Source organism: Agrobacterium tumefaciens (assembly GCF_005221385.1).
GTDB lineage: Bacteria > Pseudomonadota > Alphaproteobacteria > Rhizobiales > Rhizobiaceae > Agrobacterium > Agrobacterium tomkonis.
Genome location: NZ_CP039903.1, coordinates 959,081 through 1,016,751, shown reverse-complemented (window position 1 = coordinate 1,016,751; position 57,671 = coordinate 959,081). Strand labels below are relative to the sequence as shown.

Genomic DNA, 57,671 nt, shown 5'->3' with positions numbered 1-57,671 from the left:
CGCTTCCGGGATCGCCCAGCAGATAACCGAAGGCATCGGTGAACTCGACTTCGGCTGACGCATTGGAGCGATTGCCGAGTTTGTCCTTGAGGCGCTGGAAATGCAGGCCGTTCTTCGAACCGTCCTCCAGATAACGCGGCACGAGGAAGCAACCCATACCGTCGCCCATCTGGGCCAGCATGACGAAACCGTCGCTCATCGGCGCGGAGAGGAACCACTTATGACCGGACAGGCGGTAGATGCCCTCGCCCACCCGCTCGGCCGTGGTGCGGTTGGCGCGAACATCCGTGCCGCCCTGCTTTTCCGTCATGCCCATGCCGATGGTGACGGCGGTTTTCTGCAGGGCCGGTTTCTGCGCGGAATCATATTTGCGCGACAGGATTTTCGGCATCCACTCCTTCTGCACCCTCGGCGATGTCATGATGGCGGCGACGGAAGCGCTGGTCATGGTCAGCGGGCAGAGATGCCCTGCCTCGAGCTGAGACGTCAGGTAGAATTTCGTCGCGCGGGCCTTGTGTTCATTGCCGCGCGTATCGGGAGAATTTTCCCAGACGCTTGAATGCAGGCCTGACGACATGGAACGGCGCATCAGCGCGTGCCAGGCAGGATGAAACTCCACCTGGTCGAGACGTTCGCCGCGCGGGCCGTGGGTGTGCAGCTGCGGCACGCCCTGATTGGCCATGCGCGCCAGTTCCTGCGCCTCATGCGAGGTGACGTAGCGGCCGAGCTGATCGAACTCGTCCCTCAGGTTACGTGACAGACCAGAGGTGAGGTCGACGATCAGCGGATCGGAACGATAGGCATTGATGCCGGACCAGAGGCTTGGCTGGTTCAGTTCGGCGAGCGATTCTTCTGTCCGGGAATTCTGGGTCATCCGCTGCTTCTAGCTGTTTTGTACTGGAATTGCATAGTGGGGTGATATTGCATAATTCCACCCACAGGAAGCGATTGAGACGATTAAACCCCCGCTTTCAGCATTTTTCAGGCGTAACCTGATTTAGTTATCCGACCTAGAGAATGCCAAACACGTTTCCGGCAAGACCGAGCAATAGCAGGAAGCCGGAGGCGGTGCCGCGCAGCCGAAAGTTTTCGGCTGAGTCTCCGATGACGAGCAGGCGCTCTTGAGGAAACACGGCATTCTCCGACGCCGGGTCACGACGGAACCACTGTTTGCGCAGTTCCCTCGTCTGTCGAGACTGGGGAAACATTGCCGTGTTTTCATTTCCGGGGTTGCGGGCGCTTGCCCCGTGACCATGCAGTCTCTATAGAGCGCAAGACCGAATTCCGCGGCGCTCCTGAGGCGTGTTTACGGCGAATGGCAGCGCACGGATCAGCATTCGGGCGTTCCGGGCATTTTCACGGGAAAATGCGACGCCCGTCAGGAGGCAAACCGCATGGTCTTCTTCCCCCATCGCCATCTCCTTGGCATCAAGGGGCTTTCCCATCAGGATATCACCCTGCTTCTCGACAAGGCCGACGAGGCGGTGAAAATCAGCCGCCAGCGCGAGAAAAAGACCTCGACGCTCCGCGGCCTGACACAGATCAACCTGTTCTTCGAAGCCTCGACGCGCACGCAATCCTCCTTCGAGCTGGCCGGAAAGCGCCTCGGCGCGGACGTGATGAACATGTCGGTCGGCAATTCCTCGGTGAAGAAGGGCGAAACGCTGATCGATACGGCGATGACGCTGAACGCCATGCGCCCGGATGTGCTTGTCGTGCGCCACTCTTCCGCCGGTGCAGCCGCCCTTCTCGCGCAGAAGGTTGCCTGCTCCGTCGTCAATGCCGGCGACGGCCAGCACGAGCACCCGACGCAGGCGCTGCTCGACGCGCTGACCATCCGCCGCGCCAAGGGCGAACTATCAGGTATCACGGTGGCGATCTGCGGTGATGTGCTGCATTCGCGCGTTGCGCGCTCCAACATCATCCTGCTCAACCAGATGGGCGCGCGCGTTCGCGTCGTCGCCCCCGCCACGCTTCTTCCCTCCGGCATTCGCGACATGAGCGTGGAAGTCTTCCACGACATGAAGGAAGGGCTGAAGAATGCCGATGTGGTGATGATGCTGCGCCTGCAGCGCGAGCGCATGTCCGGCTCCTTCGTGCCTTCGGTGCGCGAATATTTCCATTATTACGGTCTGGATGCGGAAAAGCTGAAGGCGGCGAAGGAAGATGCGCTGGTCATGCATCCCGGCCCGATGAACCGTGGCGTGGAAATCGCCTCCGAAGTGGCCGACGGTCCGCAGAGCGTGATTGAAAGTCAGGTGGAAATGGGGGTTGCCGTGCGCATGGCCGTAATGGAAACCCTGCTTGTCTCGCAAAATCAGGGTGAGCGCGTATGAGTGCCGTGACCGTTCTCAAAAACCTCCGCATTGTCGATCCCTCCCGTGATCTCGACGAGACCGGCAGCGTGATCATCGGTGCGGACGGCACCATTCTGGCGGCAGGCAAGGACGCTCACAATCAGGGCGCTCCCGAAGGGGCGACGGTGCGTGACTGCAAGGGTCTGCTGGCCGTTCCCGGTCTGGTGGATGCCCGCGTCTTCGTCGGCGAACCCGGAGGCGAGCATCGCGAAACGATCGAGTCCGCCTCACGCGCGGCAGCGGCCGGCGGCGTTACCAGCATCATCGTCATGCCGGATACAGACCCTGTTATCGATGATATCGCGCTGGTCGAATATGTGAAGAAGACGGCGCGCGACAAGGCGCTCGTCAATGTCCATCCGGCAGCGGCCTTGACCAAGGACCTCAACGGCGAGGAAATGACCGAATTCGGCATGCTGAAGGAAGCCGGCGCGGTTGCCTTCACCAATGGTCGCAAGGCGCTTTCCGACACGCTGGTGCTGCGCCGCGCCATGACCTATGCGCGCGAACTGGGTGCTGTCATCGCGCTTGAGACCCGTGACAAATATATCGGCGGCGGTGACATGAATGAGGGGCTTTTCGCGAGCTGGCTCGGTCTGTCGGGCGTTCCCAAGGAAGCCGAAATCATTCCGCTGGAGCGCGACCTGCGCATTGCCGGGCTGACGCAGGCGATCTACCACGCCGCCAAGATTTCCGTGCCGGAATCGGCAGAGGCGATCCGCCTTGCCCGGCAGCGGGGCGTCAAAGCTACCTGCGGCATCTCAATCAATCACCTGACGCTCAACGAGAACGATATCGGCGAATACCGCACCTTCTTCAAGCTTTCCCCACCGCTGCGCGCCGAAGACGACCGCAAGGCCATGGTGGACGCGCTGAAGGACGGCACCATCGATATCATTGTCTCCTCCCACGACCCGCAGGATGTCGACACCAAGCGCCTGCCGTTTTCGGATGCGGCAAGCGGCGCGGTGGGGCTGGAAACCATGCTGGCGGCGGCCCTGCGTCTCCACCACAGCGGCGAAGTTCCGCTGATGCGGCTTATTGATGCGCTTTCCACCCGCCCGGCGAAGATATTCGGTCTCGACGCCGGAACGCTTAAAGTCGGTGCGAAAGCCGATATCACCCTGATCGATCTTGACGAGCCATGGCTGGTTGCGCGCGACCAGCTGGTGTCGAAATCCAAGAATACGCCGTTCGAAGATGCCCGTTTCAGCGGCCGCGCTGTCGCCACTTATGTGGCTGGCAAAGCCGTTCATTCCTTGGCATAAGATCACCAACAGAGATCACGCTGACGGCGCGACAGAGGGGACGTTTGAATGAGTGCTTTGACTGACTGGCAGACGGCGCCTGCCCTGCTCGCGCTTTCGGCGCTGATCGGCTATCTGTTCGGTTCCATCCCCTTCGGCCTCATTCTCACCCGCATGGCGGGGCTGGGCGACGTGCGCAAGATCGGTTCGGGCAATATTGGCGCGACCAACGTGCTGCGCACCGGCAACAAGAAACTTGCCGCAGCCACCCTGCTGCTCGACGCGCTGAAGGGCACGGCGGCGGTGCTGGTCGCCAATGCGCTGTGGGGTTACGAAGCCTCGCTGGTGGCTGGTTTCTTCGCCTTTCTTGGCCATCTGTTTCCGGTGTGGCTCGGCTTCAAGGGCGGCAAGGGCGTGGCCGTCTATATCGGCGTGCTTCTCGGCGCCGCACCGCTGATGATGCTGGCCTTCGCGCTGATCTGGCTCGCAACTGCCTTCATCACCCGCTACTCCTCGCTGTCGGCCCTGCTGGCCATGCTGATCATTCCTGTAGCGCTCTGGGTGCTTGGACCTGAAAAGACGGCGTTGCTGGTAACGCTGCTGAGCGTGATTTCATGGTGGAAACACCGCGAGAATATCGCGCGCCTGCTGGCGGGCACCGAAAGCAGGATCGGTCAAAAGGGCTGAACCCCATCTTGAGGATACGCCATGCCGCATGAGGAAACGACACGGCAGGGCATAGAGCTTTCCGCGAGGCAGCGGGTCGCCTGGCTGCGGTTGATCCGCAGCGACAATATCGGCCCCGTTACCTTTCGCGAACTCATCAATCATTTCGGCAGCGCTGAAAAGGCGCTGGATGCCCTGCCGGAGCTTTCGCGGCGTGGCGGCTCCTCACGCAGCCCACGCATCGCCACGCAGGCAGAGGCGGAAGGCGAAATCGAAACGGCTGAAAGATTCGGCGCCCGGTTTGTCGGCATCGGCGAGCCGGATTACCCACCTGCCCTGCGACAGCTGGATGGCGCTCCGCCGCTGATCGCGATGAAGGGATCGGCAACCGCCGCAACAAGAGCCTGCGTCGGCATCGTCGGCTCGCGCAACGCCTCCATCAACGGCGCGAAATTCGCCGCGATGCTGGCACGCGATTGCGGCCGGGCCGGTTATACGATCGCTTCTGGCCTTGCACGCGGCATCGATGCGGCAGCGCACCGGGCAAGCCTTGCAAGCGGCACGGTGGCGATGCTGGCGGGTGGTCTCGACCGACCCTACCCGCAGGAAAATTTCGGGCTTTTGCAGGATATCTATGATCAAGGCGGCGCGACGATCAGCGAAATGCCCTTCGGATGGGAACCGCGCGCCCGGGATTTTCCCCGCCGCAACCGGCTGATTGCCGGCGTCTCGCTTGGCGTTGTCATCGTGGAGGCGGCAGAGCGTTCCGGTTCGCTGATTACGGCCCGGCTTGCCGGTGAAGCGGGTCGGCTGGTTTTCGCCGTACCCGGCTCCCCGCTCGACCCGCGCTGCGAAGGGACCAACCGGCTGATCAAGGAAGGCGCGATGTTGACCACGGGCGCGGAGGACATTCTCGAAGCACTGCGACCACTCATGGAGCCGCAATTGCCCTATGACCGAAAGATCGAGGAACCGCGATCGGAAGAAGAAATGTCACCACCCGGAGACGACGAGCGCAGCATCATTGCCGCCGCACTCGGCCCTTCGCCCGTCGAAACAGACGACATCATCCGCCACACGGATTTTTCCGCCGCCACCGTTCATATGGTGCTTTTGGAACTCGATATCGCCGGCCGACTAAACCGGCATGCCGGGGGACGGGTTTCGCTCCTCGCGGATTGACAGCTTGCGCCGCCCGCTCTGGATATCGCCGACTTCGACATAGGCCATCTCGATCAGATAACACAGCATATCGGCGCCCTCACGGTTCGCGACCTGCCGCAGCTCCGCCAGCATCTGGCGAATGTATGCCAAGTTCTCTCTGGTCCCTTCGTTGTCGGCATTATTGTTTGTTGCGTTCGGGACCATATATTTATCCTGGGAATTTCGTCTGAAACGAAGAGCAATAAAGTAGATTCAAATCATGTTGGTCATCATAACCAATTTACCAAAGATTGCAATACAACAATAGATTATCCATAGGTTGCAATAACCCGGAAGCGATAAAATCGGGCTTGCCTCTTGACCCGCGGGCATTACCTGTCCATGTCGAATTATAAAGAAGCCTTGTTGCGGCCTTCCTCCGTGATCCGGCTATGTTAACGGACCAGTTCCAGAGAAAAACAATATGAATGTCGTTGTCGTAGAATCTCCTGCCAAAGCCAAGACGATCAACAAGTATCTTGGTTCGGGCTACAAGGTTCTTGCATCCTTTGGCCACGTCAGAGACCTTCCTGCCAAGGACGGATCGGTGCTGCCCGATCAGGATTTCGAAATGTCCTGGGAGGTTGATAGCGCATCCGCCAAGCGCATGAAGGATATTGCCGACGCGGTAAAAGACTCTGACGGCCTCATTCTCGCAACCGACCCGGATCGCGAAGGTGAAGCCATTTCCTGGCACGTTCTCGATCTTTTGAAGAAGAAGCGCGTTCTCGGCGACAAGCCGGTGAAGCGCGTGGTCTTCAACGCCATCACCAAAAAGGCCGTGCTGGACGCCATGGCGAACCCGCGCGACATCGACGTGCCGCTGGTAGATGCCTATCTCGCCCGCCGTGCACTCGATTATCTCGTCGGCTTCAACCTGTCGCCGGTGCTGTGGCGCAAGCTGCCGGGCGCGCGCTCGGCCGGCCGCGTGCAGTCGGTTGCGCTGCGTCTCGTCTGCGACCGCGAGTCCGAGATCGAACGCTTCATCTCCGAGGAATACTGGAACATCAGCGCGCTTTTGAAGACACCGCGCGGTGACGAGTTCGAAGCCAAGCTGGTTTCGGCCGACGGCAAGCGGCTGCAAAGCCGCGGGATCAAGACCGGCGAAGATGCAAACCGGCTGAAGGTGCTGCTGGAAGGCGCGACCTATGTTGTCGACACGGTCGAGGCAAAGCCCGTCAAGCGTAATCCCGGCCCGCCCTTCACCACCTCGACGCTGCAACAGGCCGCGTCTTCGCGCATGGGCTTTGGCGCTTCTCGGACGATGCAGGTGGCGCAGAAGCTTTATGAAGGTATCGACATCGGCGGCGAGACCGTTGGTCTGATCACCTATATGCGTACCGACGGTGTGCAGATGGCCCCGGAAGCAATCGATGCTGCCCGCAGCGCCATCGGCGAGCAGTTTGGCGACCGCTACGTGCCGGAAAAGGCGCGTTTCTACTCCACCAAGGCCAAGAACGCTCAGGAAGCGCACGAGGCGATCCGCCCGACCGATTTCAACCGCACGCCGGATCAGGTGAAACGTTATCTCGATGCCGATCAGCTGCGTCTTTACGACCTGATCTGGAAGCGCGGTATCGCCAGCCAAATGGCGTCCGCCGAAATCGAGCGGACCACTGTGGAAATTCTGGCGGACAAGAACGGGGAACAGGCCGGGCTTCGCGCTGTCGGATCGGTGATCCGTTTTGACGGTTTCATCGCCGCCTATACCGACCAGAAGGAAGATGGCGAGCAGAGCGACGACGGTGACGATGAAGGCCGTCTGCCGCAGATCAATGCGCGCGAAAATCTCGCCAAGCAGAAGATCAATGCCAGCCAGCACTTTACCGAGCCGCCACCGCGCTATTCGGAAGCCTCGCTCATCAAGAAGATGGAAGAACTCGGCATCGGCCGCCCCTCCACCTATGCGGCAACGCTGAAGACGCTGAGCGACCGTGAATATATCATCGTCGACAAGCGCAAGCTGATTCCGCATTCGCGCGGACGGCTGGTGACGGCTTTCCTCGAAAGCTTCTTTTCCAAATATGTCGAATATGACTTCACAGCCGCGCTGGAAGAAAAGCTCGACCGTATTTCCGCGGGCGAACTGGACTGGAAGCAGGTGCTGCGCGATTTCTGGAAGGATTTCTTCGCGCAGATCGAAGATACCAAGGAATTGCGCGTCACCAACGTGCTGGATGCGCTGAATGAGGTTCTGGCGCCGCTGGTCTTCCCCAAGCGCGAGGATGGTTCGGATCCGCGCATCTGTCAGGTTTGCGGCACCGGCAATCTTTCGCTGAAGCTCGGCAAATACGGCGCTTTCGTCGGTTGCTCCAACTATCCGGAATGCAACTACACCCGCCAGCTCACCTCCGACGGTTCGGAAGCCGAAGCTGCGGCCTCGAACGAGCCGAAGGCTCTCGGCGCCGATCCGATGACTGGTGAAGAGCTGACGTTGCGGTCGGGCCGTTTCGGACCCTATATCCAGCGCGGCGACGGCAAGGAGGCCAAGCGTTCCTCCCTGCCCAAGGGCTGGAAGCCGGAGGATATCGACCATGAAAAGGCGCTGGCGCTCATCAACCTGCCGCGCGATATTGGCAAACATCCGGAAACCGGCAAGATGATATCTGCCGGACTTGGCCGCTATGGGCCGTTCCTTTTGCATGACGGTTCCTATGCGAACCTCGAAAGCATCGAGGATGTGTTCTCGATCGGCCTCAACCGGGCCGTCACCGTCATTGCCGAAAAGCAGGCCAAGGGGCCGGGACGCGGCCGCAGCGGCACGCCGGCGGCGCTGAAGGAACTGGGCGACCATCCCGATGGCGGCGCGATCACTGTGCGCGACGGACGTTATGGCGCGTACGTCAACTGGGGCAAGGTCAACGCCACCATTCCGAAGGGTCAGGACCCGGTTTCGGTGACGCTGGACGAGGCACTGGTGCTCATCGCCGAGCGCATCGCCAAGACCGGCACCGGCGGCAAGCCCGCCAAGGCCAAGAAGCCTGCCGCCAAGAAGGCCGATGGCGCCGCCACTGCCAAACCGAAGGCGACGAAAGCCAAGGCCACAACCAAGAGCAAAGCGGCCGCCAAGCCGAAGGCAGCGGCCAAACCCAAGAAGGCAGCAGAGTGAGCAAGGCGCCGCGTCAGAGACAGGGTTCCGCCAGCGACGGTTTCGGACGCACCGGGCGCGGCAAACGGGTGAGTGAAGGTGAAGGCATCATCCATGGCGAGGTGCCTTCCCGCGAAGTGCTGCTGAAATTCATCGCGGACCATCCGCAGCAGGCTTCCAAGCGTGAAATCGCCAAGGCTTTCGGGCTGAAGGGTGAAAACCGTATCGTTCTGAAAGCGCTGCTGAAGGAACTTGAAGTCGATGGCATGGTGCACAAGAGCCGTAAGTCGCTGACGCGGCCGGGCGGTCTGCCACCTGTGACGGTTCTCGACATCACCACCCGCGACAAGGACGGCGAATTGATCGGCCGACCGGCGGAATGGCCGGAGGATATGGGTGCTGCACCTGCCGTGCTGATCCGCCAGTCTTCGCAGGATCGCGGCAAGAAGGCCCCGGCAGCCGGTCTCGGTGACCGTATTCTGGCAAAAATCTTCCCCTCGAAAGACAGCGTCGGCCCGGCATATACGGCCCGCGTCGTAAAACTGATTGATCGTCGCCAGAACGCGCTGCTCGGCGTGTTCAAGCAGACGGAAGGCGGCGGCGGACGGCTGATGCCGATCGACCGGCGCGGCGAAGAAATGGTGATCGACCCTGATGGCGTCGGCGATGCCAGGGACGGCGACCTGATCGAGGTGGAAACCTCGCGCAACAGCGGCCGTTACGGCCTGACGCGGGCCAAGGTTCTCTCCGTCGTCGGCTCGGTCGCCTCGGAAAAGGCGATCTCGATGATCGCCATCCATTCCCATGGTATTCCGCATATTTTCCCGCCGAATGTGCTGGCTGAAGCGGATGCCGCCAAACCCGCGACCATGTCGCACCGCGAGGACTGGCGCGACCTGCCGCTCATCACCATCGATCCGGCCGACGCCAAGGACCATGACGATGCGGTCTATGCCGAACCGGACCCCTCGCCCGACAATCCGGATGGTGTCATCGTCACAGTCGCCATCGCCGATGTCTCCTGGTATGTGCGATCAGGCGCTCCGCTCGACCGCGAGGCTTTGAAGCGCGGCAACTCGGTCTATTTCCCTGATCGTGTCGTGCCGATGCTGCCGGAGCGTATCTCCAACGATCTCTGCTCGCTCAAGGAAGGCGTCGACCGTCCCGCGCTTGCGGTGCGGATGACCTTCTCCAAGGAAGGCCGCAAGGCGGGCCATACTTTCCATCGCATCATGATGAAGAGTGCTGCCAAGCTGTCCTACCAACAGGCGCAGGCTGCGATCGACGGCAAGCCCGACGACAAGACCGGGACGCTGCTGGAGCCGATCCTGAAGCCATTGTGGCACGCATACGAAGTAATGAAGCGTGGCCGCGACCGCCGCCAGCCGCTGGAACTCGACATGCCCGAGCGCAAGATTCAGCTCAGGCCCGACGGCACGGTGGACAAGGTCGTCATTCCCGAACGCCTCGATGCGCACAAGCTGATCGAGGAAATGATGATCCAGGCGAATGTCGCCGCCGCCGAGACGCTGGAAAAGAAAAAGCAGCCGCTGGTCTATCGCGTACACGACGCACCGACGCTCTCCAAGCAGGAGGTGCTGCGCGAATTCCTCGGCACCATCGGCATTTCCATGGCCAAGGGCGTGGCCATGCGCGCCAATTCCTTCAATGGCATTCTGGCGCGCGCCCTTGATACGCCGCATCAGATCATGGTCAATGAAATGGTGCTGCGCAGCCAGAGCCAGGCGATCTACAGCCCCGAGAATATCGGCCATTTCGGCCTCAACCTGATGAAATACGCGCATTTCACCTCGCCGATCCGCCGGTATGCCGATCTGATCGTGCATCGGGCGCTGGTGGGGTCGCTGGGACTCGGCGAAGGCGGCATCACCCCACAGGAAGAGGCGACGCTCGACGATATCGCCGCCGAAATCTCGACCTTCGAGCGGCGTGCCATGGCGGCCGAGCGCGACACCATCAACCGGCTGATCGCACATCATTTGTCCGAACGGGTGGGTGAAGAATTCGACGGCCGCGTCTCCGGTGTCACCAAGGCGGGACTATTTGTCGCGCTGCCGCAGTTTGGCGCTGATGGCTTTGTTCCTATATCTACACTCGGAACCGACTATTTCCTCTATGATGAAGCCCATCAGGCTCTGACGGGGGAAAAGACCGGTCTCGGTTACCAGCTTGGCGACACGGTTCAGGTACGGCTTGCGGAAGCAGTGCCTCTGGCGGGCGCGCTGCGTTTCGAAATGCTGAGCCCCGGGCGCAAGATGCCGGTCGGCTCGCGGTCGTTCCACAAGGCGGGCCGGCGGACATCGCGTCCCGGCACCAGGCCGGGAACGAGGCCGCCCAGAGGACGACGTTAACAACACCGCGGCAGGCGGTTGAAAGAACGGAAGAAGGACTTAAGGATGAGTGCACATCAGGGCTCGGAAACGGTCACCTTCGGAGACAACAGCGCGGAGCGGCCGCTTGGCCGTTCGATCATGCGCGGCATGGCGAACCGCTGCCCGGCCTGCGGCGGTGGCCGCCTGTTTCGTGCCTTTCTGAAGCCGGTGGACAATTGCGCCGCCTGCGGCGCGGAAATGCACCACCACCGGTCCGACGACCTGCCGCCTTATATTTCCATCGTCATTATCGGCCATATCGCCGTTGGCGGCTTCATGATGACGGATATGGTGTTCTCTGTTCCCATGTGGGTGCATTTCGCCATCTGGGTGCCGATTACCATTCTGGCTGCGCTCCTGACGCTGCAACCGATCAAGGGCGGCGTCATTGGCCTGCAATGGGCTCTGCGCATGCATGGCTTTGACGGAAAGCAGCCGACAGTGCAGATAGACGGCTCCTCCCACTGACGACAGGCGGCGACGTGCGCGTGACCGAACCCCGCAAGAGTGCCGAGGTTGCGAGCCCGCCCCTGCGGCCGCGGGATGCCGCCTCCATCATTCTGCTCGACCGTTCCGGCCCGACAATCCGCGTATTGATGGGCCAGCGCAGCCATGCCCATGTCTTCATGCCCGGCGCTTACGTCTTTCCCGGCGGCAAACGTGATCCACGCGACCACGCGCTTCCCTTTTCCGGCGACCTGCACCCCGCGGTCCTCGACCGCCTCACCGCCTCGGCCTCGCGCCGCCTGAGCGTTGCAGGCGCCAGGGCGCTGGCGCTTGCCGCTGCGCGCGAGCTTGTCGAGGAAACCGGCGTGGATATGGGGCTGGATGCTGATGGTCCGGACCTTTCCTGTTTCCGCTATGTGGCACGCGCCATCACCCCGCCCGGCAATATCAGGCGCTACGACACACGATTCTTTTGCTGTTATGCCGACGAATTGCGGCTGGATACCCGGCTAATCCGGGATTCCGAAGAATTGCATGATGTGCAATGGCTTGACATGACAGGCCTTTCCGGTCTGAACATGCCGAAAATCACGCGCACGGTTCTCGAAGATGTCACAAAATTCATGATAGGTGATCCGTCATTGCCCTTTGAAAGCCCCGCGCGGCTCTATGTCACGCGCCACGGCCGCTTCATTCGAGAGTTTGTATAAAGGCCGTCATGTCACAAATGAAATGCGAAGCGGACGCCATTCACTGGCCCTCACTGATCGCTGCGATTTCCGCCATCAGTGCGGTCGGTGTCGCCATCGGTCTTGGCCTGCCGCTCCTGTCGATCATCCTTGAAAAGCGTGGCATCTCCTCCACCATGATCGGGGTGAATTCGGCGATGGCCGGCGTCGCGGCGATGATGGCCGCCCCCCTGACCTCCAAGATCGCCCATGATTTCGGCGTGGCGCGAACCATGCTGTTTGCGGTGGTTATTTCAGCGGTGAGCGCGTTCGGCTTTTATTTCGCCGACGCCTTCTGGATGTGGTTTCCACTGCGAATCGTTTTCCACGGCGCCACCACGACGCTGTTCATCCTGTCCGAATACTGGATCAACATGACCGCACCGCCGAAAAAACGCGGCATGGTGCTCGGCATCTACGCCACCGGCCTTGCGGTCGGCTTTGCGGTCGGCCCGCTGCTGTTTTCCGTGGTCGGCAGCGAGGGCATCCTGCCGTTTATCGTCGGAGCGGCGATCATCCTTCTGGCCGCGATCCCGATCTTCATGGCGCGCGGTGAAAGTCCGGAGCTGGACGAGCGGCCCAACCACCATTTCGCCCGTTATGTCTGGCTGGTGCCGATGGCGTCGGCGGCGGCTTTCGTGTTCGGTTCGGTGCAGGCCGGTGGCCTGTCGCTCTTTCCCATCTATGCCACGCGTGAAGGCTTCAACGAATCGCAGGCCGCACTGCTGCTGACCGTGATGGGCATTGGCAACATGGTCTTCCAGATACCGATCGGCCTGTTGTCGGACCGCATGAAGGATCGGCGCACCATGCTGGCGCTGATGGCCTTTGCGGGCGTTTGCGGCACGCTGGCGCTGCCCCTGCTGGTGGACAGCTGGATCCTCGTGGCGGCCCTCCTGCTGTTCTGGGGGGGCCTCGTCTCCGGCATGTATACCGTCGGCCTCACTCACCTTGGATCACGGCTAAAGGGCGCGGATCTGGTCTCCGCCAATGCCGCCTTTATCTTCTGTTACGCCATGGGTACGATTGCAGGACCGCAGGCCGTCGGCATTTCCATGGATGTCGCGGGCACTGACGGTTTCGCCTGGGCGCTTGCCGTATTTTTCGGGCTTTACGTGGTGCTTTATGGGTTCCGTTTTGTTTTCCGGGCAAAACAGACTTGACTTTTCAGGCGCGATACGTAGTTTCGCGCCAGATTTAGCCGAGGTGAGAAGCGCCTGCGGCTTCTCTTTTGTTTAAAGGCAGGACGACCATGGCGAAAGCTACAACAATCAAGATCAAGCTGCTGTCGACAGCCGACACCGGTACCTTCTACGTCACCACCAAGAACAGCCGTACGTTCACGGACAAGATGACGAAGACGAAGTACGACCCGGTTGTACGCAAGCACGTTGAATTCAAGGAAACCAAGATCAAGTAATTTTCTTGATCGGGTTCTCCGGCAAAAGCGCGCCCAATGGGCGCGTTTTTTGTTTGTATGGACGGGTCTTTGTTCGTGTGGACGACAAAGACATTCCCCGCGAAATGCGTGACGCTTTGGCGTCGGGAAAATGCGTAATGTGGGAATGTGGAAGGCAGCCGGGAGGCTCCTCAAATCCGGCAAAGCTTCTTTCGCCGCGATCCTGCGCTTCACCCCTCCTCCGCCATAGATGCGTGGCCGTTAACGGCGTGGAGCCACAACACAGGGCTGCTGGGTAAACCTGTTTCTCAGTCAGACAAGCTTTTCGGGATAAGGCGGTCGGCCAACGATGTGATTACGGCACGAGGAACCGATTCGGACATCGTCAGCCGACCGACCCCACGATTCAGGAGATGCGGCGGACCTGAGCATCATGGGGCATTCGAAATACGCAATACCAGCCCCTGACGAGCGAAACCGCAGCGGCATGAGCCGCCATCATTCCATCATCACAAGACGGAAAAACCGCCGGAAGAACTGTTATTCTCGATAATGAGTGTGCGCAGAAGTAAAATAAAAATCAACAAATTCTTAAGCCAGCGATACATAACCCGGAAAACATGGTTAAATATACAACGCTGGCACACTATAGTTTCCTGCGAGATTGAATTCAATATATTTTTCAACTTGAACTGTATTAAAGCCGCAGAATTTCGCCTATTCATTGCAATAAGATAAAATACAGGCGAGGTCAGGGGCTTGAGCCTCCCAAGGTGACTTTTCAGCTCCTCGAACGACGATAAACCCGAAAAGACGACATGGTTTCAGCGTCAGACGCATGCGGACCGCTTTCAGGCGGCGGCAGCCACCACCCGGTTGCGCCCGGCGTGTTTCGCCTCATAGAGCGCCCGGTCGGCCTGTTTCAATAGCTCATCCGGCATCCCGAAAGCGCCGCTGCTGGTGGCGATACCAAGCGAGGCGGTGATGCTCAGTTCACGGTCGATGGAGCGGACGTAGAAAGGCTTGTCTTCGACGATCGCCCGCAGACGCTCGGCGACGCTCGTGGCAAGCTCCATCGGCGTATCGGGCATTACCACGACGAATTCTTCGCCACCGTAACGGCAGGCAAGATCAGCGCCGCGCACCGTGCTGCGGATGCGCGCTGCAAATTCGCGCAGCACTTCATCGCCCACATCGTGGCCATAGGTGTCATTGACCAGCTTGAACCGGTCTATGTCGGTCATGCAGATGGAAATCGGGCGACCCCGCACGGCGGCACGGTCAAAGAGTATCTTGAGATGATTGTCGAGATAACGGCGATTGTTGAGGCCGGTCAGCGCGTCGACAATGGCAAGCTCCATCGTGTGCTGCAGGTTGAGCCGCAGGTGTTCGTTGTAACGCTTGCGCCTTATCTGTGTCAGTGAGCGGGCCACAAGTTCGTTGGGATCGATCGGGCGCAGAATATAGTCATTGACGCCGAGATCGAGCGCACGCGCCACCATATCGTCCGCCCCCTGCTCCGCCACCAGTAGCAGCGGCAGGAAACGGGTGCGCTCCAGCGAGCGAAGCTGTGAACACAATCGCAGCGGATCGTAATCCTCGAAATTGGAATTGACGATGACAAGCTCGAAAGAGCTGCTCGCCGCTTTCAGCAGCGCCGCCTGCGGATCGGTGACGGCATCGACCTCGGCGATCGGCTTCAGCGCCCTGACGATCCGTTCCTGCGAACTTGCGCGGCCATCCGCGACCAGCACGCGGCCGGGTGTCTGCATCAGGCCGTCGGCGCGCAGCATCTCCTCGATGCCGATCTGCCTTGCGGTTTCAGCGCGCAGCCGCAATTCGTCACTGACAGCCTTCAGACGCACGAGGCTTTTGACACGGGCAATCAGCTGAAGGTCGTTGACCGGCTTGGTCAGAAAATCATCGGCGCCGGCCTTCAGGCCGCGCACCCGGTCGGAAGGCTGATCGAGCGCAGTGACCATGACGACGGGAATATGCGCCGTCTTCGGGTTGGCCTTCAGCCTCTCGCAGACCTCGAAACCATCCATGCCCGGCATCATGATGTCGAGCAGGATAATATCGACCTGCTCCTCGTCGCAGATCGCCAGCGCCTTAAAACCATCCTCGGCGGTGACGACATCGAAATATTCCGCCACAAGCCGCGCTTCGAGAAGCTTCACATTGGCAGGAATGTCGTCAACAACCAGAACTCTCGCCGTCATAACCGTTCCCCAGCCGCCTTAGGCGTCGCCCAGATAAGTCTTGATGATTTCGATGAATTTCGGGACGGAAATCGGCTTCGACACATAGGCCTCGCATCCGCCCTGACGAATCCGTTCCTCATCGCCCTTCATGGCAAAGGCCGTGACGGCGATGACCGGGATGACGTGCAGTTCGTCATCTTCCTTCAGCCATTTCGTCACCTCCAGCCCCGACACTTCCGGAAGCTGGATATCCATGAGGATGAGGTCCGGCCGGTGCTTGCGGGCAAGGTCCAGCGCTTCCATGCCGTTGCGCGTCTGGATCGTCGTATAACCAGACGCCTCGATCAGGTCGCGAAAGAGCTTCATGTTCAGCTCGTTGTCTTCGACTATCATGACCTGTTTGGGCATGGTGGGCAGTCCCCGTTTCGCTTTGAAACCTTCATCCAGACATATAAGTTGCCAGAGAACCGATTCCATCGTCCATTTGTTGCGCAAGGCTAGAGGGATTTGGTTTCAAAATAGGTAACTTCGGGGAAGAAATGCTGCGCGATACGAAAAACAAAGGCAATGCCGGCAAAGATCCGCAAGAAACGGCGGCCGCCATACTTGGCTGGCTGGCAAACGAACCGGACATGCTGGCGCGTTTCCTGGCGCTGAGCGGCTTGCAGGCCAATATGCTGCGTCAGGCCGTCAACGATCCCGGCTTTCTGGCGGGCCTCACCGATTTTCTGATGAGCCACGAGCCGGACCTCATGGCGTTTTGTGCGGCAACCGACACCTCACCCGAAACGGTGGCCGCCGCCTGGCATCATTTTTCCGGCCCGGGGCTGGATTCGGGGGAGTATTGACGGTCACCCCTTGAGCCGCGGCCACCGCCGGAGTAAGGTCGGCGACGTTCTGGTTTTGTTTTCGCCCCATGTCCACGTCGCACTCCTATGATCCCGGTTTTTGTCGCGACTGCCTGGCTGGCCAGCCAGCGGGTTTGAGGCGTTGCCGTGCCTGCGGCAGCCCGCGTCTCGTCTATCATGACGAGCTTTACGAGCTCAGCATCGCCCATATCGATTGTGACGCCTTCTATGCATCCGTTGAAAAGCGCGACAATCCGGAGCTTGGCGACAAGCCGGTCATCGTCGGCGGTGGCAAGCGGGGCGTGGTTTCGACCGCCTGCTATATTGCCCGCATTCAGGGCGTGCGTTCCGCCATGCCGATGTTCAAAGCGCTGGAAGCCTGCCCGGATGCGGTGGTCATCAAGCCCGACATGGAGAAATATGCCCGTGTCGGGCGCGAAATCCGCGCGATGATGCAGGAATTGACGCCGCTTGTGCAGCCGCTTTCCATTGATGAAGCTTTTCTTGATCTCGCCGGCACAGAGAGGCTGCATCATGACCCGCCAGCGCGCGTGCTGGCGAAATTTGCAAAGCGCGTGGAAAAGGAAGTCGGCGTAACCGTCTCGGCCGGGCTTTCCTACTGCAAGTTTCTGGCCAAGGTTGCATCCGACCTCAACAAACCGCGCGGTTTTTCGGTGATTGGCGAGGCAGAAGCGCTTGCCTTTCTGGCCACGCGGCCCGTAACCACAATCTGGGGCGTCGGCAGAGCCTTTGCTGCGACGCTGGAGGCGGACGGCATCCGCATGATCGCACAGCTGCAGGAAATGGAAGAAGGCGATCTGATGCGCCGTTACGGCGTGATGGGGCAACGGCTCTTCAGGCTTTCGCGCGGCATTGACGAGCGGCATGTGCACAACAACGATCCGGTCAAAAGCGTGTCTTCCGAGACGACCTTCTTCAACGACATTTCCCGCCATGAGGATCTGGTGCCGATCCTGCGCTCGCTTTCCGAAAAGGTTGCATGGCGGTTGAAGAAGAACGGCATTGCCGGCCAGACCGTGGTGCTGAAGATGAAGACGGCCGACTTTAAAATCCGTACCCGCAACCGCAAGCTTGATGACCCCACCCAGCTTGCCGACCGGATTTTCCGCACCGGTCTCTCGATGTTGGAGAAGGAAACCGACGGCACGAAATTCCGCCTGCTCGGCATTGGCGTCAGCGATCTGCGCGATGCGGACCTTGCCGATCCTCCTGATCTCGTCGACAGGCAGGCCGGGCGGCGGGCAGCGGCGGAAGCGGCGATGGACAAGCTGCGCGACAAGTTCGGCAAAGGCAGCGTCGAGACCGGCTACACGTTTGGCACACGCAAATAGCGGTTTGATCGTGGGCCTTGCGAACCGCGCATCGGGCCCCTTGCACCATTTGATGCCAATGTATTTTAGATTTTACACAAATTAGTGATGTTGCAGCCGCACCGTCCTTAAGCTTCATTAAACTTCGCGTGGTTGAGTGGAGCCAGTTTTGTGCATGTGGTGTATTGCGTCATGTCCCTCCGCCTCCGTCTTCTGACCGGCATGCTGTCGGCCAGCATTCTTGCCTTCCCGGCGCTTGCCGCCGATAGCAGGTCGCTGCAGATCCTCGTTTCGAAAAGCGACCAGTCGCTTTCGCTTTACGAAAACGGCGAAATCATAGCCACCTCGAAAGTCTCCACCGGCAAGGCCGGGCACGAGACGCCGAGCGGCATATTTTCCATTCTGGAAAAACGGAAATACCACGAGTCGAATATCTATTCGGCCGCACCCATGCCCTTCATGCAGCGGCTGACATGGTCCGGCATTGCGCTGCACGAAGGCAAGGTGCCGAACTATGCGGCTTCGCATGGCTGCGTGCGCCTGCCTTCGAAATTCGCCAAGTCACTTTTTGGCGACACCCAGACCGGTGTGCATGTCATCATCACAGACCGCCCGGTTTCACTGCGTTTCGTGCAGCATCCCGCGTTGTTTGAACCACGTGACGATGCTGATGACGGCAAGCTGCTTTTATCGGATGTGGAACTGCGCCCCGCGACCTTCGATGCGGCTTTGGGCACCGTCGAAGTCGCCATCAATGAAAAGACACAGGCGCTTAAACCGGCAGTGAAGGCCAAGGCCGCCTCGCCCCTGCGCATACTCATCACCCGGCGTGGCGAGCGGGAAAGGGTGATGGATATTCAGGCCGTCTTGACCCGTCTTGGCTTCGACGCCGGCTCAGCGGATGGCTATGCTGGGGAGATGACGGTAAGCGCCGTGAACGGTTTCAAGCGCTGGAAGGGGTTAAAAACCACCGGGCCGCTTCTGACCGACGCCTTCGTGATGGCGCTTTACGAATCCGCCGGCGAAAACCACCCACCGAATGGCCAGATCATGGTGCGGCAGGATTTCAAACCGCTATTTGAGGCGCCCATCGACATCAGGGATCCCGAAGTTGCGCTCGGGACCCATTTCTTCGAGGCTGTTGCCGTGGATCGCGCAGCCGGAACCGCCGAGTGGAACGGCGTGACGCTCGAAAACCATCTGCCCAACGCAGCCCGAAAGCGACTTGGCATTACCATTGCCGAAGCGCCGGGCGGCTTCGATCAATTGAGTGCCGTGCTTGGCCGTCTCGACATACCGGCAGACATTCGCTCCCGCATTGAACAGGAGCTTTCAACCGGCAGCTCGCTCACCGTTTCCGACCTCAGTCACCAGATGGAGACAGGAACCGGGACGGATTTCATTACCGTGACGAAGGAAGGGCCGGTTTGAGGAATGCGTGAGCGTCTGAACTCTTAAACCAGTTCCACATCGACGACGCCGGGAGCGGCACGCAGGGCTGCGGCGATTTCCGGGGAAATGCGGTATTTCTCCGTCAGTTCCACCTCAATCTCGCGGCTGCCTTCATCCTTGATGACGATGAAATAGACCGACCCGTCACCCTTGGTGTTGAGGTGGCGGGCGACGGTTTTCAGTGGGCCGGAATCGCGCACATAGACGCGCAGAGCCTTCTGCATCTGCACCGATTTCTCCTCCAGCGACTGAGCCGTCTGGATGCGCAGACCGATGCCTTCCGGACGTTCCTCCGCCTGCACGGTGATGACAAGCGATTTGCCGACCTCGAGCAGATCACGGAACTGAGCGAGCCCTTCGGAAAAAAGCACCGCCTCATATTGCCCTGACGCATCCGAGAAGGTGACGATACCCATCTTGTTGCCGGTGCGGGTCTTGCGCTCCTGCTTGCCAGTGACGGTGCCAGCCAGACGCCCGGCGGTCGCACCCTGCTTCACCGCCGCCGAAAAATCCGCGAAATTCTGCACGCGCAACTTTTCCAGCACGGGGCGATAGGTGTCGAGCGGATGGGCCGTGAGGTAGAACCCGAGCACCTGATATTCACGCAACAGCTTTTCCGAGGCGAGCCACGGCTGGAAGGCCGGCAGCACCAGCTTTTCCGGGCCGTTTCCACCACCTGAACCGAACATGTCCGACTGGCCGATGGTGCGGTTGTTCTGCGCCATCTGCGCATAACCGATGATACGGTCGAGCCCGCCAATCAGTTCGGCGCGATCGCGGCCGAAACAGTCGAAGCCGCCGGCATTGATAAGACTTTCCAGAACACGCCGGTTAATCTGTTTGGGATCGATACGCAGACAGAAATCCTCAAGGCTCGTGAACGGCTTGTCGCCGCGCACTTCGACGATATGTTCGACCGCGCCCTCGCCGACGCCCTTGATGGCGGCCAGCGAATAATAGATGCGGTTTTCACCGGTCTCGAACTGGCGGAAAGACGTCTGTACCGAAGGCGCGACGACCTCGATGCCGAGGCGGCCGGCATCCTGCCGAAAATCGTTGAGCTTTTCCGTGTTCGCCATATCGAGCGTCATGGACGCCGCCAGGAACTCCACCGGATAATGCGCCTTCATATAGGCGGTCTGGTAGGACACGATGGCGTAGGCGGCGGCGTGGCTCTTGTTGAAGCCGTAATTGGCGAACTTCGCCAGAAGGTCGAAGATGGTGTTGGCCTGCGGTTTCGACACGCCGTTCCTGATGGCGCCATCGACAAAACGCTCGCGCTGCTGGTCCATCTCCTCCTTGATCTTCTTGCCCATGGCGCGGCGCAGAAGATCGGCTTCGCCAAGCGAATAACCTGACAGGACCTGGGCGATCTGCATCACCTGTTCCTGATAGACGATAACACCCTGCGTTTCCTTCAGGAGATGGTCGATGGTCGGATGGATGGACTCCAGCTCCTCCTCGCCATGTTTGCGGGCATTATAGACCGGGATGTTTTCCATCGGGCCCGGACGATAAAGCGCCACCAGCGCGATGATATCCTCGATGCAGTCCGGGCGCATGCCGATCAGCGCCTTGCGCATGCCCGCACTTTCCACCTGGAACACGCCGATGGTCTCGCCGCGCGACAACATCTCGTAGGTTTTCGTGTCCTCCAGCGGAATGGCGGCAAGATCGACCTTGATGCCGCGCTTGGCGACGAAATCCACGGCGACCTTCAATACCGTCAGCGTCTTCAGGCCGAGGAAGTCGAATTTGACGAGACCGGCGCTTTCCACCCATTTCATGTTGAACTGGGTAACCGGCATATCGGACCGCGGATCGCGATACATCGGCACCAGCTTCGACAGCGGCCGGTCGCCGATGACGATACCGGCGGCGTGGGTGGAAGCGTGGCGATAAAGCCCCTCGATTTTCTGGGCGATATCCAGGAGGCGAGCGACGACGGGTTCCTTGTCTGCCTCTTCCTGCAGGCGCGGCTCTTCCTCGATGGCCTTTGACAGCGGTGTCGGATTGGCCGGGTTGTTGGGCACCAGCTTGCAGATCTTGTCCACCTGCCCATAGGGCATTTCCAGCACGCGGCCGACATCGCGCAACGCCGCGCGCGCCTGCAGCGAACCGAAGGTGATGATCTGCGCCACCTGTTCGCGGCCATATTTGCGCTGCACGTAGCGGATCACCTCTTCGCGCCGGTCCTGGCAGAAGTCGATATCGAAGTCAGGCATCGATACACGTTCGGGATTGAGGAAGCGCTCGAACAGCAATGAGAAACGCAACGGATCGACATCGGTAATGGTCAGTGCATAAGCCACAAGCGAGCCGGCGCCCGAACCACGGCCAGGGCCGACCGGAATATCCTGCTGCTTGGCCCATTTGATGAAGTCGGCAACGATCAGGAAGTAACCGGGGAACTTCATGCGCGAGATGACGCCGAGTTCGAAATCCAGTCTCTCGCGATAATCCTGTTCCGTATAGCCGGGCGACATGCCGAGCGCGGCAAGCCGCTGATCCAGCCCCTCCACCGCCTGGCGGCGAAGCTCCTCGGTTTCGGCATGTTCCGCCGCTTCCGGGTCTTCGCTGGCGCCGGTGAAACGCGGCAGGATGGGTCCGCGCTTCTTCAGCACATAAGAGCAGCGGAGCGCAATCTCGATAGTGTTTTCCAGCGCCTCGGGAATGTCGGCAAACAGCGCCGTCATCTCCTGCCGGCTTTTCAGATAATGATCGGGGGTCAGGCGGAAGCGGCTGTCATCGGAAACGATGGCATTATGCGCCACCGCCATCAGTGCGTCATGCGCCTCATAGTCTGCCTTGGAAGGGAAAAAAGCCTCGTTGGTAGCGACCAGCGGAATATCATTGTCATAAGCAAGGCCGATCATGCGTCGCTCATGGGAACGGTCGTAGCCGGACTGACGCTGCAATTCGATATAGAGCCTGTCACCGAAGAGCGACTTCAGCGTCAGCAGCCGCTCTTTGGCCTGCGCGGCATGGCCTTCCTTCAACGCCATATCGACAGGACCGCCAGTAGCGCCCGTCAGTGCGATCAGCCCGGCATTGGAGGCTTCTTCCAGCCACGCGCGGGTAATATGCACGGAATGTCCGCCGCTACCCTCGCCTTCCAGATAGGCGCGGCTGATCAGGTCCACCAACCGCTCGTAACCTTCGGCATTGGCGGCCAGAAGCACGATGGCGGGGAGTTTTGCAAGATGACTGTTATGATTGCGGCGGTCCTCCGCCGCATCCTGCATGTCGATCGACACCTGACAACCGATGATCGGCTGCAAACCTTCGTCGCGCGCTTTTTCGGAAAACTCCAGCGCAACGAAAAGATTGTTGGTATCGGTGATGGCAATTGCCGGCTGGCCGTCCGCGACGGCCTTGGACATGATTTTCTTGAGGGGTAACGCCCCCTCAAGCAGGGAGTAAGCGGAATGAACCCGCAGATGGACGAAACCAGGCGTTTTCAGCGTTTCGTCAGAGTTTTCTCCACGCACAACCGTATCGCCCATATCGTCGTCCTGTCATTCTGAATCGAGGGGGCGATTTTCCGATTTCCGGCGCTTAAAGTCTACAGCCTTGCGGCCTCCATACAGGCTTCTGCGCCGGTGTTTCCTTCACAGGGCAGTGAGGATCACCGAAAAGCTGGCAACAAAGACAGCGATGGAAGCGAAAGCGGCAACGTCACGGATGAAATCAGTCATTGGTCTCTCCTTACTCGTTATGTTCCAACTTTGTTCTCATTTTGTTCGATTGTCAACAGGGTTTTGCTGGTATTCCTCTTGTTAACGCCGCAGAATCAGCTGCGGTTCCGCTCGCATGATCGGCAAGCCCCTGACTCCAAAGCAAAAAAACCCGAAGGCAAAAAACACCTCCGGGTTCTCAAAAATTCAACTGTGGAAGGACGAGCGGGTCTTCCCGAAGACGCAAGGGCGAAGAGACTCACCGCTTCGTAGCAGATCACATAAGGCTTCGCGACGGTCGCCTTATGCCGTCACGATCAGAAGTCGACGATCTTGCCGTCTGCAAGCGTTACCCGTCGGTCCATGCGGGCAGCGAGGTCGTGGTTATGCGTGGCGATCATCGCCGCAAGGCCGGACTGGCGCACCAGGGCCTCCAGCGCATCGAAAACATAATGCGCGGTCTCGGGATCGAGGTTGCCGGTCGGCTCATCCGCGAGCAGCAGAAGCGGCGCATTGGCAACCGCGCGCGCAATCGCCACGCGCTGCTGCTCGCCGCCGGAAAGTTCGGCCGGGCGATGTTCGCCGCGATGGCCGACGCGCATGTAATCCAGCAGGGCGCTGGCACGCTTGCGCGCCTCAGCCTGCGTCAGACCGGCGATGAGCTGCGGCATCATTACATTTTCCACCGCCGAAAACTCCGGCAGCAGGTGATGGAACTGATAAACGAAGCCGATATCGCTGCGACGGATCGCCGTGCGGGTTTCATCCGGAAGCCCGTTGCATGGCGCGCCGTTGATGAAAACCTCACCCGCGTCAGGATGTTCCAGAAGCCCCGCCAGATGCAGCAGTGTGGATTTTCCGGTACCGGAGGGGGCGACGAGCGCCACCATCTCACCGCTTCTCAATTCAAGATCGGCCTTGCGCAGAATGGAAAGCGACGTTTCACCCTGACCATAGGTCCGTTCCACGCCGGTAAGCCGCAGCACTGTTTTTTTTGCCATATTGCGAAGCGGTCCTTATTCGTAACGCAGGGCCTGCACCGGATCGAGCTTGGAGGCCCGCCATGCTGGGAAGATCGTTGCCAGGAAAGAAAGCGTCAGCGCCATGATGACGACGGTGATGGTCTCGCTCAAATCCATTTCGGCCGGCAACTGGCTGAGGAAATAAAGCTGCGGGTCAAACAGAACCGTGCCGGATATCCACGAAAAGAACTGCCGGATGGATTCCACATTGAGGCAGACGATGACGCCGAGCGCCACCCCGGCAAAGGTGCCGACCGTGCCGATGGCCGCCCCGGTCATGAAGAAGATGCGCATGACCGCGCCGGAACTGGCCCCCATGGTGCGCAGAATGGCGATATCGCTGCCCTTGTCCTTCACCAGCATGATGAGGCCGGAAATGATGTTCAGCGCCGCCACCAGAACGATGAGCGTCAGGATCATGAACATCACGTTTCGTTCCACCTGCAGGGCGGAAAAGAAGGTCTGGTTCCGCTGTCGCCAGTCGGTGATATAAATCTGCCGTTCTGCCGCCTGCTCCACCAGCGGCCGGATGCCGTCAACGTCATCAGGGCGGCTGACATAAAGCTCGATGGATTGCACGATGCCGTCGGCATTGAAATAAAGCTGGGCTTCGGACAGCGGCATATAGATCATCGACGCATCATATTCCGACATGCCGATCTCGAAGACGCCTGAGATCTTGTAGGACTTGACGCGCGGATTGACGCCCATCGGCGTCACGTCGCCTTCCGGCGAAATGAGGGTGATGTCATCTCCCGCCGTCACGCCAAGCTGCGCCGCAAGCCTGGAGCCGACCAGAACGCCATCGCCTGCCATGAAGCCGACGAGATCGCCGGTCTTGATGTTGCTGGCGACTTCCTTGATCTTGTCGATATCCTCCTGGCGCACGCCACGCACCAGCGCGCCGGAGCCTGCGCCGCCGCGGCCGGAGGCCAATGTCTGGCCTTCCACCAGCGGCAGGGCCATGGTGACGCCCGGCACGGCGGAAAACTTCTTCGCCAGCTCGTCATAATTATTGAAGGGCTGATCGATCGGCTGGACGATCATATGGCCGTTAATGCCGAGAATGCGCGAAATCAGCTCGGTACGGAAACCATTCATGACAGCCATGACGATGATGAGCGTTGCAACGCCCAGCATGATGCCGACAAAAGAAAAACCGGCGATGACGGAAATGAACGCTTCCTTGCGCCGCGACCGCAGATAGCGCCATGCCACCATGCGTTCGAAAGCGGAAAAAGGCCGGGCGGTCTTTTCCCGGGCGGAAGGAGCCGCACCCTTGTCAGCATCGGCTTTTGCCATGTCGTCTCCCTGATCTCAATTTGCAAGATCGGTCTTTTCCAAAGATCGGTCCCAATCGTAGCGGCGCCTGCGCCATAAAACCGGAGCGGTCTTCGCATGAAGGCCGCTCCCATCTTTCCGTTCGCGCTTAGCCAAGCGCCTTGTTCATTGCCGCCTCGATTGTGACGGTTTCACGTTCGCCGGTCTTGCGGTCCTTCACTTCGACTTCGCCGTTCGCAACAGAACGCGGGCCGACGATGATCTGCATCGGCACACCGATCAAATCGGCGGTGGCGAATTTCTGGCCCGCACGGTCGTCGGTATCGTCGTAAAGAACATCCTTGCCGGCGTTGGAGAGCTGATAATACAGCTTTTCGCAAGCCGCATCACAGGCCGCATCACCAGCCTTCATGTTGATAATGACAACATCAAAAGGCGCGACCGAGGCCGGCCAGATGATTCCGTTCTCATCATGCGATGCTTCAATGATGGCGGGAACAAGGCGTGTCGGGCCAATGCCATAAGAACCCATGTGGACAGGGTGTTCCTTGCCGTCCTTGCCCTGCACTTTCGCGCCCATAGGCTCGGAATATTTGGTGCCGAAATAGAAGATGTGACCAACTTCGATACCGCGTGCCGAAAGACGCTCACCATCCGGAATGGCATCATAGGCTGCTTCGTCATGCATTTCGGAGGTGGCGGCATAATCGGCAGTCCACTCGTCGAATACACCCTGAAGGGCTGCGACATCGTCGAAGTCGGTATTTTCAGCCGGAATGGCACGGTCGAGGAAGCTCTTGTGGCAGAAGACCTCGGATTCACCGGTATCGGCCAGAATGATAAATTCGTGGCTGTGGTTGCCGCCGATGGGGCCGGTATCGGCACGCATGGGAATGGCGCGCAGGCCAAGGCGCTCGAAGGTGCGCAGGTAAGCCACGAACATCTTGTTGTAGGAGTGGATCGCGTCTTCCTTGGTCAAGTCGAAGGAATAGGCGTCCTTCATCAGGAACTCACGCGAACGCATGGTGCCGAAACGCGGACGTACCTCGTCGCGGAACTTCAGCTGAATATGGTAGAGGTTCAGCGGCAGGTTCTTGTAGGACTTTACGTAGGAACGGAAGATGTCGGTGATCATTTCCTCATTGGTGGGGCCATACAGCATCTGGCGGTCCTGGCGGTCCTTGATGCGCAGCATTTCCTTGCCGTAATCATCGTAACGGCCGCTTTCCTGCCAAAGCTCGGCCGTTTGCAGCGTCGGCATCAGAAGCTCGATGGCGCCGGAACGGTCCTGCTCCTGGCGGATGATCCTGTTGACCTTGTCCAGCACGCGCTTGCCGAGCGGCAGCCAGGAATAAATGCCAGCCGATTGCTGCCGGATCATGCCGGCGCGCAACATCAGGCGGTGGGACACGATCTCCGCTTCCTTGGGATTTTCCTTCAGGATGGGCATGAAATAACGGCTGAGACGCATGACGGCTTCCATTGATGTGGACGACGGCGCGCAAAGGCGCGGGAATCGCCCCGAATAAAGGGATATTGGCGCCGGATATAGCCGTTTCCCGCCAAGAAGAAAACCCGCCATGAAAAGAGGGTTGAAGGCGATTTCGTGGCATTTTCGAGATAGCTAATTCGCGTCAAAACGCTTTGACCGGAATATTATTCTTGATCCGGTGCGACAAATTGCACCACAGAGAATTTTTTGCCGACTGTAACAAATATGCAAAAAATGAGATGACAAGCATGGGTGATTGAGCTAGCTTTAGCTTACAAAAGAGGCAAGAAGTTTAAATTCTTGTCATTTTCGCGGTCAGTCTTGGGAGGATCAGATCTTAGGCGCGCTCGTCGCTGCCCCGGCAACGGTTACAGATCACGCGAAACCTGAAAAACAAGGCTGAAAGGCCTTGTTTTTTTTTGATCTCAACACACGACAATGCCCCGGCGGACTAGTCCGGTAAAATTGTGACGGTGAATCAGCCGCCCAATACGCTTATGCTGTGTGCACGACAGAGATGACATCCATATGACACCCTCAGATACGCCTTGCGGCGACACGGACAGAACTGCCGTATTTTCAGTCATCCCGGTTTTGAGGTGGAATGCACTCGATACGTTGTAAACGTAACGGAGTGACGTTTTCCAGGTCACGAACTGAGTGGAATGAAGCTTCGAGACTTCAGTCGTAAACGGGAACAATTCTCGGGAGATCGTCGAGGCTGAAGCCGAACCACCAGGATCCGCCGTACCACACACCACAGATCAGGGCAGATATCAGTGTTGTCCACAGAACGATGCGGCCGCCTCGGAAGCGGGATGGCGCGCTGGCGATGGTGCCAAGCGCCACGTCGCCGTCTTCCGCCTGGGTACGAAGTCCAATCGGCAACACAACAAAAAGCACCGTCCACCAGACGATGAAATAAACGGCGAAGACCGAAAGAAGCGGCATGTGATCCTCCTGCACAATTGGCTTCTTGTAACGCATTCATCCGTAAAGCGGAATCACTTCTCCGCAAAAAGCCTTGGAAGGAAGAACAGAACCGTGCTTTGAGCAGGCGCTTTCAGATCGCGGACCAAGGCGCACGACCTATCCTCCGTCATGCCGGAGTTGATCCGGCATCCAGCCACGCCGCGTCTGCGCCGTGAGACGAGTCTTAAAGCGATTGAGGGCTCCCGTTGGACCCCGGATCTAGTCCGGGGTGACAGGTGCGGATGATACGGTCACCCGAAAGCTCTTGCCTCCCCGCTCAAACCTTTGTGACGAAAACCGTTACGATCGGCTTCTTGCCCCAGGTCTGGTTGGCGGCGGCGCGAACGGCGCGGCGCACCGCTTCGCGCAGCAGTTCCAGATCCTTGCGGCGGGCGCGGGGAATGCTCTCCACAGCGCCGAGAACGGCGTCATAAAGCGTGTCCTCCATGTCCTCGCCCTCGTCATCGAATTCCGGCAGGCCGAAAGGCACGACATCGGGATCACCGAGGAAGTCGTAACGGCTATCCAGCACGACATTGACGGAGACGTGACCGGCGAAGGAGAGTTTGCGGCGGTTGCTGATGCCCATCTCGTCCATGTCGCCAATGAGATTGCCGTCCTTGAAGACGCGGCCATGCGGCGCATCATCGATGACTTCCGCAGGACCGGGGGCCAGACGCAGAACATTGCCGTTGCGCACCTTCGGCACCTGCGAAATGCCGGCCTGTTCGGCAAGTTCCTTCTGCGCCACCAGATGCGCCGCCTCGCCATGGACGGGCACAACGATCTGCGGCTTCGTCCATTCATACATCTTCAGAAGCTCGTTGCGGCGCGGATGGCCGGAAACATGGACCAGCGCTTCGTTGTCGGTGATGATATGGACACCCTGCTCGATCAGGCCGTTCTTGATGTCGATGATGGCCTTTTCATTGCCGGGAATGGCGCGGGACGAAAACACCACCGTGTCACCGGAAGCGAGCGCCACATTGCGCATCTCGTCACGCGAGAGTTTGGCAAGGGCGGCACGCGGCTCACCCTGCGAACCGGTCAGGATCAGCACCACCTTGTCGCGCGGAATATAGCCATATTCATCTTCGGCGAGGAATGGCTTGATGCCTTCCATGATGCCGAGGTCCTGCGAGACGTTGACGACGCGCTTCAGCGACGAGCCAAGCAGCAGCACCTCACGGCCCGCGGCCTCTGCGGCCTGCGCAATCGAGCGGATACGCCCGACATTGGAGGAGAAGGTGGTAACGGCCACTCGGCCTTCGGCATTCTCAATGATCTGCCGCAGGCCTTCGGAAACCTCGTGTTCGGAGGGCGAAACGCCATCACGGACAGAGTTGGTACTGTCGCACATCAGTGCCAGCACGCCCTCTTCGCCGATGGCGCGGAAGCGGGCTTCATCCGTCAACGGACCGAGCGACGGCGCTTCATCGATTTTCCAGTCGCCGGTATGGATGACGTTGCCGAGCGGTGTGCGGATGACCAGCGACATCGGCTCCGGGATGGAGTGGTTGACGCCGACGGCTTCGATTTCGAACGGACCGACATTGATGCGGTCGCCAGCCTTAAAGGGAGTGATCGGAATTTCGGCGCGGCTGCCCTCATAGGCGCGTTTCGCCTCCAGCATGCCGGCGGTGAAACCCGAGGCATAGACCGGCACGTTGAGGCCCGGCCACAGATCGTTCAGCGCGCCGTAATGGTCCTCATGGGCGTGGGTGATGATGATGCCTTTGAGGTTTTTCTTCTGTTCGGCGATATAGGTGATGTCGGGCAGCACCAGATCGACGCCCGGCAAATCGAGACCGGCAAAGGTCACGCCGCAATCCACCATGATCCATTCACGCTTGCTTGCCGGACCGTAGCCGTAAAGCGCCAGATTCATGCCGATTTCACCGACGCCGCCAAGCGGCAGGAAGACCAGTTCGTCCTGTTTAGCCATTGTTTTTCTTATCCATTCGCGAGCGCACGTGGACGACGGCACTTTGCCGCGCCCCGCGCATGTTTGCAGCATCGGGCCTGTTAAACCATCTGATCGACCGGGCCGATGCGGAGCCGGTCTGCCATCCTGCTTTTTTTGAGCTGCAGGAAAACTCCAACCTGTGGGATCCGGTTCGGCGCGGGTCCTTGGCCGCACCGTTCACCTCGAGCACTTTCGCTTTTCTCCGAAACGCGAAAATGCCCTACCTTTTTGTTTTTACGCATTTTCCTGACGTAAAACCGCTACGCACTTTTACTGGAAATGCTCTCATCCGAAAAACACATCGCCGGCGGCAATTGAACGCCTTGCGCCCTCATCCTCATCCAGCAGCAAATAACCATTATCATCAATTCCGACGAAACGCCCGCCGATCGAGCGATCGGGGAAGTTGACGGTGATATGTTCGCCGATGCCGCAGGCCGCCGCCCGCCAGCCGGCCATGACACCGGCCACACCCCTGCCCTCATCCCAGTCTCGCAGCACATCCGCCGTCTCGCGGAACAGATGGGCGAAAAGTTCGTCGGGAGAGCAGGAAGCGCCGTGTTCGGACAACATGGTGACGGGATAAAGCGGATTGTCCGGCTTATGGGCGATATTGATACCGATGCCGATGACGATTGCCCGCCGCCCATCCGGCAGGAGTTCCGCTTCCATCAAAATGCCGCAAGTCTTCTGACGGCCAATCAGCACGTCGTTCGGCCATTTGATCTCAAGCGGCGCGCCGCCTGTCGGCAGGACCGCCCGGATGGCGCGATAGACAGCCAGCGCAAAGGCAAGCGGCAAAGAGCCGATACGGTCCATCGGCGCAGGATCGATGAGAAGAAGAGACGCATAGAGATTACCGGGTTCGGAAACCCAGGGCCGACCGCGACGCCCGCGCCCACCCGTCTGGCGGATGGCGGTAATCCACAGATTGTCGCCATCGCCCGCCCTTGCACGGGCGAAACATTCTATGTTGGTCGATGGCGTTTCCACCATCGCCTCGTGCCGGAAGTCATCGATGGACATCCGGCCCGTATGCTGCGGCGTGTCGATCAAAAGAACGTCTTTGCTGCAACCGTGACAGCGTTGCCAAGCGCACCGCCGAAGACGACGAAAGCGACAACAAACAGACCCGAAAGCGCATAAACCACTTTCAGCTCGCCCGCCGGACGCTCGAAGCTGCCCTTGGCTTCATCGAACCACATGACCTTGACGATGCGGATATAATAATAAGCGCCGACAACCGAGCCGATCACACCGATGACGGCGAGCGGATAGAGCTTGGCTTCGATGGCGGCAAGGAAGACATAATACTTGCCGAAGAAGCCGGCGAGCGGAGGAATGCCGGCAAGCGAGAACATCAGGATCGTCAGAACCACCGCCATGAACGGGTTGGTGGACGAAAGCCCGGCCAGGTCCTCAACATTTTCGACATTGCCGATTTCCTTGCGGCGCATGGAGAGAATGCAGGCGAAAGTGCCGAGCGTCATGACCATGTAGATGGCCATGTAGAGGATGACGCCCGAAATGCCTGCCTGCGTGCCGGCGGCAAGACCGACCAGCGCATAACCCATGTGGCCGATGGAGGAATAGGCCATCAGGCGCTTGATGTTCTTCTGGCCGATCGCGGCAAACGAGCCGAGCAGCATCGAAGCGATGGAGATGAAGACGACGATCTGCTGCCAGTCGGCAAAGACCGGCTGGAAAGCTTCAACGACGATGCGCACGAAGATCGCCATGGCGCCGATCTTGGGTGCCGCCGAAAGAAAGGCGGTGACCGGGGTCGGCGCGCCTTCATAAACGTCCGGCGTCCACATGTGGAACGGCACGGCCGAAATCTTGAATGCAAGGCCGGCGAGAACAAAGACCAGACCGAAGACGAGGCCGAGCGAACGGGTTTCCGACGCCAGCACCTGGGCGATTTCGGTAAAGCCGGTATTGCCGGTGAAACCGTAAACCAGCGACATGCCGTAAAGCAGCATGCCGGAGGAGAGCGCGCCGAGAACGAAGTACTTCAGGCCGGCTTCCGTGGAGCGCAGGCTCTCGCGGTTGATGGCGCAGACGACATAAAGCGCCAGCGACTGCAGTTCCAGCGCCATGTAGAGCGAGATCAGGTTGTTGGCCGAGATCATCAGCAGGATGCCCAGCGTCGCGAGAACCAGCAGCACCGGATATTCGAAACGGCCGATCGGCTCGAAGCGACCCTGGCCGACAGCGAGGATCATGGCGGTGATGGAACCGATCAGCGCCAGCACCTTCATGAAGTTGCCGAAGGAATCGGCGATGTACACACCGCCGAAGGCAACGCCCGATGCCGGGGCGAAAATGATCCAGAGACCGACGACGAGCAGGAGGGCAACGGCAAGGCCGGTGACCGTCGTTGTCGACTTGTCGCCCGAGAAGACGCCAATCATGAGCAGCGCCAGCGCGCCGACCGCAAGGATCAGCTCGGGCGTCGCGATGTGCAGACTGGCAAAAAGGATTTCAGCGGTCATGTCCAACGGGTCCTGTCGTCAATTCATAGTGAGCGCAACATTTTGCGCCGCCTGCAATGCAGCCGAATAGTTGTTTACCAGAAGATCGACCGATGCGGCTGTCGCATCGAACACCGGTGCCGGATAAACACCGAAGAAGATCGTCAGCGCAACCAGCGGATAAAGGATGACCTTTTCGCGGGTCGACAGATCGAGCATCGCCTTCAGGCTTTCCTTCTCCAGCGCACCGAAGATCACGCGGCGGTAAAGCCACAGCGCATAGGCGGCCGAGAGGATGACGCCGGTTGCCGCAAACAGTGCGACCAGCGTGTTGGCGCGGAAGACGCCGACCAGCGTCAGGAATTCACCAACGAAGCCGGAGGTGCCGGGCAAACCGACATTGGCCATGGTGAAAATCATGAAGGCGACCGCATATTTCGGCATGTTGTTGACGAGACCACCATAGGCGGAAATCTCGCGGGTATGCAGCCGGTCATAGACAACGCCGACGCAGAGGAAGAGTGCGCCAGATACGATACCGTGCGACAGCATCTGGAAGATCGCGCCCTGCACGCCCTGCACGTTGGCGGCGAAAATGCCCATGGTCACGTAACCCATGTGGGCGACGGAGGAATAGGCGATCAGCTTCTTGATGTCGTCCTGCATCATCGCCACCAGCGAGGTGTAGATGATGGCGAGAACCGACAGCGTGAAGACGAAGGGTGCGAAATAATCCGAGGCCAAGGGGAACATCGACAGCGAGAAGCGGATGAAACCGTAACCGCCAAGCTTCAGCATGACGCCGGCAAGAATGACGGAACCAGCGGTCGGCGCCTGAACGTGGGCGTCGGGCAACCAGGTATGCACCGGCCACATCGGCATCTTGACCGAGAAGGCCGCAAAACAGGCAAGCCATAGCCAGGTCTGCATGCCGGCCGGGAAGCCGTATTTCAAGAGTTCGGTCATGTCCGTCGTACCGGCCTGCCAGTACATGGCCATGATGGCGAGCATGGTCAGAACCGAACCGAGCAGCGTGTAGAGGAAGAACTTGTAGGAGGCGTAAACGCGATCCTTGCCGCCCCAGACGCCGATGATGATGAACATCGGGATCAGCGTCGCTTCGAAGAAGACGTAGAAAAGAACCGTATCCAGCGCCACGAAGACGCCGATCATGACGACTTCCAGAAGCAGGAAGGCGATCATGTATTCCTTGACGCGCTTCTCGATCGATTCCCAGCTTGCCAGCACGCAAAACGGCATGAGGAAGGTGGTGAGGATGACGAACAGCATGGAGATACCGTCGACGCCGAGATGGTAGGCGGCGATGTTGCCAAACCAGGCGTGTTTTTCGACCATCTGGAAACCGGGATTCGAATTGTCGAAACCGATCCAGATGAACAGCGACACCAGGAAGGTGAAAACGGTCGTCAGCAGCGAGACATTGAGAATGTTGCGGCGACCATAGGGGCCGTTCTCATTGGTCAAGAGCAGGAGCACCACGCCGACGAGCGGCAGAAAGGTGACCGTTGAAAGAATGGGCCAATCGGTCATCAGAGGGCACTCCCGAGCATCATCCAGGTGACAAGCGCCGCGATGCCGATCAGCATCGCAAAGGCATAATGATAGAGGTAACCGGATTGCAGGCGGACCATGCGGTTGGTCACGTCAACCACACGCGCTGCAATGCCGTTCGGTCCATAGTGGTCGATGACGGCAACGTCGCCCTTCTTCCACAGGAAGCGGCCAAGCGCCTTTGCGGAACGAACGAAGAGGAAGTCGTAGAGTTCGTCGAAGTACCACTTGTTGAGAAGGAACTGGTAGAGGCCGCGATGGGTCTCGGCCAGACGCTTCGGCGTCTCGGGCGACTTGATATACATGTACCAGGCGGTCACGAAACCAAGGGCCATGGCGAAGAACGGGCTCCACTTGACCCACAGCGGAACGTGGTGGAATTCCTCGAGGATTTCGTTTTCCGGAAGCGTAAAGAGCGCGCCCTTCCAGAATTCGGCATATTCATGGCCGAAGAAATAACCTTCGAAGGCCACACCGGCAAAGATCGCGCCGATGGTGAGGATGAAGAGCGGGATCAGCATGACCATCGGCGATTCATGCACATGGTGCATGACGTCGGCCGAAGCGCGCGGCTTGCCGAAGAAGGTCATGAAGGCCAGACGCCAGGAATAGAAGCTGGTGAACAGCGCGGCGATGACCAGAAGCGTGAAGGCGAAACCTGATAGCACCGAATGGGACGCGTAAGCGGATTCGATGATGACGTCCTTCGAGAAGAAGCCGGCAAAGCCGATCATCGTGCCCGGAATACCGACGCCGGTCAGCGCAAGCGTGCCGACGGTCATGGTCCAGAAGGTGATGGGGATGTGCTTGCGCAGGCCACCCATGTAACGCATGTCCTGCTCGCCATCGACGGCATGGATGACCGAGCCGGCGCACAAGAACAACAGGGCCTTGAAGAAGGCGTGCGTGAAGAGGTGGAACACGGCAGCGCCATAAGCGCCGACGCCGAGCGCCACGAACATGTAACCGAGCTGCGAGCAGGTCGAATAGGCGATAACGCGCTTGATATCGTTCTGCACAAGACCGACGGTTGCCGCGAAGAAAGCGGTGATCGCGCCGATCAGCGTCACGACGGTCAGCGCATCCGGCGACAATTCAAACAGCGGCGACATGCGGGCGACGAGGAAGACGCCGGCGGTGACCATGGTTGCGGCGTGAATAAGGGCCGACACCGGGGTCGGGCCTTCCATCGCGTCCGGCAGCCAGGTGTGCAGCAGGAACTGCGCCGATTTACCCATGGCGCCCATGAACAGCAGCAGGCAGACGCCGGTGATGGCGTTGGCCTTGTCGAGCTGCATGCCGAAGAGGTTGAGCACGGTGTCCGTTGAGGCGGCACCTTCGGCCGGCAGATAGGTGCTGGCGGCGGCGAAGACGGTTTCGAGATTGATCGAGCCGAACAGCACGAAGACGCCTGATATGCCGAGGATGAAGCCGAAGTCACCGACGCGGTTGACGATGAAGGCCTTCATGGCGGCAGCAGAGGCCGACGGTTTCTTGAACCAGAAACCGATCAGCAGATAGGACGCCAGACCCACGCCTTCCCAGCCGAAGAACATCTGCAGCAGGTTATCGGAGGTCACCAGCATCAGCATCGCGAAGGTGAAGAGCGACAGATAGGCGAAGAAACGCGGACGATGCGGATCGTGGTGCATGTATCCGATCGAATAGAGGTGCACCAGCGTCGAGACCGTGTTGACGACGACGAACATGACGGCCGTCAGCGTATCGATGCGGAACGCCCATTCGACGTCGATGCCGCCGGACTGGATCCAGCGCAAGACAGTAACCTTGATCACCTCGCCCGGCTCACCATGGGCAAGCGCGACGGTGAAGAAGACGATCCACGACAGGATGGCGACCACGATCATCAGACCGGTGGTGACATATTCCGACGCCTTGGCGCCGATCGAGCGGCCGAACAGGCCGGCGATCAGGAAGCCGATCAGTGGAAGAAAGACGATAGCCTTGTAGATCATAGCCTTATCAGCCCTTCATCATATTGACGTCTTCAACGGCGATCGATCCGCGGTTGCGGTAGAAGACAACGAGTATTGCAAGACCGATGGCCGCTTCTGCAGCTGCGACGGTCAGAATGAACAAAGCGAAGACCTGGCCGACGATATCGTTCAGGAAGGCCGAGAAGGCCACCATGTTGATGTTGACCGCCAGAAGGATAAGCTCGATCGACATGAGGATGACGATGACGTTCTTCCGATTGAGGAAGATGCCGAAGACGCCAATCGTGAAGAGGATGGCGCTGACCGTCAGGTAGTGGGAAAGACCGATTTCCATATTCTGTTTCCTTGGATCCGTTCGCCTTCAGATGCCCTGGCCCGGCTTGACCTTGACCGTGGTGACGGCGGTCTTCGGGTCGCGGCCGACCTGCGTGGAGATATCCTGCCGCTTGATGTCGGTGCGATGACGCAGGGTCAGCACGATGGCGCCGATCATGGCCACCAGCAGCACGAGACCGGCGAGCTGGAAGAAGTAGACGTAATTGGTATAGAGCACATCGCCGAGTGCAGCCGTATTGGTGCGCTCCGCCGCCGGTGGGATCGGCATGGTGATCGATTTTGCCGCGACCGGGTTCAGCACGCTGCCGCCGACCACGACGATCAGCTCAGCCGCCAGAATGACACCGATCAGCGCGCCGACCGGGGCATATTGCAGCACACCGGAGCGCAGCTCGGCAAAATCCACATCCAGCATCATGACGACGAAGAGGAAGAGCACCGCGACCGCGCCGACATAGACCACCAGCAGGATCATGGCGAGGAATTCGGCCCCCGTCAGCAGGAACAGCGCGGCTGCGTTGAAGAAGGTCAAAATCAGGAAGAGCACCGAATGAACAGGGTTCTTCGATGCGATGACCATGAACGCAGACGCCACGGCGACGAAAGCGAATATATAAAAGAATACAGCGTGCAGACCCATCTTGGTGCCTTCTTGTCCTCATCGGGAGAAGATGGCTTCAAGCCCCCTCACCCGTTTCGTCCCCGCCGGCGAAAACCGCGCAGGCATTTTACTTTTCATCGCTTTCCGGGGTCTCCCCCGGAAAGACGGTTGCACCTTAACGGTAAGGTGCATCCAGTGCGAGGTTACGCGCGATTTCACGCTCCCAGCGGTCGCCATTGTCGAGAAGCCTCTGCTTGTCGAAATAAAGCTCCTCGCGGGTTTCCGTCGCGAATTCGAAGTTCGGACCCTCGACGATGGCGTCAACCGGGCAGGCTTCCTGGCAGAAGCCGCAATAAATGCACTTCACCATGTCGATATCGTAACGCACCGTGCGGCGGGTGCCGTCATTGCGGCGCGGGCCGGCTTCGATGGTGATCGCCTGAGCAGGACAGATCGCTTCACACAGCTTGCAGGCGATGCAGCGTTCTTCACCGTTCGGATAACGGCGCAGAGCGTGCTCACCACGGAAGCGCGGAGAGACCGGACCCTTTTCGAAAGGATAGTTCACCGTCGCCTTCTGCTTGAAGAAGTGGCGCATCGTCAGGAAGATCGCACCGACGAACTCCTTGAGGAACAGTGAATTGACGGCTTGGGAAAGGCTTGCCATCTCAAACTCCAGATTTCTGAGCGAGGAGTACGGACATCAACCGGCCCACCCCGTCAGCTTCAATACGAATGCAACAATAACGACCATGGCGAGCGACAGCGGCAGGAACACTTTCCAGCCGAGACGCATGAGCTGGTCATAACGGTAACGCGGAACGAAGGCCTTGGTGAGCGCGATCATGAAGAAGACCATGCAGCCCTTCAATGCGAACCAGACAATGCCCGGAACCCAGTTGAGGAACCACACATCCACGATCGGCAGCCAGCCGCCCATGAACAGGATCGTCGTCAGGCAGCAGATCAAAACGATCGCAGCATATTCGCCGAGCATGAACATCATGTAAGGCGTGGAGCCATATTCGACCATGTGACCGGCAACCAGTTCCGATTCCGCTTCCGGAAGGTCGAAGGGCGGACGGTTGGTTTCGGCAAGGCCCGAAATGAAGAACACGATGAACATCGGGAACAGCGACAGCCAGTGCCAGTCAAGGAACGAGGCCGGCAGGCCAAGCATGGTGCCGAGGCCAGTCTTCTGGGCCAGAACGATGTCCGTCAGGTTCAGCGAACCGACGCAAAGCAGAACGGTGACGATGACGAGACCGATCGACACTTCATAGGACACCATCTGTGCCGCGGAGCGAAGCGCGCCGAGGAAGGGATACTTCGAGTTCGAAGCCCAGCCGCCCATGATGATGCCGTACACTTCAAGCGAGGAAATCGCGAAGATATAGAGAATGCCGACATTGATATTGGCGACGACCCAGCCATCCGCAAAGGGGATGACCGCGTAGGTGGCGAGCGCCAGCGTCACGGCAACCAGCGGCGCCAGAAGGAAGACCGCCTTGTTGGCGCCGGCCGGAATGACCGGTTCCTTGAGGATGAACTTCAAAAGGTCGGCGAAGGACTGGAAGAGACCGAAGGGACCAACGACGTTCGGACCACGGCGCAGCTGCACGGCCGCCCAGACCTTGCGGTCGGCGAGCAGCAGGAAGGCGATGGCCACCAGAAGGCAAACGAGAAGCAGCAGGGACTGGCCGACCATGATCAGCGCGGGCCAGACGTAGCTCCAGAAAAACTGTTCCATAAATCCCCTACCCTTACTCTGCCGCAGCCTGGAAATTGTTGCGGGCCAATGCGGAGCACTCGGCCATGACGGCGGATGCGCGCGCAATCGGGTTCGTCAAATAAAAGTCTTTTACCGGCGAAGCAAACGCCGACTTGTTGAGCGAGCCGGTCTTGCCCGCCAAAGCCTCGATATCCTTACCGTTGCCGGCTGCGATCTCGTCGGTTTCCGCCAGATGCGGATGCGCGACATAGAGCTGACCGCGCAGCGCCGACAGCGAATCGAACGGCAGCTTCTTGCCGAGAACGTCGGAAAGCGCACGCAGGATCGCCCAGTCTTCACGGGCTTCGCCCGGTGCGAAGCCGGCGCGGTTGCCCAGCTGCACGCGGCCTTCGGTGTTGACCCAGATACCGGACTTTTCGGTATAGGCCGCACCCGGAAGGATAACGTCGGCGTTCATCGCGCCCTGATCGCCATGGCTGCCGATATAGACGGTGAACTTGGCACCCTTGTTCGACAGGTCGAGTTCATCGGCGCCGAGCAGGAAAAGAACATCCATGGAGGCGACCATTTCAGCGGCGGCAACACCGCCCTCGCCCGGCAAGAAGCCGATATCGAGACCGCCGACGCGGGCAGCTGCGGTGTGCAGAACCGAGAAGCCGTTCCACTCTTCGGTGACAGCACCTACCGAGGTCGCGAGCTTGGCGGCGGCAGCCAGTACGGCTGCACCATCGGCGCGCGCCAGAGCACCCTGGCCGATGATGATCAGCGGGTTCTTGGCGGATTTCAGCTTGTCGACGAAGCTGTGCGAACCATTGGCCAGATCGGAGAGCGTTTCAGCACCCGAGCCGAGATATTCGTAATTGTAGCGCAATTCGCCGGCTTCGCCGATCACGCCGATCGGGAAACCGCCGCGACGCCAGCGCTTGCGGATGCGGGCGTTGAGGACAGCCGCTTCGAAACGCGGGTTCGCGCCAACGATCAGCAGTGCGTCTGCCTGCTCGATGCCTTCGATCGTGGAATTGAAGATGTAACTGGCGCGGCCGAGCGAAGGATCGAGCGCTGCGCCATCCTGACGGCAATCGACATTGGCCGAACCGAGCGACGCGAGAAGCGACTTCAGCGCGAACATTTCTTCAACGGAAGCCAAGTCACCGGCGATCGCACCGATCTTGTTGCCCGACGTTGCGGCAACAGCCTGCTTGATCGCGCCGAAGGCTTCGCCCCAGCTTGCCGGCTGCAGACGGCCATCCTTGCGGACGTAAGGCCGGTCGAGGCGCTGCGTCTTCAGGCCGTCCCAGATGAAGCGGCTCTTGTCGGAAATCCACTCTTCATTGATCGCTTCGTTGACGCGCGGCATGACGCGCATGACTTCGCGGCCACGGGTATCGACGCGGATGGCCGAACCGAGCGCATCCATCACGTCGATGGTTTCGGTCTTGTTCAGTTCCCACGGACGGGCGGTGAAGGCGAAAGGCTTGGAGGTGAGCGCGCCGACCGGGCAGAGGTCAACAACGTTGCCCTGAAGCTCCGAGGTCATGGCCTGCTCGAGATAGGTGGTGATTTCGGCATCTTCGCCGCGGCCGATGAGGCCGAGTTCGGCAATGCCGGCAACTTCCGTGGTGAAACGGACGCAGCGCGTGCAGTGGATGCAGCGGTTCATGACCGTCTTGACGAGCGGGCCGATATATTTGTCTTCAACCGCGCGCTTGTTTTCCGCGTAACGCGAACCGGCGATACCGAAGGCCATAGCCTGGTCCTGCAGGTCGCATTCGCCGCCCTGATCGCAGATCGGGCAATCCAGCGGGTGGTTGATGAGCAGGAACTCCATCACGCCTTCGCGGGCCTTCTTGACCATCGGCGTGTTGGTGAAAACCTCAGGCAATTCACCGTTCGGGCCGCCGCGAACATCGCGAACGCCCATGGCGCAGGATGCGGCAGGCTTGGGCGGTCCGCCCTTCACCTCGATGAGACACATGCGGCAGTTACCCGCGACCGACAAGCGCTCATGAAAACAAAAGCGCGGAACTTCGGCACCAGCCTCCTCGCACGCCTGCAACAGCGTGAAATGATCCGGAACCTCGATCTCTTTACCGTCAACCTTGAGCTTTGCCATGGTTCTACTTACGTCCTGTTGCCTGTTCGTCCCATGTCTCACACGGTCCGCAACAAATCCTTAATCGCGCCCGGCATCCAGAAGGTTCGCCAGGCGTTTCATGGTGTTGCGGGGCCGGAAATTTCCGGCTCCGCTCGAAGCCTTTGATGCTTATTCAGCGGCTTCCAGAACAGCGCCATCATCCATGGCCCTGTAGGTATATTGGTCGATGCGCTTTTCGATTTCCGGACGGAAATTGCGGATCAGCGCCTGTACCGGCCATGCGGCGGCGTCGCCGAGCGCACAGATGGTGTGGCCTTCGATCTGCTTCGTCACTTCGAACAGCATGTCGATTTCGCGCTTCTGGGCATTGCCCTTGACCATGCGCTCCAGCACGCGCCACATCCAGCCGGTGCCTTCACGGCACGGCGTGCACTGGCCGCAGCTTTCATGCTTGAAGAAGGCCGCGATGCGGGCAATCGCCTTGATGACGTCGGTGGACTTGTCCATGACGATCATGCCGCCGGTGCCGAAGGAAGACTTCACTTCGCGCATGCCGTCGAAGTCCATGATGGCGTCCTTCATGTCCTCACCGCGAACGATGGGGCACGATGCGCCGCCGGGGATGACGCCGAGCAGATTGTCCCAGCCGCCGCGAATGCCGCCGCAATGGGTTTCGATCAGCTCACGGAAGGACAGGCCCAGCGCGTCTTCGAAGGTGCAGGGACGCTCGACATGGCCGGAGACCATGAACAGCTTGGTGCCGACATTGTTCGGACGACCGATGGACGAGAACCATGCCGCACCACGGCGCAGGATGGTCGGCGCAACGGCGATCGATTCAACGTTGTTGACGGTCGTCGGGCAGCCATAGAGGCCCATATTCGCCGGGAACGGGGGTTTAAGGCGCGGCTGGCCCTTCTTGCCTTCAAGGCTTTCAAGCAGAGCCGTCTCTTCGCCGCAGATATAGGCACCCGCGCCGTGATGGACGTAGATGTCGAAATCCCAGCCGTTCTTGTTGTTCTTGCCGAGCAGGCCGGCATCGTAACATTCGTCGATGGCCGCCTGCAGCGCCTCACGCTCGCGCATATATTCGCCGCGAACATAGATATAGGCGGTATGCGCGCCCATGGCGAAACCGGCGATCACGCAGCCTTCGATCAGCGTATGCGGATCGTTGCGCAGGATTTCGCGGTCCTTGCAGGTACCGGGCTCGGATTCGTCGGCGTTGACGACGAGATAATGCGGACGGCCGTCATTTTCCTTCGGCATGAAGGACCACTTGAGACCGGTCGGGAAGCCTGCGCCGCCGCGACCGCGAAGGCCGGACGCCTTCATCTCGTTGATGATCCAGTCACGGCCCTTTTCGATGATCTGCTTGGTGCCGTCCCAATGGCCGCGCGCTCTCACGCCCTTCAGGGATTTATCCTTGAGGCCGTAGAGATTGGTAAAGATGCGATCCTGATCTTTTAACATGCTTCACCTCTTACCGCGGCTTCTTGCCGAAGACCCTGATATACTCGGCTTCGCCACCCTTGGCGAGCGCCTCAGCCTGCTTGATCCACTCGTCGCGTTCGATGCGGCCCTTGAAATTCAGATAACCATCGACCCAGTCGCATTCGGCCTTTTTCCAGCCGGCGACCTGCGCGAAGGTGAAGATGCCGAGCTCGTGCAGCGTGCCTTCGATCTTCGGACCGACGCCGGAAATGAGCTTCAGGTCATCAGGCGTTGCGGGCTTTTCGATGCCGGCCGGGCGATCCTTGGAATCGAGCGACGGCTTCGCAGATCCCGAAGCTTCCTTTTCGGCGGCCTTCACATTGGCTTCAGCAGCCTTCGGCTCGTTTGCCGGTGTCTTCAGCTTCGGATCGGTTTCCGGCGCATCGGTCTTCGGCTTGGCGGCATTCGACGGCGGAACCGGTGCGGCATCCGCAGGCACTTCGGCCGGCTTGTCGAGATTGGAGCGATCCGGCTTGATCTCTTCCGTCAGCGTCGTCAATCCACCGACTGGAACCGACTCGTGTCGGTCGATCTGCGGGCCGGTCTTGACGGTGTCGCCCTTGCCTGCCTCGAACGTGTCGATGATCTCTTCCAGGCGCTCGGGCGTCAGGTCCTCATAGGCATCCTTGAAGATGATGACCATCGGCGCGTTGACGCAGGCGCCCTGACATTCCACTTCTTCCCAGGACAGCGTGCCGCTCTCATTGGTGTGCAGCGGATCGTGATGGATCTTCTTGCGGCAGACATCCATCAGCGCTTCGGAGCCGCGCAGCATGCAGGGCGTGGTGCCGCAAACCTGAACATGGGCGCGTGTGCCGACCGGCTTAAGCTGGAACTGCGTATAGAAGGTCGCCACTTCCATGACGCGGATATAGGCCATATCCAGCATGTCGGCGATCTTTTCGATGGCGGCGCGGGTAACCCAGCCGTCCTGCTCCTGCGCACGCATGAGCAGCGGGATAACCGCCGATTGCTGGCGTCCCTCAGGATATTTCAGAATCGTCTTTTCCGCCCATGCGGTATTTTCCGCATTGAAGGCAAACGCCACGGGCTGGAACTGATCTTCGGCTAGTCGACGAACGGACATACTTCCTCACGCCTTTTCAGTTTAACGTCTCACAACGCGATCTCGCCACCGTGACGAATTCGCAGGCGTAAGCCGCCTTGTCTTTTTGCATGAACACAATGAACTTGCTGCCGTTCGGAACCGAGGCCTTGATCTCGTATCCAGACGACAGAAGCTGCTTGATGGTAGAACCGCCGCCGCTTGACAGCGACACGCCACCCTCGCCCGTCGCCGTCTGGGCGAGAACGGGGGCAGACATCGCAGCAAGAAAAGCCAATATGGCCAGCGGCAGACGCATCAGCGGTCGACCTCCCCGAACACGATGTCGAGGGAGCCGAGAACGGCTGTAACGTCCGCAAGCTGATGGCCCTTGCACAGGAAATCCATGGCCTGCAGGTGTGCGTAACCCGGAGCGCGGATTTTGCAGCGGTAGGGCTTGTTGGAACCGTCCGCGACCACATAGACGCCGAACTCGCCCTTCGGCGCTTCGACGGCGGCGTAAACTTCGCCGGCGGGAACGTGGTAACCTTCGGTGTAAAGCTTGAAGTGATGGATCAGCGCTTCCATCGAGCGCTTCATCTCACCGCGTTTGGGCGGAACCACCTTACCGTCAAGCGAGGAAACCGGGCCGATGCGGTGCTTGCCGGACAGAAGATCGACGCACTGCTTCATGATTTTTACCGATTCGCGCATTTCCTGCATGCGGATCAGGTAACGGTCATAGCAGTCGCCGTTCTTGCCGACGGGGATGTCGAATTCCAGATCGGAATAGCACTCGTAAGGCTGCGAACGACGCAAATCCCAGGCAGCGCCGGAACCGCGCACCATCACGCCCGTAAAGCCCCAGGCAAAGGCATCTTCGAGCGAGACGACGCCAATATCGACGTTACGCTGCTTGTAGATACGGTTGTCTGTCAGCAGGCCCTCGATATTGTCGAGAACGGTGAGGAACGGATCGCACCATTTGCCGATATCGTCGACCAGCTCCGGCGGCAGGTCCTGATGCACGCCGCCCGGACGAACATAGGCCGAGTGCATGCGGGCGCCGCAGGCGCGCTCATAGAACACCATCAGCTTTTCGCGTTCTTCGAAACCCCAGACCGGCGGCGTCATCGCGCCAACGTCCATGGCCTGCGTCGTGACGTTCATGATGTGCGACAGGATGCGGCCGATTTCCGAATAAAGCACGCGGATCAGCTGGCCGCGCATCGGGATTTCAAGGCCCAGCAGCTTTTCGACGGCGAGCGCGAAAGCATGTTCCTGGTTCATCGGCGCGACATAGTCGAGACGGTCGAAATAGGGAACGGCCTGCAGATAGGTCTTGGTCTCGATCAGCTTTTCGGTGCCGCGATGCAGAAGACCGATATGCGGATCGACGCGCTCGACGATTTCGCCGTCCAGTTCCAGAACCAGACGCAGCACGCCGTGCGCGGACGGGTGTTCCGGACCGAAGTTGATCGTGAAATTGCGGACGTTATGCTCAGTCATTCTAGTGCTCCGCCGAGGTGATCATGGCGATGAATTCGGGGCCGGTCATGTTCTGCGTGGTTTGCGCGAACGAGTAGCTCGAGGGCTTCTCATCCGTGAAAATCTGCTGCGCGAAGGTGAAGCTGGAAGGGTTGTCGAAAGCCTGCAGCGAAACGGCAAAATGTTTGCCATCCTTGGAACGCCACATCAACGTGCTGCCGCAGGTCTTGCAGAAGCAGCGCTCACCCCATTCCGACGAGGAATAGACGCCGAGATTCTCTTCGTTTTCGAAGGCGATATCAACGCATTCGACAGCCATGAACGCTCCGCCGGACCAGCGGCGGCACATGGAGCAATGGCAAACGCCGAATTCGCGGGCGCCAATGCCGGCATTGAAGCCAACGGCGCCGCAAAGACATTGTCCATGCTCTGTCGCGGGGGCTTGGCTCATTGCTTGGCCTTTTCGTCACCCGGGAGAACATATTCGGTTCCTTCCCAAGGGGAAAGGAAGTCGAAGTTACGGAATTCCTGCTTCAGTTCGACCGGCTCATAAAGAACCCGTTTCAGAACGTCATCGTAACGCACTTCAACAAAGCCGGTAACCGGAAAATCCTTGCGCAGCGGATGGCCTTCGAAACCATAGTCGGTGAGGATGCGACGCAGGTCCTTATGGCCCTCGAAAGGAATGCCATACATATCCCAGGCTTCGCGCTCGAACCATTCCGCGCCCATGTAGACGGAGGTCGATGAAGGAACGCCTTCGTCTTCCGCCACCTGCAGCTTGATGCGCACGCGCAGGTTCTGGCGCGGCGACAGCAGGTGATAGACGACATCGAAACGCTTCTCGCGCTGCGGCCAGTCAACGCCGCAAATATCGATGATGTTGACGAAACCGCACTGCACGTCGTCGCGCAGGAAGGTCAAAAGCGCGATCACGCTTTCAGTGGTCGTGTTCAGCGTCAACTCGCCATAGGCGATATCGGCAGATACCACGAGAGAACCGCGCGCTTCCTTAACGTAAGCAGCAAGATCGTTGAGAGCTTCGCTCATTATCTATCCGTCCTTTGCCCTTAGCGCTCGATCGTACCGGTACGCCGGATCTTCTTCTGCAGCAGAAGGACGCCGTAAAGCAGCGCTTCCGCCGTGGGGGGACAGCCCGGAACGTAAATATCCACCGGCACGACGCGGTCGCAACCGCGCACGACTGCGTAGGAATAGTGGTAATAACCGCCGCCATTGGCGCAGGAGCCCATGGAGATGACGTAACGCGGCTCAGGCATCTGGTCATAGACCTTGCGCAGCGCCGGCGCCATCTTGTTGGTCAGCGTGCCGGCAACGATCATCACGTCAGACTGGCGCGGCGAAGCGCGCGGGGCGACACCGAAGCGCTCCATGTCATAACGCGGACCGGAAGCCTGCATCAGGCCTTCGACGGCGCAGCAGGCGAGACCGAACTGCATCCACATCAGGGAGCCGGTACGCGCCCAGGTGATCAGCTCGTCAGTCGAGGTGACGAGAAAGCCCTTGTCGGCCAGTTCGTCATTGATTTCCGTGAAGTAGGCATCGTTGCTGCCAACCGGCTTGCCGGTCGCGGGATCGATGATCCCCTTCGGCTGCGGCGCAACGAGCGTGCTGTTGTTCTGGCTCATGCCCATTCCAGCGCTCCCTTCTTCCACTCATAGATAAAGCCGATGGTGAGGACGCCAAGGAACACCATCATCGACCAGAAACCGAACCAGCCCATATCACCGAAGGACACCGCCCAGGGGAACAGGAAGGCCACTTCCAGATCGAAGATGATAAAGAGGATCGACACCAGGTAAAAGCGGATATCGAACTTCATGCGGGCATCGTCGAAGGCATTGAAACCGCACTCGAAAGCGGAAAGCTTTTCCGGGTCCGGCGCCTTGTAAGCGACAGCAAACGGCGCAATGAGAAGCGCCAGGCCAATGACAAGAGCGATACCGATGAATATTGCGATCGGAATGTAGGAACTGAGGAGTTCAGTCATGGTCTCTTCCTTGCCCGGCCGGGTGCCGGACCTGCCTTTGCGACTGATAAGTCTCAAGGCGCACAAATATGTTGCAACGCCAAAGTGGTTAGCGCAGCCGCGCCCTCTCTGCAAGAGTTTAGGCACCATTTCAAGACACCTGCCGCATCGATTGGCAACAATATTGCCGGAATTGACGCAAATTTGGGCCACAATTCCGACCTAAGCCCCTCAAATACAATAATAATCGATTGAAGGACGCAACCGCAAAAAAGTCACACGAATTTTATGTCAAAAAGGCAACGAAGTGACGATTTTCAGAAATCGAAACTTGACTGAAAAGGGCAGGAAAAATCGTGCTTGCGCGGGCCGGAATCAGGCGGCGAAATCGCCAATGCCAAGGCGCCCGGCTGGCGCTTCGGTTGGCTTTTTTCAGGAGTCATTTCAGGAAGAGAAATGGCGCGAGTGACGGGGCTCGAACCCGCGACCTCCGGCGTGACAGGCCGGCACTCTAACCGACTGAGCTACACCCGCGCATCGCAGATATTCATCTGCGTTTATTTCCGAGGAACAGGATGGCGCGAGTGACGGGGCTCGAACCCGCGACCTCCGGCGTGACAGGCCGGCACTCTAACCAACTGAGCTACACCCGCATCTCCTGACGGACAGGACCTTGTCCCGCCGTACGAACCAGCCTCGGCTGTTCGTTGAGCGGCTAACTACGGCGTTCGTGCGGGGGTGTCAAGCAGGTTTCACGACAAAAGAATAAGCTTCTGCATTTTGATCGGGAAAAACTGAGAAGCCTTTGACGGGTGCTGGCGCAAATGCCTTGTTCTGCGGGCTTTTCCCAACGAAAACAAAAAACTTGTCCACAGCCATGGGCGCCTCGGGCTGGTTTTCCGCATGTCGCTTGAGGCAGCTGGGGATTCGTTTTTCACCGGAAAGCCCACAGTTCCCGGCTTTTCGCCACCAACCTCCGAAGAAGGAAAAAGCCATCGGCAAAAAAAACAAAAAAACTTCACAAAAGCCCTTGCGGTTTTTTTCCGATCCGAATACATCACGGCCACCGACGCGGCGGACATGATCCGAAGCACGCGAAGGGCGATTAGCTCAGTTGGTAGAGCGCCTCGTTTACACCGAGGATGTCGGGAGTTCGAGTCTCTCATCGCCCACCATTCTTCAAATCACCAAATCTTCGTGCAGTTTAAGACGGGCGCTTTCCGGATCGCGCTTTTGTGTGCCGTTAATTTCCGGCATCGAGAATCATCCCCCTACCCTCGCCAATGCGATTTAGCGGAACCGGGCTGAGCTTCTGGACAGGCGGAATCGCTTTTTCCTATTTGCGTCCATGCCAAATCGGCACTGCTGCTTCATATTATGACAGCGGCGGCTGGACTGTGTTCCACCCTGCAACATACCGGAAAACAAGCAGATTCAGACTTTTTAAAGGGATTTCAGGCATTGTTTTCAAGCCGTTTCATGATGAGCGGTAGAAATGATGGATGAAACCATGGTCGACGCGTTTGTAACACTCGCGCTCATTGCGCTGCCCGTTTATATTTTTTTCCGCTGGGTTCAGCAGGACTCGGAAAAAGACAATACTCCCAAAAGCAAGAATTCCATGGGGCGATGATCCCTTGCGACCGGTCCTCGGCTTTTGCACCATGTCCCCCGACAAATCACCGATGACCGATACCGAAGCGGCAATGTCAGCTTAACAGCCTGCATTGTGAGATATCGCACCAAACAGGCGGGTTACCTCTGCCGCAAAAAAAGCCGGGCTATGCCCGGCTTTTTCTCATTTGTGCACCATCTGCGGCGATCAGTTGATCGCCTTCAGATTGACGGTGAAAAACAGCGTTTCGCCGGACGAATCGTCGACGCCGTCATTGTCGGTCACGGCATAGGCCGTTCCTGCCTTGTCGAAGGTGAAGCCTTCCAGCTTGTCAACGACATAACCGTTGGTCTGGGCCTTGAGGTCGGGCAGGAAGTCATGCGCTTCCTGCTTGGCCACCAGCGGCAGTTCGCCACCGATCTTGCCCGGCTTCAGGTCTGCGATCGCGACGCGGTAGAGCTTCTTGATCTTTGCCTTGTCGCCGATCTGGTTGTCACGCTCGACGATATAGACATATTCGCCCTGTGCGGTGATTTCAGAAAGGCCGACCCAGCCCGCCTCGGTCTTGTCGAGCGGGTAACGCACGGCGCCCCATTCCTTGGACTTCGGGTTGTAGGAGACGAGCTTGACGAAGCCCTTCTCGTCCGTGCCCCATTCACGCTGCACGGCCATCCACAGCGTCGCGTCGTCGCCCTTGCCGATCATGGTCACGCCTTCGAAACCGAAGCGGGTGTCGCCGGCAAGCAGTTCCTTCGGCAGCGCAATCTCAGCCTTGATTTCACCCTTGGCGTTGACGTTGTAGAGCGCATGCGGAACGAGCTTGGCGCTGTCGCCTTCAGAAGCCAGCCAGAAGCCGCCCTTGCCGTCCAGCGTGATGCCTTCGATATCGAGTTTCTGGGCGGCGATACCGTCACGCTTGACGCGCAGGACGCTGGTGATGGTGGCGGGCTTCTTCGTTGCGTCGATAGTGTAGATCGACGGCTGGTTGCCATAAACCGAGTCGGAAACGGCATAGAGAATGCCAGGCTTCTCGGCATCGCCGACCAGGCCGGAAAGAGCGCCCCAGCCGATCGGTGCGCCGTCGACGGTGGCGGAAACCAGCTGCGGATAGGCTGCTTCGCCTTCAGCGCGCTCATAAAGCATGACGTGCGAGCGAACGCCGCCGTCTTCGACCAGATCCACCTCGTTCGCCGTGACAAGAAGATTACGCGACGGGATGGCGACTGCGCCTTCCGGCGAAACGCCCGAAGGCAGGAGCTGGGTCAGTTCCGGCTCCTTGCCGGTGTCCTTGTAGACAGCGACGACAGAGGCGCGCTCGGCAAGCACGAAGAAATATTTCTGGTCGCCGAATGTTGCCGCTTCCAGACCTTCCGGCTCGATGCCCTTGGCCTTGGAGCGCTTTTCCGGATAGTGGCCGATGGCCGCAACCGCATGCTCAAGCGAAGAGCCAGCTTCATAGAGAAGCTTGCCGGTCTTGTCGAAGATGGTGAAGCCGCGCGAACCGCCCTGCCAGTCGCCTTCATTGGCGATGACGAGACGGTCATTGTCCAGCCACTTCACGGCGTCCGGCTCGCGCTTGCGGCCTTCCTGCTTGTCGGTGAACTTCAGCTGGCCGTCGCTCTTGGTGTCAATACCTTCAAGATCGACCTTGCCGGCGGAGAAATGCGTCTTCACCGTGCCGGTCTTGCCGTCGATGATAACGATATGGTTGTTTTCCTGCAGCGTGAGCGCGATCTCGCCATTGGCGTTGATCGAAACGAATTCCGGCTCCGGATCTTCCGGGGCGATTTCTGCAAGACCGGTCACGTCGATCTTCTTCAGTGTCGCGCAGTCTGCAACGCCGTTCTTCAGAGCGACCGTCACCAGATAACCCGCCGGCATCTGCGGCAGGGCGCCTTCGTTCACCTCTTCGTCGCGCTCGTTCTCGATCGCGATGGCGGCGAAGGTCTTGTCCGGAGAGACGGCAACCGAATCGGGCTGGCCACCGAGATCACAGCTTGCCTCGATCTTCTTGGTGGCGATATCGACCGTTACCAGCTTGCCTGATGGCTTGACGAAGCTTTCAGAGGTGTTGACGCCGGCGAGAACCTTGACGCCGGCAACGGCGACCGAGGTCGGCTCGCCTTCGAGCAGCAAAGCACCGCCGGCCTTGGGGGCCTTGGCGTCGGTGATGTCGATGAAGCCGATGCCGCCAAGCGGGCTGTCCGAATAGATCAGCGTCATGCCGTCTTCGCTGGCGGTGACGATTTCAGCCGACGTGACGGACTTGGCATCCTTGTCCGCGGGCAGGTTTTTCGCCACCGGGAAAGATGCGATACGGTTGAAAACCGGCTCGGCAGCGGCCGGGAAGGCTGCGGATGTCAGCAGCGCGGCAGTTAAAGCCACATGAGAAAATCGGAACGCCATTATAATCCCCCTTGGGTCCAGAAATACCCCATGGCTTCTGCGTCAAAGACATGACAGTGGCATGACATTTCCTGTCGGGTGAATCAAAAAGCCCGGCCATGAAGGCCGGGCTTTCGTGTTTATGCGCATTCCGCGTATCGAAACGCCGTGTGTCCGGATGGAAGCTACACAGCCACGTATCGACACTTTCAATCCACACCATACTGGCTGAGAAACTGGCCTGTCCGAAAGAGACTTTCGAAAGACTGGCCTCTTCATGCCTGCTGATGGTGTGAGCGCGTCAAAACATGCTTCCTCGTGAACCTGAAAAACCGTATGCCCGCCGCCGGGCATCACGGCCTTCCGGAAACCTTACGAGTTAACAGCGTCCTTCAGGCCCTTGCCTGCGGAAAACTTCGGTACGTTGCGAGCCGGGATATCGACTTCAGCACCCGTGGAAGGGTTACGACCCTTGGAGGCTTCACGGCGGCTAACGGAGAAGCTGCCGAAGCCAGCGAGGCGGATGTCGCCACCGCTCTTCAGTTCGTTCTGTACGGTTTCGAATACGGCATCAACAGCGGAAGCAGCATCTGCCTTCGTGAGACCAGCCTTTTCGGCAACAGCAGAGACGAGCTCGTTCTTGTTCATGTTTCCACCCCTTTCAATGGTTTGAAACGACTAAATTAAGCCGGCGCAGAATACATTCGCATCCGCGCGCAGCAACTCAAAAGCGCTGGAATCGCCTGAAAAACAAGGGGTCTACGGGTTTTTTCACAAAAAAGGCCGACATTTCTGCCGGCCTTCCACATATTCGTGCCAATTTGGCATCACTTACACGGGCCGAAGCACCGCAGGTGTCTTCCGATACCTAACACATTGATTCTATGCGCCGCTCTTTACGAAAACCGATTCCGGCTTCCGCACCGATGCATGTATCAATGCGCGATCGTCTGACCAGCGTCGTCGACGCCTTCGACCGTGGCGATCACCGGCGTCTCGATGCTGCCGTCCCACTCGATGGGCTCCGGCTTGCGAAGCAGCGCGTGTTGGATCACCTCGCCCATGCGCGAAACCGGGATGATTTCCATCTCGTTCTTCACATTGTCCGGAATCTCCGCCAGATCCTTGGCGTTTTCTTCCGGGATCAGCACCTTCTTGATGCCACCGCGAAGTGCTGCAAGCAGCTTTTCCTTAAGGCCGCCGATCGGCAATACGCGACCACGAAGCGTGATCTCGCCCGTCATCGCCACGTCCTTCGAAACCGGAATACCGGTCATGATGGAGACGATGGCGGTGGCCATGGCGACACCGGCGGACGGTCCGTCCTTCGGTGTCGCACCTTCCGGAACGTGGACGTGGATGTCGCTCTTGTCGAAACGCGGCGGTTCGATGCCGAAGTCCACGGCGCGCGAGCGGACATAAGAGGCCGCCGCCGAAATGGATTCCTTCATCACTTCCTTGAGGTTGCCGGTGACCGTCATGCGGCCCTTGCCCGGCATCATCACGCCTTCGATGGTGAGCAGCTCACCGCCGACTTCCGTCCAGGCAAGACCGGTGACGACACCGACCTGATCCTCGCGCTCGGCCTCGCCGTGGCGGAACCGCGGAACGCCCAGATAGTCAGGAACGTTGGCGGCGGTGACTTCCACGGACTTGACCTTGCCCTTGATGATCTCGGTGACAGCCTTGCGCGCCAGCTTCATCAGCTCGCGCTCGAAGCTGCGCACGCCCGCTTCGCGGGTGTACTGCTGGATGACGATCATCAGAGCGTCATCGGTAACCGAGAACTCTTCCGGACGCAGGGCATGTTCCTTGATCGCCTTCGGCAGCAGGTGACGCTTGGCGATTTCGCGCTTTTCGTCTTCCGTGTAACCGGCGATGCGGATCACTTCCATACGGTCCATCAGCGGGCCTGGAATGTTCAGCGTGTTGGCCGTGGTTACGAACATCACGTCGGACAGGTCGTATTCCACTTCAAGGTAATGGTCCATGAAGGTGGAGTTCTGTTCCGGATCGAGAACCTCCAGCAGTGCGGATGACGGATCGCCACGGAAATCCATGCCCATCTTGTCGATTTCATCGAGCAGGAAGAGCGGGTTCGCCTTCTTGGCCTTCTTCATGGACTGAACGATCTTGCCCGGCATGGAGCCGATATAGGTGCGGCGATGACCGCGGATTTCCGCCTCGTCACGAACGCCGCCCAGCGCCATGCGCACATATTCGCGGCCGGTCGCCTTGGCGATCGACTTGGCGAGCGAGGTTTTGCCAACGCCGGGAGGGCCGACGAGGCACAGGATGGGTCCGCGAATCTTGGTAGCACGCGCCTGTACGGCCAGATATTCGACGATGCGTTCCTTGACCTTGTCCAGACCGAAATGATCCTGATCGAGGATCGTCTCCGCGCTGTTGAGGTCGGTCTTCACCTTCGACTTCTTGCCCCAGGGCAGGCTCAGCAGCCAGTCCAGATAGTTGCGCACGACGGTCGCTTCCGCGGACATCGGGCTCATCTGGCGAAGCTTCTTCATTTCCGCCTCGGCCTTTTCCTTGGCCTCCTTGGAAAGCTTGGTCTTGGCGATACGCTCTTCCAGCTCGGCCATCTCGTCACGGCCATCCTCGCCGTCACCGAGTTCCTTCTGGATCGCCTTCATCTGTTCATTCAGATAATATTCGCGCTGGGTCTTCTCCATCTGGCGCTTGACGCGCGAGCGGATGCGCTTTTCGACCTGAAGCACGGAAATCTCGCCTTCCATGAAGCCGAGGGCCTTTTCAAGCCGCTGCTTCACGCTGACGGTTTCCAGCATTTCCTGCTTTTCGGTGATCTTGATCGACAGGTGCGAAGCAACCGTATCGGCAAGCTTCGAATAATCGTCGATCTGACCGGCAGCGCCGACAACCTCAGGCGAAATCTTCTTGTTGAGCTTCACATAGCTCTCGAATTCCGAAACGACGGAGCGCGACAGCGCCTCGATCTCGACCGGGTCTTCCGCAGGTTCCTGCAACGGCGTCGCGGAGGCTTCGTAGAAATCCTCGCGGCCGGTGTATTCGTCGATCTGGGCGCGGCCCTTGCCTTCCACCAGCACCTTCACGGTACCGTCCGGCAGCTTCAGAAGCTGGAGAACGTTGGCGACGGTGCCCACCTTGTGGATGGCATCCGGGGTCGGATCGTCATCGCTGGCATTGATCTGGGTGACGAGCATGATCTGCTTGTCCGAACCCATGACCTCTTCGAGCGCACGAATGGATTTTTCCCGCCCGACGAACAGGGGAACGATCATATGCGGGAAAACGACAATGTCGCGCAGGGGAAGTACCGGATAGGTACCGCCAGATGCCGCAGACGTGATGTTCGTCATATCATTTCCTTTCCATGGTCCCTTTCGGGACACTTTGCCGAACGTCTTGGGGGCGTTCGGCATATTCATTTCTCGAGACTGAAAGTGGAGTTTCGAAACACCGATTTCAAGTCGCCGGAAGAGACGGCCCCGCGCACCGGCAGAACCGTGAAATTCAACAAAACCCAGCGCCGGCTATTACTCCCGACATTTCCGGTTATCCCAAGGGATCAGGAACCGGGTCGCCGACGGCAATTCACATTTCCGTCACATCGCGCTGCAAATCAGTTGTAAGACTTTATCAGTAAAGCGCAATCCGCTCCAAACGCAAAATGGCAGACGAAGCTTTCCTCCACCTGATTGTCGGGATGCAACGCAGGGATGCCTCAAGCGGTGAGGAGCGTTATGGCGTATCCGCGGCCATGGGTCCGCGAACGCCGATACAGTTGCCCCAGGGGTCACGGAACTGGCACATCCAGAGTTCCTGATCGATTTTCATCGGGCCGCGATAAAGAACAGCGCCCGCGTCCCGCAGATGTGCGAGTGACCGGCCGAAATCCTCCGTCCACCAATAGACGACAGACCCTGCCGCCCCGCTTGAAACCTTCTCATCAGCGGGAACGATTTCCAGCTGGATATCGCCGATCCGCAGGAACTCGAAGCCGGAAGGAAGGCTGACCGATGCAACCGCCTCCGGAAATGCTCTACCGTACCAAAGCAACCCTTCGGCGGGATCGGACACGTGAATGAGGATTGCGGTTACTGGATTCATCAGGATACCCGATATTTCAGGGGCATGTCCGCTTCTCCACGAAAAGCGAAAACGCGCCGCCTCCTAGTTTCTACGTATTATTCAGGCACAAGGCGCTTACGTCGTCCCCGGAAATTCCTCGAATGCCGGGCAGGCATCGCACAAAGAAAAGCCCCCCGCAGCCGTTGCTGCGAGGGGCTTTATTCTTCTTGAACCGATCAGGCCGAAACGTTGGTCTTTTCTTCCTGGCGATCCGCATAGATGTAGAGCGGACGGGCGACGCCGCTGACAACGTCATTGGAGATCACCACTTCGCGCACGCCTTCCAGCGTCGGCAGTTCGAACATGGTATCCAGCAGGATCTTTTCCATGATCGAGCGCAGACCACGGGCGCCGGTCTTGCGGGTAATCGCCTTGCGGGCGATTTCGCGAAGTGCGTCCTCGTGGAAGGTCAGTTCCACATCTTCCATCTCGAACAGGCGCTGATACTGCTTGACCAGCGCGTTCTTCGGCTCGGACAGGATCTGGATCAGCGCATCTTCATCCAGGTCTTCCAGCGTCGCCAGAACCGGCAGACGGCCGATGAATTCCGGAATGAGGCCGAACTTCACCAGATCTTCCGGCTCCAGCTCGCGCAGCACCTCGCCCACACGGCGATCGTCTTCCGCCTTGACGGTCGCACCGAAGCCGATCGAGGTCTTTTCGCCACGGGCCGAGATGATCTTGTCGAGGCCGGCAAAGGCGCCGCCGCAGATGAACAGGATGTTAGTCGTATCCACCTGCAGGAATTCCTGCTGCGGATGCTTGCGGCCACCCTGCGGCGGAACGGAAGCGACCGTGCCTTCCATGATCTTCAGAAGCGCCTGCTGAACGCCCTCGCCCGACACGTCACGCGTGATGGACGGGTTGTCCGACTTGCGGGAAATCTTGTCGACCTCGTCGATATAGACGATACCGCGCTGGGCGCGCTCGACATTGTAATCCGCAGCCTGCAACAGCTTCAGGATGATGTTTTCCACGTCCTCGCCGACATAACCGGCTTCGGTCAGCGTCGTCGCGTCCGCCATGGTGAAGGGAACGTCGATGATGCGGGCGAGCGTCTGGGCAAGATAGGTCTTGCCGCAACCCGTCGGACCGACGAGCATGATGTTCGACTTCGCCAGCTCGACATCGCCGTTCTTGGAGGCGTGCGCGAGGCGCTTGTAATGGTTGTGAACGGCCACCGACAGGATTTTCTTCGCCTGCTTCTGACCGATGACATATTCGTCGAGAATCTTGATGATATCCTGCGGGGTGGGAACACCCTCGCGCGACTTCACCATAGATGTCTTGTTCTCCTCGCGGATGATGTCCATGCACAATTCGACGCATTCATCGCAGATGAATACCGTCGGCCCGGCAATGAGTTTCCGGACTTCGTGCTGGCTCTTGCCGCAGAATGAACAATAGAGTGTATTCTTAGAGTCGCCGCCGTTGCTGCCGCTGACTTTGCTCATATCTCTTTCCTTCCAGCACGCCGCAGGTCCGCCAAACGGATCGCGGTCAACTTACCGCCCGCAGATACGGCTCGCCTTGGGGTGCATTGCCGTATCCGCCTCGTTTCCCGGGGTACTAGCCGTGTCAGATACAGGAGCTGACAACCGGCTGCAACGAATTCCCCATCAAACCAAAGGCCACGTCATAAAAATTCAACACAGCCTTAATATATACTAATATCGCTTTCTGTTGCGGTTGAAAGCCCCGAAATTACTTTTGCGGGATCAAACAAACGTCAAAAAGCGGCGCGCCTCAATTCGCGGCGGCGCCTTCCATTTCCTGGCGCGAGGTGAGGATCTTGTCGATCACACCCCAATTCTGCGCTTCGTCCGCATCCATGAAATGGTCGCGATCAAGGGTTTTTTCAACCTCTTCGAGCGTGCGGCCGGTATGCTTCACGTAGACTTCATTCAGGCGACGCTTCATCTTGATGATGTCACGGGCGTGACGCTCGATATCCGATGCCTGTCCCTGGAAACCGCCGGAAGGCTGGTGCACCATGATGCGGGCGTTCGGGGTTGCAAAGCGCATTCCCTTTTCACCGGCAGCCAGAAGCAGCGAACCCATCGATGCGGCCTGACCAACGCAGAGCGTTGAGACAGCCGGGCGAATGAACTGCATCGTATCGTAGATCGCCATGCCGGCGGTCACGACGCCACCTGGCGAATTGATGTAAAGCGCGATTTCCTTCTTCGGGTTCTCAGCCTCGAGGAAAAGCAGCTGTGCGCAGACGAGCGAAGCCATCTGGTCTTCCACCGGACCGGTGAGGAAAATGATGCGTTCCTTGAGAAGACGGGAAAATATGTCATAGGAGCGTTCGCCGCGATTGGTCTGCTCTACGACCATCGGCACCAGAGCCATGGCGGTATCAACTGGATTTTTCATGTCCGTCCTTTGTCAACTCTGCCCTTCGCGGAAAACCGCTCCGGAATCACTTCTAACCTTCATACTCCCTACATAGAGTGTCCCTGCCCCGTACTTCAAGACACGAAGCCGCATATCCTTAACGGCTCAACAGCGATTGCAGGCGTTTGAAGCCTCTGCCGGCAATGGCTTCAGACCGTTGGCCGCATCTCGAACCACATGCCCTTGCCGGCGTTATTTTCCATCGAAGTGACCCGCAAATGCAAAAACCCGTGACCATGCACAGATATAACTTCTCACCGGCAAGAACTCGTTAGGGATTTACTGCTGATACTGCGCGGCGAATTTCCGGTTTCCGTCAGGAAGCGGGCGGCCCATTCGGGTGAAATGGCATCTCAACAATTCCGGCGGGTATTGCGCACATGGTGCCGCAGGGCCCGCTTTCACGGCATGATAGCGCAGATAGGATCTTGCAATGCTGGATGCAAAAACGGGCATGCTGCTTTGGGCGTCGGAGACGTTCACCCTTGCCGTCCTTTTGGGAACCCTGTGGCTGCACCGCCCTGCCCGCCAGCACAATCTCTATTTCGCCGCCGGTTTCCTTTCGACCGGGATCGGCGCCATTCTTGT

Annotated in this window: 50 protein-coding genes and 3 tRNA genes (2 of these 53 running past the window's edge); 16 read left to right on the top strand and 37 right to left on the bottom strand. The window is 59.0% G+C overall.

The window, feature by feature from the left end:
• Positions 1-874 carry the 5' portion of an acyl-CoA dehydrogenase family protein gene (locus CFBP6623_RS05095; protein WP_046800287.1) on the bottom strand. 779 nt of this gene lie to the left of the window's left edge, so only the first 874 of its 1,653 coding nucleotides appear in the window; it begins with the start codon at positions 872-874; the stop codon falls past the left edge of the window.
• A gap of 136 nt (positions 875-1,010) precedes the next feature.
• The gene (locus tag CFBP6623_RS27190) at positions 1,011-1,133 is read right to left on the bottom strand and encodes a hypothetical protein (RefSeq protein ID WP_263647295.1); all 123 of its coding nucleotides are present in this window, start codon (positions 1,131-1,133) and stop codon (positions 1,011-1,013) included.
• 261 nt (positions 1,134-1,394) lie between these two features.
• Between CFBP6623_RS27190 and CFBP6623_RS05090 the strand changes: the two genes are divergently transcribed.
• From CFBP6623_RS05090 to dprA, 4 genes are read left to right on the top strand one after another with little or no spacing between them, the layout of a single operon-like run.
• Entirely contained in the window at positions 1,395-2,336 is a 942-nt protein-coding gene (locus CFBP6623_RS05090) for an aspartate carbamoyltransferase catalytic subunit (protein WP_003502441.1), read from the top strand.
• Positions 2,333-3,625 (top strand): dihydroorotase, encoded by a 1,293-nt coding sequence (locus CFBP6623_RS05085; protein ID WP_046800289.1) that lies wholly within the window; start codon positions 2,333-2,335, stop codon positions 3,623-3,625. The genes CFBP6623_RS05090 and CFBP6623_RS05085 overlap by 4 nt, the downstream gene beginning before the upstream one ends.
• Before the next feature lie 48 nt (positions 3,626-3,673).
• Entirely contained in the window at positions 3,674-4,291 is a 618-nt protein-coding gene (gene plsY, locus CFBP6623_RS05080; protein ID WP_046800290.1) for a glycerol-3-phosphate 1-O-acyltransferase PlsY, read from the top strand.
• Positions 4,292-4,312: 21 nt separating this feature from the next.
• Complete coding sequence (gene dprA / locus CFBP6623_RS05075) at positions 4,313-5,452, top strand: DNA-processing protein DprA (protein ID WP_046800291.1); 1,140 nt, start codon at positions 4,313-4,315, stop codon at positions 5,450-5,452.
• Here dprA and CFBP6623_RS05070 read toward each other — a convergent pair.
• Positions 5,408-5,638: a hypothetical protein gene (locus CFBP6623_RS05070; RefSeq protein ID WP_046800292.1), complete on the bottom strand. Its 231-nt coding sequence runs from the start codon at positions 5,636-5,638 to the stop codon at positions 5,408-5,410. The genes dprA and CFBP6623_RS05070 overlap by 45 nt on opposite strands.
• A gap of 259 nt (positions 5,639-5,897) precedes the next feature.
• Here CFBP6623_RS05070 and topA point away from each other — a divergent pair, with 259 nt between their 5' ends.
• The 6 genes from topA (at position 5,898) to rpmG (ending at position 13,549) form a co-directional block, all read left to right on the top strand.
• The gene (gene topA / locus CFBP6623_RS05065; protein WP_046800293.1) at positions 5,898-8,582 is read left to right on the top strand and encodes a type I DNA topoisomerase; all 2,685 of its coding nucleotides are present in this window, start codon (positions 5,898-5,900) and stop codon (positions 8,580-8,582) included.
• A complete protein-coding gene (rnr, locus tag CFBP6623_RS05060; protein WP_046800294.1) occupies positions 8,579-10,933 on the top strand; it encodes a ribonuclease R in 2,355 nt (784 codons plus the stop codon). The genes topA and rnr overlap by 4 nt, the downstream gene beginning before the upstream one ends.
• Before the next feature lie 45 nt (positions 10,934-10,978).
• The gene (locus CFBP6623_RS05055; protein ID WP_046800295.1) at positions 10,979-11,422 is read left to right on the top strand and encodes a DUF983 domain-containing protein; all 444 of its coding nucleotides are present in this window, start codon (positions 10,979-10,981) and stop codon (positions 11,420-11,422) included.
• Between the two features lie 20 nt (positions 11,423-11,442).
• Positions 11,443-12,111 (top strand): NUDIX hydrolase, encoded by a 669-nt coding sequence (locus tag CFBP6623_RS05050; protein WP_046800375.1) that lies wholly within the window; start codon positions 11,443-11,445, stop codon positions 12,109-12,111.
• Positions 12,112-12,128: 17 nt separating this feature from the next.
• Complete coding sequence (locus tag CFBP6623_RS05045) at positions 12,129-13,292, top strand: MFS transporter (protein ID WP_162249009.1); 1,164 nt, start codon at positions 12,129-12,131, stop codon at positions 13,290-13,292.
• Between the two features lie 89 nt (positions 13,293-13,381).
• Positions 13,382-13,549, top strand: coding sequence for a 50S ribosomal protein L33 (rpmG, locus tag CFBP6623_RS05040; RefSeq protein ID WP_003496403.1), 168 nt, complete (start codon positions 13,382-13,384; stop codon positions 13,547-13,549).
• 830 nt (positions 13,550-14,379) lie between these two features.
• Here rpmG and CFBP6623_RS05035 read toward each other — a convergent pair.
• On the bottom strand, positions 14,380-15,750 hold the full coding sequence (locus CFBP6623_RS05035; protein ID WP_046800297.1) for a PleD family two-component system response regulator: 1,371 nt from the start codon (positions 15,748-15,750) through the stop codon (positions 14,380-14,382).
• An 18-nt stretch (positions 15,751-15,768) separates the two neighbouring features.
• The gene (locus CFBP6623_RS05030) at positions 15,769-16,140 is read right to left on the bottom strand and encodes a response regulator (RefSeq protein WP_003496409.1); all 372 of its coding nucleotides are present in this window, start codon (positions 16,138-16,140) and stop codon (positions 15,769-15,771) included.
• Positions 16,141-16,271: 131 nt separating this feature from the next.
• On the opposite strand from CFBP6623_RS05030, the gene CFBP6623_RS05025 reads away from it, so the two are divergent.
• The 3 genes from CFBP6623_RS05025 (at position 16,272) to CFBP6623_RS05015 (ending at position 19,342) form a co-directional block, all read left to right on the top strand.
• Positions 16,272-16,580: a DUF3572 domain-containing protein gene (locus tag CFBP6623_RS05025; protein WP_046800298.1), complete on the top strand. Its 309-nt coding sequence runs from the start codon at positions 16,272-16,274 to the stop codon at positions 16,578-16,580.
• 68 nt (positions 16,581-16,648) lie between these two features.
• A complete protein-coding gene (locus CFBP6623_RS05020) occupies positions 16,649-17,932 on the top strand; it encodes a DNA polymerase IV (protein ID WP_046800299.1) in 1,284 nt (427 codons plus the stop codon).
• A 171-nt stretch (positions 17,933-18,103) separates the two neighbouring features.
• Positions 18,104-19,342 carry a L,D-transpeptidase family protein gene (locus CFBP6623_RS05015; RefSeq protein ID WP_046800300.1) on the top strand — a complete coding sequence of 413 codons (1,239 nt, stop codon included), beginning with the start codon at positions 18,104-18,106 and terminating at the stop codon, positions 19,340-19,342.
• Between the two features lie 23 nt (positions 19,343-19,365).
• Here the strand turns inward: CFBP6623_RS05015 and dnaE are convergent, their stop codons facing one another.
• The 26 genes from dnaE to CFBP6623_RS26695 all read right to left on the bottom strand — a co-directional run bounded on the left by dnaE (position 19,366) and on the right by CFBP6623_RS26695 (position 47,437).
• Positions 19,366-22,869: a DNA polymerase III subunit alpha gene (dnaE, locus tag CFBP6623_RS05010; RefSeq protein WP_046800301.1), complete on the bottom strand. Its 3,504-nt coding sequence runs from the start codon at positions 22,867-22,869 to the stop codon at positions 19,366-19,368.
• 488 nt (positions 22,870-23,357) lie between these two features.
• Positions 23,358-24,041: an ABC transporter ATP-binding protein gene (locus tag CFBP6623_RS05000; protein ID WP_046800302.1), complete on the bottom strand. Its 684-nt coding sequence runs from the start codon at positions 24,039-24,041 to the stop codon at positions 23,358-23,360.
• A gap of 15 nt (positions 24,042-24,056) precedes the next feature.
• A complete protein-coding gene (locus tag CFBP6623_RS04995; RefSeq protein ID WP_046800303.1) occupies positions 24,057-25,364 on the bottom strand; it encodes a lipoprotein-releasing ABC transporter permease subunit in 1,308 nt (435 codons plus the stop codon).
• A gap of 127 nt (positions 25,365-25,491) precedes the next feature.
• Positions 25,492-26,814, bottom strand: a complete 1,323-nt coding sequence (proS, locus tag CFBP6623_RS04990) for a proline--tRNA ligase (protein ID WP_046800376.1) — start codon at positions 26,812-26,814, stop codon at positions 25,492-25,494.
• A 702-nt stretch (positions 26,815-27,516) separates the two neighbouring features.
• Positions 27,517-27,822 (bottom strand): DUF1467 family protein, encoded by a 306-nt coding sequence (locus tag CFBP6623_RS04985; protein WP_052818535.1) that lies wholly within the window; start codon positions 27,820-27,822, stop codon positions 27,517-27,519.
• A gap of 262 nt (positions 27,823-28,084) precedes the next feature.
• Positions 28,085-29,752 carry a ribonuclease J gene (locus CFBP6623_RS04980; protein ID WP_046800305.1) on the bottom strand — a complete coding sequence of 556 codons (1,668 nt, stop codon included), beginning with the start codon at positions 29,750-29,752 and terminating at the stop codon, positions 28,085-28,087.
• Between the two features lie 306 nt (positions 29,753-30,058).
• On the bottom strand, positions 30,059-30,799 hold the full coding sequence (locus tag CFBP6623_RS04975; protein WP_046800377.1) for a biotin--[acetyl-CoA-carboxylase] ligase: 741 nt from the start codon (positions 30,797-30,799) through the stop codon (positions 30,059-30,061).
• 26 nt (positions 30,800-30,825) lie between these two features.
• Positions 30,826-32,268, bottom strand: coding sequence for an NADH-quinone oxidoreductase subunit NuoN (nuoN, locus tag CFBP6623_RS04970; RefSeq protein ID WP_046800378.1), 1,443 nt, complete (start codon positions 32,266-32,268; stop codon positions 30,826-30,828).
• An 18-nt stretch (positions 32,269-32,286) separates the two neighbouring features.
• Positions 32,287-33,798: an NADH-quinone oxidoreductase subunit M gene (locus CFBP6623_RS04965; protein WP_046800306.1), complete on the bottom strand. Its 1,512-nt coding sequence runs from the start codon at positions 33,796-33,798 to the stop codon at positions 32,287-32,289.
• A complete protein-coding gene (nuoL, locus tag CFBP6623_RS04960) occupies positions 33,798-35,795 on the bottom strand; it encodes an NADH-quinone oxidoreductase subunit L (RefSeq protein WP_046800307.1) in 1,998 nt (665 codons plus the stop codon). Before nuoL ends, CFBP6623_RS04965 begins: the two co-directional genes overlap by 1 nt.
• A 7-nt stretch (positions 35,796-35,802) precedes the next feature.
• Positions 35,803-36,111 (bottom strand): NADH-quinone oxidoreductase subunit NuoK, encoded by a 309-nt coding sequence (nuoK, locus tag CFBP6623_RS04955; RefSeq protein ID WP_003521516.1) that lies wholly within the window; start codon positions 36,109-36,111, stop codon positions 35,803-35,805.
• Between the two features lie 27 nt (positions 36,112-36,138).
• Positions 36,139-36,753, bottom strand: coding sequence for an NADH-quinone oxidoreductase subunit J (locus tag CFBP6623_RS04950; protein WP_052818538.1), 615 nt, complete (start codon positions 36,751-36,753; stop codon positions 36,139-36,141).
• A 136-nt stretch (positions 36,754-36,889) separates the two neighbouring features.
• Positions 36,890-37,381 carry an NADH-quinone oxidoreductase subunit NuoI gene (nuoI, locus tag CFBP6623_RS04945; RefSeq protein ID WP_003512679.1) on the bottom strand — a complete coding sequence of 164 codons (492 nt, stop codon included), beginning with the start codon at positions 37,379-37,381 and terminating at the stop codon, positions 36,890-36,892.
• Between the two features lie 36 nt (positions 37,382-37,417).
• Positions 37,418-38,464, bottom strand: a complete 1,047-nt coding sequence (nuoH, locus tag CFBP6623_RS04940) for an NADH-quinone oxidoreductase subunit NuoH (RefSeq protein ID WP_046800309.1) — start codon at positions 38,462-38,464, stop codon at positions 37,418-37,420.
• Positions 38,465-38,477: 13 nt separating this feature from the next.
• Positions 38,478-40,559, bottom strand: coding sequence for an NADH-quinone oxidoreductase subunit NuoG (gene nuoG, locus CFBP6623_RS04935; RefSeq protein ID WP_046800310.1), 2,082 nt, complete (start codon positions 40,557-40,559; stop codon positions 38,478-38,480).
• Positions 40,560-40,709: 150 nt separating this feature from the next.
• Positions 40,710-42,014, bottom strand: a complete 1,305-nt coding sequence (nuoF, locus tag CFBP6623_RS04930; protein WP_046800311.1) for an NADH-quinone oxidoreductase subunit NuoF — start codon at positions 42,012-42,014, stop codon at positions 40,710-40,712.
• 10 nt (positions 42,015-42,024) lie between these two features.
• Positions 42,025-43,122, bottom strand: a complete 1,098-nt coding sequence (locus tag CFBP6623_RS04925; RefSeq protein WP_035242579.1) for an NADH-quinone oxidoreductase subunit E — start codon at positions 43,120-43,122, stop codon at positions 42,025-42,027.
• A 16-nt stretch (positions 43,123-43,138) separates the two neighbouring features.
• Complete coding sequence (locus tag CFBP6623_RS04920) at positions 43,139-43,399, bottom strand: hypothetical protein (protein ID WP_046800312.1); 261 nt, start codon at positions 43,397-43,399, stop codon at positions 43,139-43,141.
• The gene (locus tag CFBP6623_RS04915) at positions 43,399-44,589 is read right to left on the bottom strand and encodes an NADH-quinone oxidoreductase subunit D (RefSeq protein ID WP_020012326.1); all 1,191 of its coding nucleotides are present in this window, start codon (positions 44,587-44,589) and stop codon (positions 43,399-43,401) included. Before CFBP6623_RS04915 ends, CFBP6623_RS04920 begins: the two co-directional genes overlap by 1 nt.
• 1 nt (position 44,590) lies before the next feature.
• On the bottom strand, positions 44,591-45,019 hold the full coding sequence (locus CFBP6623_RS04910) for a GFA family protein (protein ID WP_046800313.1): 429 nt from the start codon (positions 45,017-45,019) through the stop codon (positions 44,591-44,593).
• On the bottom strand, positions 45,016-45,618 hold the full coding sequence (locus CFBP6623_RS04905; RefSeq protein ID WP_046800314.1) for an NADH-quinone oxidoreductase subunit C: 603 nt from the start codon (positions 45,616-45,618) through the stop codon (positions 45,016-45,018). Before CFBP6623_RS04905 ends, CFBP6623_RS04910 begins: the two co-directional genes overlap by 4 nt.
• 20 nt (positions 45,619-45,638) lie before the next feature.
• Positions 45,639-46,223 carry a NuoB/complex I 20 kDa subunit family protein gene (locus tag CFBP6623_RS04900; RefSeq protein ID WP_003512655.1) on the bottom strand — a complete coding sequence of 195 codons (585 nt, stop codon included), beginning with the start codon at positions 46,221-46,223 and terminating at the stop codon, positions 45,639-45,641.
• Positions 46,214-46,579 (bottom strand): NADH-quinone oxidoreductase subunit A, encoded by a 366-nt coding sequence (locus CFBP6623_RS04895; protein WP_046800315.1) that lies wholly within the window; start codon positions 46,577-46,579, stop codon positions 46,214-46,216. The genes CFBP6623_RS04900 and CFBP6623_RS04895 overlap by 10 nt, the downstream gene beginning before the upstream one ends.
• 436 nt (positions 46,580-47,015) lie before the next feature.
• A tRNA-Asp gene (locus CFBP6623_RS04890) sits at positions 47,016-47,092 on the bottom strand.
• 42 nt (positions 47,093-47,134) lie between these two features.
• Positions 47,135-47,211 (bottom strand) — tRNA-Asp (locus tag CFBP6623_RS04885).
• Positions 47,212-47,299: 88 nt separating this feature from the next.
• Positions 47,300-47,437, bottom strand: a complete 138-nt coding sequence (locus CFBP6623_RS26695) for a hypothetical protein (protein WP_156316040.1) — start codon at positions 47,435-47,437, stop codon at positions 47,300-47,302.
• A gap of 220 nt (positions 47,438-47,657) precedes the next feature.
• Here CFBP6623_RS26695 and CFBP6623_RS04880 point away from each other — a divergent pair.
• Together CFBP6623_RS04880 and CFBP6623_RS26690 are read left to right on the top strand one after the other, a co-directional pair.
• A tRNA-Val gene (locus tag CFBP6623_RS04880) sits at positions 47,658-47,733 on the top strand.
• 320 nt (positions 47,734-48,053) lie between these two features.
• Positions 48,054-48,191: a hypothetical protein gene (locus CFBP6623_RS26690; RefSeq protein WP_156393987.1), complete on the top strand. Its 138-nt coding sequence runs from the start codon at positions 48,054-48,056 to the stop codon at positions 48,189-48,191.
• Positions 48,192-48,380: 189 nt separating this feature from the next.
• Here the strand turns inward: CFBP6623_RS26690 and CFBP6623_RS04875 are convergent, their stop codons facing one another.
• The 6 genes from CFBP6623_RS04875 to clpP all read right to left on the bottom strand — a co-directional run bounded on the left by CFBP6623_RS04875 (position 48,381) and on the right by clpP (position 57,062).
• Positions 48,381-50,579: an esterase-like activity of phytase family protein gene (locus CFBP6623_RS04875; protein WP_080842161.1), complete on the bottom strand. Its 2,199-nt coding sequence runs from the start codon at positions 50,577-50,579 to the stop codon at positions 48,381-48,383.
• Between the two features lie 351 nt (positions 50,580-50,930).
• Positions 50,931-51,206: a DNA-binding protein HupB gene (gene hupB, locus CFBP6623_RS04870; RefSeq protein WP_003496481.1), complete on the bottom strand. Its 276-nt coding sequence runs from the start codon at positions 51,204-51,206 to the stop codon at positions 50,931-50,933.
• Positions 51,207-51,493: 287 nt separating this feature from the next.
• Entirely contained in the window at positions 51,494-53,911 is a 2,418-nt protein-coding gene (gene lon / locus CFBP6623_RS04865) for an endopeptidase La (RefSeq protein ID WP_046800318.1), read from the bottom strand.
• A gap of 382 nt (positions 53,912-54,293) precedes the next feature.
• Positions 54,294-54,662: a VOC family protein gene (locus tag CFBP6623_RS04855; protein ID WP_046800319.1), complete on the bottom strand. Its 369-nt coding sequence runs from the start codon at positions 54,660-54,662 to the stop codon at positions 54,294-54,296.
• Positions 54,663-54,859: 197 nt separating this feature from the next.
• On the bottom strand, positions 54,860-56,137 hold the full coding sequence (gene clpX, locus CFBP6623_RS04850) for an ATP-dependent Clp protease ATP-binding subunit ClpX (RefSeq protein WP_003521528.1): 1,278 nt from the start codon (positions 56,135-56,137) through the stop codon (positions 54,860-54,862).
• A 292-nt stretch (positions 56,138-56,429) separates the two neighbouring features.
• Positions 56,430-57,062 carry an ATP-dependent Clp endopeptidase proteolytic subunit ClpP gene (gene clpP, locus CFBP6623_RS04845; protein WP_046800320.1) on the bottom strand — a complete coding sequence of 211 codons (633 nt, stop codon included), beginning with the start codon at positions 57,060-57,062 and terminating at the stop codon, positions 56,430-56,432.
• A gap of 454 nt (positions 57,063-57,516) precedes the next feature.
• Here clpP and CFBP6623_RS04840 point away from each other — a divergent pair, with 454 nt between their 5' ends.
• Positions 57,517-57,671 carry the beginning of a GGDEF domain-containing protein gene (locus CFBP6623_RS04840; protein ID WP_046800321.1) on the top strand. Its footprint extends 1,093 nt past the window's final position, so 155 of the gene's 1,248 nt are visible here — the first part of the coding sequence; it begins with the start codon at positions 57,517-57,519; the stop codon falls past the right edge of the window.

Bases quoted from the DNA above. Each gene is read 5' to 3' on its own strand.
- clpX (WP_003521528.1), bottom strand. From the start codon at position 56,137: ATGAGCAAAGTCAGCGGCAGCAACGGCGGCGACTCTAAGAATACACTC.
- CFBP6623_RS05090 (WP_003502441.1), top strand. From the start codon at position 1,395: ATGGTCTTCTTCCCCCATCGCCATCTCCTTGGCATCAAGGGGCTTTCC.
- lon (WP_046800318.1), bottom strand. From the start codon at position 53,911: ATGACGAACATCACGTCTGCGGCATCTGGCGGTACCTATCCGGTACTT.
- CFBP6623_RS05015 (WP_046800300.1), top strand. From the start codon at position 18,104: ATGTCCCTCCGCCTCCGTCTTCTGACCGGCATGCTGTCGGCCAGCATT.
- dnaE (WP_046800301.1), bottom strand. From the start codon at position 22,869: ATGGGCGATACGGTTGTGCGTGGAGAAAACTCTGACGAAACGCTGAAA.
- nuoN (WP_046800378.1), bottom strand. From the start codon at position 32,268: ATGACCGCTGAAATCCTTTTTGCCAGTCTGCACATCGCGACGCCCGAG.
- CFBP6623_RS26690 (WP_156393987.1), top strand. From the start codon at position 48,054: ATGATGGATGAAACCATGGTCGACGCGTTTGTAACACTCGCGCTCATT.
- CFBP6623_RS04980 (WP_046800305.1), bottom strand. From the start codon at position 29,752: ATGGCTAAACAGGACGAACTGGTCTTCCTGCCGCTTGGCGGCGTCGGT.
- CFBP6623_RS04855 (WP_046800319.1), bottom strand. From the start codon at position 54,662: ATGAATCCAGTAACCGCAATCCTCATTCACGTGTCCGATCCCGCCGAA.
- CFBP6623_RS04925 (WP_035242579.1), bottom strand. From the start codon at position 43,122: ATGTCCGTTCGTCGACTAGCCGAAGATCAGTTCCAGCCCGTGGCGTTT.
- nuoH (WP_046800309.1), bottom strand. From the start codon at position 38,464: ATGGAACAGTTTTTCTGGAGCTACGTCTGGCCCGCGCTGATCATGGTC.
- dprA (WP_046800291.1), top strand. From the start codon at position 4,313: ATGCCGCATGAGGAAACGACACGGCAGGGCATAGAGCTTTCCGCGAGG.
- nuoG (WP_046800310.1), bottom strand. From the start codon at position 40,559: ATGGCAAAGCTCAAGGTTGACGGTAAAGAGATCGAGGTTCCGGATCAT.
- proS (WP_046800376.1), bottom strand. From the start codon at position 26,814: ATGCGTCTCAGCCGTTATTTCATGCCCATCCTGAAGGAAAATCCCAAG.
- CFBP6623_RS26695 (WP_156316040.1), bottom strand. From the start codon at position 47,437: ATGGCTGTGGACAAGTTTTTTGTTTTCGTTGGGAAAAGCCCGCAGAAC.
- CFBP6623_RS05020 (WP_046800299.1), top strand. From the start codon at position 16,649: ATGTCCACGTCGCACTCCTATGATCCCGGTTTTTGTCGCGACTGCCTG.
- CFBP6623_RS05085 (WP_046800289.1), top strand. From the start codon at position 2,333: ATGAGTGCCGTGACCGTTCTCAAAAACCTCCGCATTGTCGATCCCTCC.
- CFBP6623_RS04985 (WP_052818535.1), bottom strand. From the start codon at position 27,822: ATGCGTTACAAGAAGCCAATTGTGCAGGAGGATCACATGCCGCTTCTT.
- hupB (WP_003496481.1), bottom strand. From the start codon at position 51,206: ATGAACAAGAACGAGCTCGTCTCTGCTGTTGCCGAAAAGGCTGGTCTC.
- CFBP6623_RS05030 (WP_003496409.1), bottom strand. From the start codon at position 16,140: ATGCCCAAACAGGTCATGATAGTCGAAGACAACGAGCTGAACATGAAG.
- plsY (WP_046800290.1), top strand. From the start codon at position 3,674: ATGAGTGCTTTGACTGACTGGCAGACGGCGCCTGCCCTGCTCGCGCTT.
- CFBP6623_RS04905 (WP_046800314.1), bottom strand. From the start codon at position 45,618: ATGAGCGAAGCTCTCAACGATCTTGCTGCTTACGTTAAGGAAGCGCGC.
- CFBP6623_RS05070 (WP_046800292.1), bottom strand. From the start codon at position 5,638: ATGGTCCCGAACGCAACAAACAATAATGCCGACAACGAAGGGACCAGA.
- CFBP6623_RS04910 (WP_046800313.1), bottom strand. From the start codon at position 45,019: ATGAGCCAAGCCCCCGCGACAGAGCATGGACAATGTCTTTGCGGCGCC.
- CFBP6623_RS05045 (WP_162249009.1), top strand. From the start codon at position 12,129: ATGAAATGCGAAGCGGACGCCATTCACTGGCCCTCACTGATCGCTGCG.
- CFBP6623_RS04995 (WP_046800303.1), bottom strand. From the start codon at position 25,364: ATGGCAAAAGCCGATGCTGACAAGGGTGCGGCTCCTTCCGCCCGGGAA.
- topA (WP_046800293.1), top strand. From the start codon at position 5,898: ATGAATGTCGTTGTCGTAGAATCTCCTGCCAAAGCCAAGACGATCAAC.
- nuoK (WP_003521516.1), bottom strand. From the start codon at position 36,111: ATGGAAATCGGTCTTTCCCACTACCTGACGGTCAGCGCCATCCTCTTC.
- CFBP6623_RS05055 (WP_046800295.1), top strand. From the start codon at position 10,979: ATGAGTGCACATCAGGGCTCGGAAACGGTCACCTTCGGAGACAACAGC.
- CFBP6623_RS04965 (WP_046800306.1), bottom strand. From the start codon at position 33,798: ATGACCGATTGGCCCATTCTTTCAACGGTCACCTTTCTGCCGCTCGTC.
- CFBP6623_RS04915 (WP_020012326.1), bottom strand. From the start codon at position 44,589: ATGACTGAGCATAACGTCCGCAATTTCACGATCAACTTCGGTCCGGAA.
- CFBP6623_RS04950 (WP_052818538.1), bottom strand. From the start codon at position 36,753: ATGGGTCTGCACGCTGTATTCTTTTATATATTCGCTTTCGTCGCCGTG.
- nuoL (WP_046800307.1), bottom strand. From the start codon at position 35,795: ATGATCTACAAGGCTATCGTCTTTCTTCCACTGATCGGCTTCCTGATC.
- CFBP6623_RS04875 (WP_080842161.1), bottom strand. From the start codon at position 50,579: ATGGCGTTCCGATTTTCTCATGTGGCTTTAACTGCCGCGCTGCTGACA.
- CFBP6623_RS04895 (WP_046800315.1), bottom strand. From the start codon at position 46,579: ATGACTGAACTCCTCAGTTCCTACATTCCGATCGCAATATTCATCGGT.
- rpmG (WP_003496403.1), top strand. From the start codon at position 13,382: ATGGCGAAAGCTACAACAATCAAGATCAAGCTGCTGTCGACAGCCGAC.
- CFBP6623_RS05035 (WP_046800297.1), bottom strand. From the start codon at position 15,750: ATGACGGCGAGAGTTCTGGTTGTTGACGACATTCCTGCCAATGTGAAG.
- CFBP6623_RS05025 (WP_046800298.1), top strand. From the start codon at position 16,272: ATGCTGCGCGATACGAAAAACAAAGGCAATGCCGGCAAAGATCCGCAA.
- CFBP6623_RS04975 (WP_046800377.1), bottom strand. From the start codon at position 30,799: ATGTCCATCGATGACTTCCGGCACGAGGCGATGGTGGAAACGCCATCG.
- clpP (WP_046800320.1), bottom strand. From the start codon at position 57,062: ATGAAAAATCCAGTTGATACCGCCATGGCTCTGGTGCCGATGGTCGTA.
- nuoF (WP_046800311.1), bottom strand. From the start codon at position 42,014: ATGTTAAAAGATCAGGATCGCATCTTTACCAATCTCTACGGCCTCAAG.
- nuoI (WP_003512679.1), bottom strand. From the start codon at position 37,381: ATGGCAAGCCTTTCCCAAGCCGTCAATTCACTGTTCCTCAAGGAGTTC.
- CFBP6623_RS05000 (WP_046800302.1), bottom strand. From the start codon at position 24,041: ATGGCAAAAAAAACAGTGCTGCGGCTTACCGGCGTGGAACGGACCTAT.
- CFBP6623_RS04920 (WP_046800312.1), bottom strand. From the start codon at position 43,399: ATGCGTCTGCCGCTGGCCATATTGGCTTTTCTTGCTGCGATGTCTGCC.
- CFBP6623_RS04900 (WP_003512655.1), bottom strand. From the start codon at position 46,223: ATGGGCATGAGCCAGAACAACAGCACGCTCGTTGCGCCGCAGCCGAAG.